This window comes from Saccharothrix luteola, from assembly GCF_020859565.1.
Classification (GTDB): Bacteria; Actinomycetota; Actinomycetes; order Mycobacteriales; family Pseudonocardiaceae; genus Actinosynnema; species Actinosynnema luteola.
The window spans coordinates 114,807-168,364 of the sequence record NZ_JAJHUO010000025.1 but is presented as its reverse complement, the minus strand read 5'-3'; the positions used below and the strand labels follow the sequence as shown (position 1 = coordinate 168,364).

General features: G+C 73.2%; 63 protein-coding genes (2 of these 63 cut by a window edge). 30 read left to right on the top strand and 33 right to left on the bottom strand.

Annotation, left to right across the window (positions count from 1 at the left end; genetic code table 11):
- On the top strand, positions 1–952 hold the 3' portion of the coding sequence (locus LNK82_RS32220; RefSeq protein WP_230570664.1) for a C40 family peptidase. Its footprint begins 53 nt before the window's first position; only the last 952 of its 1,005 coding nucleotides appear in the window; its start codon lies beyond the left edge, outside the window; it ends in the stop codon at positions 950–952.
- A 153-nt stretch (positions 953–1,105) separates the two neighbouring features.
- Positions 1,106–1,453 carry an STAS domain-containing protein gene (locus tag LNK82_RS32215; protein WP_230570663.1) on the top strand — a complete coding sequence of 116 codons (348 nt, stop codon included), beginning with the start codon at positions 1,106–1,108 and terminating at the stop codon, positions 1,451–1,453.
- Positions 1,454–1,465: 12 nt separating this feature from the next.
- Here the strand turns inward: LNK82_RS32215 and LNK82_RS32210 are convergent, their stop codons facing one another.
- The 3 genes from LNK82_RS32210 to LNK82_RS32200 form a co-directional block, all read right to left on the bottom strand.
- Complete coding sequence (locus tag LNK82_RS32210; protein WP_230570662.1) at positions 1,466–2,230, bottom strand: ATP-binding protein; 765 nt, start codon at positions 2,228–2,230, stop codon at positions 1,466–1,468.
- 83 nt (positions 2,231–2,313) lie between these two features.
- Entirely contained in the window at positions 2,314–3,249 is a 936-nt protein-coding gene (locus LNK82_RS32205) for a sunset domain-containing protein (RefSeq protein WP_230570661.1), read from the bottom strand.
- 200 nt (positions 3,250–3,449) lie between these two features.
- Complete coding sequence (locus LNK82_RS32200) at positions 3,450–4,097, bottom strand: hypothetical protein (RefSeq protein WP_230570660.1); 648 nt, start codon at positions 4,095–4,097, stop codon at positions 3,450–3,452.
- A gap of 116 nt (positions 4,098–4,213) precedes the next feature.
- Between LNK82_RS32200 and LNK82_RS32195 the strand changes: the two genes are divergently transcribed.
- The gene (locus LNK82_RS32195; protein ID WP_230570683.1) at positions 4,214–4,558 is read left to right on the top strand and encodes an ArsR/SmtB family transcription factor; all 345 of its coding nucleotides are present in this window, start codon (positions 4,214–4,216) and stop codon (positions 4,556–4,558) included.
- The gene (locus LNK82_RS32190; RefSeq protein ID WP_230570659.1) at positions 4,555–5,172 is read left to right on the top strand and encodes an SRPBCC domain-containing protein; all 618 of its coding nucleotides are present in this window, start codon (positions 4,555–4,557) and stop codon (positions 5,170–5,172) included. The genes LNK82_RS32195 and LNK82_RS32190 overlap by 4 nt, the downstream gene beginning before the upstream one ends.
- Positions 5,173–5,176: 4 nt before the next feature.
- Here the strand turns inward: LNK82_RS32190 and LNK82_RS32185 are convergent, their stop codons facing one another.
- A complete protein-coding gene (locus tag LNK82_RS32185; RefSeq protein ID WP_230570658.1) occupies positions 5,177–5,317 on the bottom strand; it encodes a hypothetical protein in 141 nt (46 codons plus the stop codon).
- On the bottom strand, positions 5,314–5,694 hold the full coding sequence (locus tag LNK82_RS32180; protein WP_230570657.1) for a hypothetical protein: 381 nt from the start codon (positions 5,692–5,694) through the stop codon (positions 5,314–5,316). Before LNK82_RS32180 ends, LNK82_RS32185 begins: the two co-directional genes overlap by 4 nt.
- 117 nt (positions 5,695–5,811) lie before the next feature.
- Here LNK82_RS32180 and LNK82_RS32175 point away from each other — a divergent pair, with 117 nt between their 5' ends.
- Positions 5,812–6,132 carry a DUF3140 domain-containing protein gene (locus LNK82_RS32175; protein WP_230570656.1) on the top strand — a complete coding sequence of 107 codons (321 nt, stop codon included), beginning with the start codon at positions 5,812–5,814 and terminating at the stop codon, positions 6,130–6,132.
- 3 nt (positions 6,133–6,135) lie between these two features.
- Here LNK82_RS32175 and LNK82_RS32170 read toward each other — a convergent pair whose 3' ends face one another.
- On the bottom strand, positions 6,136–7,443 hold the full coding sequence (locus tag LNK82_RS32170) for an NAD(P)/FAD-dependent oxidoreductase (RefSeq protein ID WP_230570655.1): 1,308 nt from the start codon (positions 7,441–7,443) through the stop codon (positions 6,136–6,138).
- A gap of 71 nt (positions 7,444–7,514) precedes the next feature.
- On the opposite strand from LNK82_RS32170, the gene LNK82_RS32165 reads away from it, so the two are divergent.
- The 4 genes from LNK82_RS32165 (at position 7,515) to LNK82_RS32150 (ending at position 12,446) form a co-directional block, all read left to right on the top strand.
- The gene (locus tag LNK82_RS32165; protein WP_230570654.1) at positions 7,515–8,231 is read left to right on the top strand and encodes an HAD family hydrolase; all 717 of its coding nucleotides are present in this window, start codon (positions 7,515–7,517) and stop codon (positions 8,229–8,231) included.
- A gap of 23 nt (positions 8,232–8,254) precedes the next feature.
- Positions 8,255–10,639 (top strand): glycoside hydrolase family 65 protein, encoded by a 2,385-nt coding sequence (locus LNK82_RS32160; protein ID WP_230570682.1) that lies wholly within the window; start codon positions 8,255–8,257, stop codon positions 10,637–10,639.
- Positions 10,640–10,973: 334 nt separating this feature from the next.
- Positions 10,974–11,138 carry a hypothetical protein gene (locus LNK82_RS32155; RefSeq protein ID WP_230570653.1) on the top strand — a complete coding sequence of 55 codons (165 nt, stop codon included), beginning with the start codon at positions 10,974–10,976 and terminating at the stop codon, positions 11,136–11,138.
- Positions 11,139–11,225: 87 nt separating this feature from the next.
- On the top strand, positions 11,226–12,446 hold the full coding sequence (locus tag LNK82_RS32150; RefSeq protein WP_230570652.1) for an ABC transporter substrate-binding protein: 1,221 nt from the start codon (positions 11,226–11,228) through the stop codon (positions 12,444–12,446).
- Between the two features lie 415 nt (positions 12,447–12,861).
- Here the strand turns inward: LNK82_RS32150 and LNK82_RS32145 are convergent, their stop codons facing one another.
- A complete protein-coding gene (locus tag LNK82_RS32145; protein WP_230570651.1) occupies positions 12,862–13,659 on the bottom strand; it encodes a hypothetical protein in 798 nt (265 codons plus the stop codon).
- A gap of 62 nt (positions 13,660–13,721) precedes the next feature.
- Between LNK82_RS32145 and LNK82_RS47950 the strand changes: the two genes are divergently transcribed.
- Complete coding sequence (locus LNK82_RS47950; RefSeq protein ID WP_230570650.1) at positions 13,722–14,231, top strand: DUF2087 domain-containing protein; 510 nt, start codon at positions 13,722–13,724, stop codon at positions 14,229–14,231.
- A gap of 83 nt (positions 14,232–14,314) precedes the next feature.
- Here the strand turns inward: LNK82_RS47950 and LNK82_RS32135 are convergent, their stop codons facing one another.
- On the bottom strand, positions 14,315–15,139 hold the full coding sequence (locus LNK82_RS32135) for an aldo/keto reductase (RefSeq protein WP_308257355.1): 825 nt from the start codon (positions 15,137–15,139) through the stop codon (positions 14,315–14,317).
- A gap of 75 nt (positions 15,140–15,214) precedes the next feature.
- Here LNK82_RS32135 and LNK82_RS32130 point away from each other — a divergent pair, with 75 nt between their 5' ends.
- The 7 genes from LNK82_RS32130 (at position 15,215) to LNK82_RS32100 (ending at position 22,299) form a co-directional block, all read left to right on the top strand.
- A complete protein-coding gene (locus LNK82_RS32130) occupies positions 15,215–15,700 on the top strand; it encodes a winged helix-turn-helix domain-containing protein (RefSeq protein WP_230570648.1) in 486 nt (161 codons plus the stop codon).
- A gap of 125 nt (positions 15,701–15,825) precedes the next feature.
- A complete protein-coding gene (locus tag LNK82_RS32125) occupies positions 15,826–16,752 on the top strand; it encodes an NAD-dependent epimerase/dehydratase family protein (RefSeq protein WP_230570647.1) in 927 nt (308 codons plus the stop codon).
- A 71-nt stretch (positions 16,753–16,823) separates the two neighbouring features.
- Positions 16,824–18,443 carry a carbamoyltransferase family protein gene (locus LNK82_RS32120; RefSeq protein WP_230570646.1) on the top strand — a complete coding sequence of 540 codons (1,620 nt, stop codon included), beginning with the start codon at positions 16,824–16,826 and terminating at the stop codon, positions 18,441–18,443.
- Positions 18,440–19,630, top strand: coding sequence for a glycosyltransferase family 2 protein (locus tag LNK82_RS32115; RefSeq protein WP_230570645.1), 1,191 nt, complete (start codon positions 18,440–18,442; stop codon positions 19,628–19,630). The genes LNK82_RS32120 and LNK82_RS32115 overlap by 4 nt, the downstream gene beginning before the upstream one ends.
- A gap of 2 nt (positions 19,631–19,632) precedes the next feature.
- Positions 19,633–20,517 carry a glycosyltransferase family 9 protein gene (locus LNK82_RS32110; protein ID WP_230570681.1) on the top strand — a complete coding sequence of 295 codons (885 nt, stop codon included), beginning with the start codon at positions 19,633–19,635 and terminating at the stop codon, positions 20,515–20,517.
- Positions 20,475–21,755, top strand: coding sequence for a UDP-glucose dehydrogenase family protein (locus LNK82_RS32105; RefSeq protein WP_230570644.1), 1,281 nt, complete (start codon positions 20,475–20,477; stop codon positions 21,753–21,755). The genes LNK82_RS32110 and LNK82_RS32105 overlap by 43 nt, the downstream gene beginning before the upstream one ends.
- Positions 21,756–21,825: 70 nt before the next feature.
- On the top strand, positions 21,826–22,299 hold the full coding sequence (locus tag LNK82_RS32100; protein WP_230570643.1) for a VOC family protein: 474 nt from the start codon (positions 21,826–21,828) through the stop codon (positions 22,297–22,299).
- Between the two features lie 4 nt (positions 22,300–22,303).
- Here LNK82_RS32100 and LNK82_RS32095 read toward each other — a convergent pair whose 3' ends face one another.
- Both LNK82_RS32095 and LNK82_RS32090 read right to left on the bottom strand, forming a co-directional pair.
- Positions 22,304–23,008, bottom strand: a complete 705-nt coding sequence (locus LNK82_RS32095; RefSeq protein WP_230570642.1) for an ABC transporter permease — start codon at positions 23,006–23,008, stop codon at positions 22,304–22,306.
- On the bottom strand, positions 23,005–23,919 hold the full coding sequence (locus LNK82_RS32090) for an ABC transporter ATP-binding protein (RefSeq protein ID WP_230570641.1): 915 nt from the start codon (positions 23,917–23,919) through the stop codon (positions 23,005–23,007). Before LNK82_RS32090 ends, LNK82_RS32095 begins: the two co-directional genes overlap by 4 nt.
- 109 nt (positions 23,920–24,028) lie before the next feature.
- Here LNK82_RS32090 and LNK82_RS32085 point away from each other — a divergent pair, with 109 nt between their 5' ends.
- Together LNK82_RS32085 and LNK82_RS32080 are read left to right on the top strand one after the other, a co-directional pair.
- Positions 24,029–25,168, top strand: a complete 1,140-nt coding sequence (locus tag LNK82_RS32085; RefSeq protein ID WP_230570640.1) for a sensor histidine kinase — start codon at positions 24,029–24,031, stop codon at positions 25,166–25,168.
- Positions 25,165–25,767, top strand: a complete 603-nt coding sequence (locus LNK82_RS32080; RefSeq protein ID WP_230570639.1) for a response regulator transcription factor — start codon at positions 25,165–25,167, stop codon at positions 25,765–25,767. The genes LNK82_RS32085 and LNK82_RS32080 overlap by 4 nt, the downstream gene beginning before the upstream one ends.
- Here the strand turns inward: LNK82_RS32080 and LNK82_RS32075 are convergent.
- Positions 25,725–27,116: an aldehyde dehydrogenase family protein gene (locus LNK82_RS32075; protein ID WP_443706267.1), complete on the bottom strand. Its 1,392-nt coding sequence runs from the start codon at positions 27,114–27,116 to the stop codon at positions 25,725–25,727. The two genes, LNK82_RS32080 and LNK82_RS32075, sit on opposite strands and share 43 nt — an antisense overlap.
- Positions 27,117–27,186: 70 nt before the next feature.
- On the opposite strand from LNK82_RS32075, the gene LNK82_RS32070 reads away from it, so the two are divergent.
- Positions 27,187–27,585 (top strand): ChaB family protein, encoded by a 399-nt coding sequence (locus LNK82_RS32070; RefSeq protein ID WP_230570637.1) that lies wholly within the window; start codon positions 27,187–27,189, stop codon positions 27,583–27,585.
- A gap of 28 nt (positions 27,586–27,613) precedes the next feature.
- On the opposite strand, the gene LNK82_RS32065 is transcribed toward LNK82_RS32070, so the two are convergent.
- The 3 genes from LNK82_RS32065 to LNK82_RS32055 form a co-directional block, all read right to left on the bottom strand.
- On the bottom strand, positions 27,614–28,954 hold the full coding sequence (locus tag LNK82_RS32065; protein WP_230570636.1) for a sensor histidine kinase: 1,341 nt from the start codon (positions 28,952–28,954) through the stop codon (positions 27,614–27,616).
- Entirely contained in the window at positions 28,951–29,622 is a 672-nt protein-coding gene (locus LNK82_RS32060) for a response regulator transcription factor (protein ID WP_230570635.1), read from the bottom strand. Before LNK82_RS32060 ends, LNK82_RS32065 begins: the two co-directional genes overlap by 4 nt.
- Before the next feature lie 89 nt (positions 29,623–29,711).
- A complete protein-coding gene (locus tag LNK82_RS32055; RefSeq protein ID WP_230570634.1) occupies positions 29,712–30,194 on the bottom strand; it encodes a hypothetical protein in 483 nt (160 codons plus the stop codon).
- 127 nt (positions 30,195–30,321) lie between these two features.
- On the opposite strand from LNK82_RS32055, the gene LNK82_RS32050 reads away from it, so the two are divergent.
- Positions 30,322–30,777, top strand: coding sequence for a DUF1772 domain-containing protein (locus tag LNK82_RS32050; protein ID WP_230570633.1), 456 nt, complete (start codon positions 30,322–30,324; stop codon positions 30,775–30,777).
- 12 nt (positions 30,778–30,789) lie between these two features.
- On the opposite strand, the gene LNK82_RS32045 is transcribed toward LNK82_RS32050, so the two are convergent.
- Entirely contained in the window at positions 30,790–31,572 is a 783-nt protein-coding gene (locus LNK82_RS32045; protein WP_230570632.1) for an SDR family oxidoreductase, read from the bottom strand.
- A gap of 123 nt (positions 31,573–31,695) precedes the next feature.
- On the opposite strand from LNK82_RS32045, the gene LNK82_RS32040 reads away from it, so the two are divergent.
- From LNK82_RS32040 to LNK82_RS32030, 3 genes are all read left to right on the top strand, one after another.
- The gene (locus LNK82_RS32040) at positions 31,696–32,868 is read left to right on the top strand and encodes a zinc-dependent alcohol dehydrogenase (RefSeq protein ID WP_230570631.1); all 1,173 of its coding nucleotides are present in this window, start codon (positions 31,696–31,698) and stop codon (positions 32,866–32,868) included.
- A gap of 17 nt (positions 32,869–32,885) precedes the next feature.
- The gene (locus LNK82_RS32035; protein WP_230570630.1) at positions 32,886–33,254 is read left to right on the top strand and encodes a hypothetical protein; all 369 of its coding nucleotides are present in this window, start codon (positions 32,886–32,888) and stop codon (positions 33,252–33,254) included.
- 82 nt (positions 33,255–33,336) lie between these two features.
- On the top strand, positions 33,337–34,011 hold the full coding sequence (locus tag LNK82_RS32030; RefSeq protein ID WP_230570629.1) for a DUF6766 family protein: 675 nt from the start codon (positions 33,337–33,339) through the stop codon (positions 34,009–34,011).
- Positions 34,012–34,020: 9 nt separating this feature from the next.
- Here LNK82_RS32030 and LNK82_RS32025 read toward each other — a convergent pair whose 3' ends face one another.
- From LNK82_RS32025 to LNK82_RS31985, 9 genes are read right to left on the bottom strand one after another with little or no spacing between them, the layout of a single operon-like run.
- Positions 34,021–34,539, bottom strand: coding sequence for a DUF6328 family protein (locus tag LNK82_RS32025; protein ID WP_230570628.1), 519 nt, complete (start codon positions 34,537–34,539; stop codon positions 34,021–34,023).
- A gap of 30 nt (positions 34,540–34,569) precedes the next feature.
- Positions 34,570–35,742, bottom strand: a complete 1,173-nt coding sequence (locus tag LNK82_RS32020) for a cytochrome P450 (protein WP_230570627.1) — start codon at positions 35,740–35,742, stop codon at positions 34,570–34,572.
- Positions 35,733–36,413 (bottom strand): SDR family oxidoreductase, encoded by a 681-nt coding sequence (locus tag LNK82_RS32015; RefSeq protein WP_230570626.1) that lies wholly within the window; start codon positions 36,411–36,413, stop codon positions 35,733–35,735. Before LNK82_RS32015 ends, LNK82_RS32020 begins: the two co-directional genes overlap by 10 nt.
- Positions 36,413–37,699: a D-glycero-beta-D-manno-heptose 1-phosphate adenylyltransferase gene (rfaE2, locus tag LNK82_RS32010; protein WP_230570625.1), complete on the bottom strand. Its 1,287-nt coding sequence runs from the start codon at positions 37,697–37,699 to the stop codon at positions 36,413–36,415. The genes LNK82_RS32015 and rfaE2 overlap by 1 nt, the downstream gene beginning before the upstream one ends.
- Positions 37,696–38,271: a D-sedoheptulose-7-phosphate isomerase gene (locus tag LNK82_RS32005; protein WP_230570624.1), complete on the bottom strand. Its 576-nt coding sequence runs from the start codon at positions 38,269–38,271 to the stop codon at positions 37,696–37,698. Before LNK82_RS32005 ends, rfaE2 begins: the two co-directional genes overlap by 4 nt.
- Positions 38,268–39,473, bottom strand: a complete 1,206-nt coding sequence (locus tag LNK82_RS32000) for a glycosyltransferase (RefSeq protein WP_230570623.1) — start codon at positions 39,471–39,473, stop codon at positions 38,268–38,270. Before LNK82_RS32000 ends, LNK82_RS32005 begins: the two co-directional genes overlap by 4 nt.
- Entirely contained in the window at positions 39,470–40,348 is an 879-nt protein-coding gene (locus LNK82_RS31995; protein ID WP_230570622.1) for a glycosyltransferase, read from the bottom strand. Before LNK82_RS31995 ends, LNK82_RS32000 begins: the two co-directional genes overlap by 4 nt.
- Positions 40,345–41,337 (bottom strand): glycosyltransferase family 9 protein, encoded by a 993-nt coding sequence (locus tag LNK82_RS31990; RefSeq protein WP_230570621.1) that lies wholly within the window; start codon positions 41,335–41,337, stop codon positions 40,345–40,347. Before LNK82_RS31990 ends, LNK82_RS31995 begins: the two co-directional genes overlap by 4 nt.
- On the bottom strand, positions 41,334–41,849 hold the full coding sequence (locus tag LNK82_RS31985; protein ID WP_230570620.1) for a D-glycero-alpha-D-manno-heptose-1,7-bisphosphate 7-phosphatase: 516 nt from the start codon (positions 41,847–41,849) through the stop codon (positions 41,334–41,336). Before LNK82_RS31985 ends, LNK82_RS31990 begins: the two co-directional genes overlap by 4 nt.
- Before the next feature lie 147 nt (positions 41,850–41,996).
- Between LNK82_RS31985 and LNK82_RS31980 the strand changes: the two genes are divergently transcribed.
- Complete coding sequence (locus tag LNK82_RS31980; protein ID WP_230570619.1) at positions 41,997–42,515, top strand: SRPBCC family protein; 519 nt, start codon at positions 41,997–41,999, stop codon at positions 42,513–42,515.
- A gap of 428 nt (positions 42,516–42,943) precedes the next feature.
- On the opposite strand, the gene LNK82_RS31975 is transcribed toward LNK82_RS31980, so the two are convergent.
- Genes LNK82_RS31975 through LNK82_RS31960 form a run of 4 tightly spaced genes read right to left on the bottom strand, consistent with a single transcriptional unit; the run spans position 42,944 to position 45,021 of the window.
- Complete coding sequence (locus LNK82_RS31975; RefSeq protein ID WP_230570618.1) at positions 42,944–43,474, bottom strand: hypothetical protein; 531 nt, start codon at positions 43,472–43,474, stop codon at positions 42,944–42,946.
- A 4-nt stretch (positions 43,475–43,478) separates the two neighbouring features.
- Positions 43,479–44,207, bottom strand: a complete 729-nt coding sequence (locus LNK82_RS31970; RefSeq protein ID WP_230570617.1) for a metallophosphoesterase family protein — start codon at positions 44,205–44,207, stop codon at positions 43,479–43,481.
- Entirely contained in the window at positions 44,204–44,452 is a 249-nt protein-coding gene (locus tag LNK82_RS31965; protein ID WP_230570616.1) for a BON domain-containing protein, read from the bottom strand. The genes LNK82_RS31970 and LNK82_RS31965 overlap by 4 nt, the downstream gene beginning before the upstream one ends.
- On the bottom strand, positions 44,452–45,021 hold the full coding sequence (locus tag LNK82_RS31960) for a nucleotidyltransferase family protein (RefSeq protein WP_230570615.1): 570 nt from the start codon (positions 45,019–45,021) through the stop codon (positions 44,452–44,454). Before LNK82_RS31960 ends, LNK82_RS31965 begins: the two co-directional genes overlap by 1 nt.
- A 76-nt stretch (positions 45,022–45,097) precedes the next feature.
- Here LNK82_RS31960 and LNK82_RS31955 point away from each other — a divergent pair, with 76 nt between their 5' ends.
- A complete protein-coding gene (locus tag LNK82_RS31955) occupies positions 45,098–45,343 on the top strand; it encodes a DUF6480 family protein (protein ID WP_230570614.1) in 246 nt (81 codons plus the stop codon).
- A 19-nt stretch (positions 45,344–45,362) separates the two neighbouring features.
- Here the strand turns inward: LNK82_RS31955 and LNK82_RS31950 are convergent, their stop codons facing one another.
- Positions 45,363–46,382, bottom strand: coding sequence for an NAD-dependent epimerase/dehydratase family protein (locus tag LNK82_RS31950; protein ID WP_230570613.1), 1,020 nt, complete (start codon positions 46,380–46,382; stop codon positions 45,363–45,365).
- Between LNK82_RS31950 and LNK82_RS31945 the strand changes: the two genes are divergently transcribed.
- Positions 46,381–47,169 (top strand): ZIP family metal transporter, encoded by a 789-nt coding sequence (locus LNK82_RS31945; RefSeq protein ID WP_230570680.1) that lies wholly within the window; start codon positions 46,381–46,383, stop codon positions 47,167–47,169. The genes LNK82_RS31950 and LNK82_RS31945 overlap by 2 nt on opposite strands.
- A 1-nt stretch (position 47,170) precedes the next feature.
- Here LNK82_RS31945 and LNK82_RS31940 read toward each other — a convergent pair whose 3' ends face one another.
- A complete protein-coding gene (locus tag LNK82_RS31940) occupies positions 47,171–47,329 on the bottom strand; it encodes a hypothetical protein (protein ID WP_230570612.1) in 159 nt (52 codons plus the stop codon).
- A gap of 93 nt (positions 47,330–47,422) precedes the next feature.
- On the opposite strand from LNK82_RS31940, the gene LNK82_RS31935 reads away from it, so the two are divergent.
- On the top strand, positions 47,423–48,166 hold the full coding sequence (locus tag LNK82_RS31935) for a hypothetical protein (protein WP_230570611.1): 744 nt from the start codon (positions 47,423–47,425) through the stop codon (positions 48,164–48,166).
- A 3-nt stretch (positions 48,167–48,169) separates the two neighbouring features.
- On the opposite strand, the gene LNK82_RS31930 is transcribed toward LNK82_RS31935, so the two are convergent.
- Positions 48,170–48,781, bottom strand: coding sequence for a flavodoxin family protein (locus LNK82_RS31930; RefSeq protein WP_230570610.1), 612 nt, complete (start codon positions 48,779–48,781; stop codon positions 48,170–48,172).
- Between the two features lie 99 nt (positions 48,782–48,880).
- Between LNK82_RS31930 and LNK82_RS31925 the strand changes: the two genes are divergently transcribed.
- Positions 48,881–49,765, top strand: a complete 885-nt coding sequence (locus tag LNK82_RS31925) for an aminoglycoside phosphotransferase family protein (protein ID WP_230570609.1) — start codon at positions 48,881–48,883, stop codon at positions 49,763–49,765.
- Between the two features lie 75 nt (positions 49,766–49,840).
- Here LNK82_RS31925 and xylB read toward each other — a convergent pair whose 3' ends face one another.
- Positions 49,841–51,220 carry a xylulokinase gene (gene xylB, locus LNK82_RS31920; RefSeq protein ID WP_230570608.1) on the bottom strand — a complete coding sequence of 460 codons (1,380 nt, stop codon included), beginning with the start codon at positions 51,218–51,220 and terminating at the stop codon, positions 49,841–49,843.
- The gene (xylA, locus tag LNK82_RS31915) at positions 51,220–52,356 is read right to left on the bottom strand and encodes a xylose isomerase (RefSeq protein ID WP_230570607.1); all 1,137 of its coding nucleotides are present in this window, start codon (positions 52,354–52,356) and stop codon (positions 51,220–51,222) included. The genes xylB and xylA overlap by 1 nt, the downstream gene beginning before the upstream one ends.
- A gap of 61 nt (positions 52,357–52,417) precedes the next feature.
- Here xylA and LNK82_RS31910 point away from each other — a divergent pair, with 61 nt between their 5' ends.
- Positions 52,418–53,558 carry the 5' portion of an ROK family transcriptional regulator gene (locus LNK82_RS31910; protein WP_230570606.1) on the top strand. The gene runs 32 nt beyond the window's last position, so 1,141 of the gene's 1,173 nt are visible here — the first part of the coding sequence; it begins with the start codon at positions 52,418–52,420; the stop codon falls past the right edge of the window.

Genomic DNA, 53,558 nt, shown 5'->3' with positions numbered 1-53,558 from the left:
CGTCTCCGCGCTGCTCGGCGCCGCCCTGCCCCTCCCCCAGGCCGCCGCCGACCCCGAGACGCCGTCCAACGCCTCCGCGGCGTTGAAGAAGTACACCGACCTCTCCCACCAGGCCGAGGCGCTGAACGAAGAGCACCTGCGCGCGCAGGAGACGCTGGCCAACGCCCAGGGCGCGCTCGACCAGGCCAACCGCGACATCACCACGGCCCAGCAGGCGCAGGAAGCGCTGCGCGGCCAGGTCGACCTGCTCACCGAGGCCTCCTTCGAGGGCGCGCGGTTCGGCCAGCTGTCCGCGTTGCTGGTCAGCGACTCGCAGCAGGACTTCCTCAACCGCATGTCGGCGCTCGGCGTGCTGGCGGGTGACAACGCGGAAGCCCTACAAGGGCTCAGCGACGCCGTCGACCTGGCCAACGACGCCGCCCGCCGCGCGAACGAGGCCGCCGACGCCGCGAACAAGGCCATCGCGGACATCGACCAGCGCAAGGCCGCACTGGACGGGCAGATCACCCAGGCCCGCGAGGCCTACCGCTCGTTGAGCTCGGCGGAGCGCGCGGCGTTGAACAACGCGGGCGACATGAGCGCGATCCCCGTCCCGGCGGGCAAGGCCGGTCAGGCGCTGGCGTTCGCGCTCTCCCAGCGCGGCAAGGACTACGTCTACGGCTCGAACGGCCCGAACACCTGGGACTGCTCCAGCCTCATGCAGGCCGCGTACCGGTCGGTCGGCATCGCGATCCCGCGCACCACGTACGGCCAGGCCACCATCGGCCGGTCGGTGTCGCGCAACGACGTCAGGGCCGGCGACCTGATCATCTACTACTCCGGGCAGACGCACGTGGCGATGGCGATCGACGGCCTCCGCGCCGTGCACGCGTCCACCGAGGGCGTGCCGGTGAAGGTGCAGGACATCGAGTCCATCGGACCCGTGGACGTCATCCGGCGCGTGGTCGGCTGAGCCCACCGCGGGGACGCTTTCGGGTGGAGAGGTCGAAGCCTGGTCGGAGGGCGAGTTGCACCGGTCCTGACGGGCGCTCACAGTTCTCCTGGGCCTAGGCTGAACGCGGTTGAGCAGGCAGCCGCACTCTGCCGACCACACCCAGGGGTGGACATGGACGATTTCACCGATGCCGTCACGCTCACGGCGCGCGAGGTGTCCGCGGGCGTGGTGGTCGTCGTCGTGACCGGTGAGCTCGACATGGCGACGGCTCCGGTGGTGCAGGAGTACGTCCACCGCAGGCTCGGCGACGCGAGCCGGGCGCTCGTGCTCGACCTCTCCGGGGTGACGTTCCTCGGGTCGACGGGCATCAACCTGCTGATCGCGCTGCGGTCGGCGTGCGAGTCGGTCGGCGCGGCGCTGCGGTTGGTCGCGACGACGAAGGTCGTGCTGCACCCGTTGGAGCTGACGGACCTCATCGACCACTTCACGATCGTGACGGCGGTGAGCGAGGCGAGCTGACGGGCGCGGGGTTCAGTCGCCGAGGACGGCCCAGACGACCTTGCCGCCGTGCGGCCACGGGTAGCAGCCCCACGTGCGGCTCAGCGACGACACGATCGTGAGGCCCCAGCCGCCTGCGCGCAGCGGCTCGCCCTTCGGCTCCTGGGGCGGGTCGGGGCTCTCGTCGCGGACCGCGACGGTGAGCCGGTGGCCCCGGAGTTCCAGGCGCAGCACCGGCGCGGAGCGGGCGTGGTGGACGGCGTTCTCGACGAGTTCGGTGGCGATGGTGACGGCGTCGTGGACGAAGTGGGTGACGTGCCGGCGTTGGCACGTCTCGCGCACGAAGTGCCTCGCCAGCAGGCCGCTGAGCAGCGAGTCGGGAAGCTGCGTCTCGTCGCGCGTGCGTTCGGTCGGGCGTTCGACGGCGGCCAGGGCGGCGTTCAGCGCGGTGAACCCGGGCACCGCGCCCGTGGTGCCCGTGGCGAGCGCGCGCCGGTGGCCGGGCGACTCGCCGACCAGCATGAGCGGCACGCCCGGCCACTCCGACACGCGCAGGCCCACCGTGGTGAAGACCGACATGAACGCGGGCGTGGCGCACTCGAAGTCGTCGTCGAGGCACACGATCACGGCGGTCGGCTCGTCCACGGCGCACTTGAGCAGCCCGTCGCGCAGTTCGCGATAGGTGGTCAGGTCGAGCCGACCGGTCGGACGGACCACCGCCGCGCCGTCGACGTCCGTGCGGTGGAGCGCGAGCGCGGCCACGTCGCCGGCGTCCCGCCCACCATCTCGCGTTGGCATCAGGTCACCCCGCTCGGTGAATACCCGAGCGGTGTAACGCTATTCGCCTGATCGCGACGCACGGTTGGTCTGGTTGACCTACCTCATCGCGCGGGTGAGGCGACCTTGGGCTTCGGGGTCCACTGGGTGTAGCCGGCGCGCTCGGCCTCGGCGACCGAGCTGAAGGTGACGTCGCCCTTCATGCGCTTGTAGTACGGCGAGTCGGGGGTGTGGAAGATCATCGACTTGGAGTTCGCCTTGACCTCCAGGGACCCCTCGGCGGTGTCTGCGACGACGGGTGCGGAGAGGGTGGCCGGGGCCGCAACAGGGGCGGGGGCTGGGGCGGCAACCGGGGCGGGCGCGGCAATGGGAGCAGCGGTCGCGGCGGCAGGCGCGGGGGCCGGGGCGGCAGACGCGGGCGCGGCAGTGGTGGGCGCGGGGTTGAGGTCTGCGGCGGCGGCTTCCTCGGCAGGCTCCTCGGCTGCGACCGGTTCCTCGGCGGCAGCGGCGGCGGGCTTCTCGGCGGCGGCGGGCGCCTCGACAGGCTGGGCGACCTCCGACTCCGCGGCGGCTTCCTCGATCGCGGCGGGCGCGGCTTCCTCAGCAGGCTGCTCGACCGCGACCGGCTCCTCGGCGGCGGACTCCTCGACAGGCTCGGCGACCTCGGGCTCGGCGGTGGCTTCGTCGATAGTCTGGGGTGCTCCGGCTTCCGCAGCGATCTCGGGCTCCTGGGCGGCCGTCGGTGCCGGAACGGTCTCGGGTTCTTCGGCGGTCTCGGGCTCGGCCGTTTCGGAAGCCTTGGCGGCCACGGGCTTCTCGGCCGCCTCGGTGGCCTTGGCGGGCTCCGGAGTGGTTTCGGCGGCAGGGGTCGCGGCAGCGGGAGTGTCGGTGTCAGCGGTGGTGGCGGCGGGCTCCGGGGTGGATGGCTGGTCCAAGCGGGAGCGCAGGTCGCGGATGGTGGGGTCGAGGCGCAGCCAGACGACGGCCGCGCCGGCCAGGAATGCCGCCACGCACAGGATGATGGTGAACAACCAGGACACTGCCAACTCCTACGGCCACAGCTTGCGGAACAGGGACGTCGACCGGACGCGTCACGACAGGCCGCGCGCAGCTCGGTCCGCAGGCCGGGCGCCACGGGCGTTGCCACCCGAAGTCACGACGCCACACCACCAGCTCGACCCGAACGCACACGACCCGTCGGCCGAATTCACCGTGTCGGGTACCACAGACTAAGGACGCGTCAAGCGGCGTTCGGCAGCACCCCCTGCCGGCAGCCGCACCGACTGCACACGGGGTGCGCGGGCAGCCGCACGTCGGCCAGCAGTTTGCGGGCGTCGTCGAACGTCGGCACCCGTTGCCCCGGCACCAGCAGCCCGTCCAGCACCTCCTGCCGCCGCCGCGCCAACTCGCGCGACCGCTCCACCGGGTCCTTCAGCCGCGCCCGCACCCGCTCCCGCGACTGCTCACGGGCCAGGCTGCCCGCCGTGCTCAACGGCCGCCGTGCACGCGGCTCGGTCAAGCGGGCGTTGCGCCGGTTGATCCGCCACCAGGCGCCCAGCGTCATGCCCGCCACCGGGGGGCGCGCACGCCGCGCGCCCCCCTGCCACCACGACCTCAGCCGCGCACGGAGGAAGTCGTGCGCTACCTGGTCGCGGCTTCTCGGGCTGCCCTGCCTGGTGCCGTCCGGCCTGCGGTCGACCGCCGCCAGCAGGGCATCGACGCTCCACCCCTCGGCGAACCAGGGCTCGACGACCCGGCGCACGGCGGCGCGGTGGGCATCGGGCCAGGTCGCCCGCAGGCAGAGCGCCTCGACCGCCGTGTCGATCTCGGCGTCGGTCTCGGGGATGACACGGCCGGGCCACTGACGGGGATCTAGTCGAACTCGCATCGCATGGCTCCCTTCGAACGCGTACCGAACATCCGTTCGAGATAGTGCCACCGACCACCGACAATTCCGGAGCCTTAGATTTGACTTATATAAGCCCGGACTGAAAGATGCTGGTCGTGCACGCGTTCGACGTCCTCGGCGACCCGGTCCGTCGCCGCATCTTGGAGCTGCTCGCCGACGGCGAGCTGACCTCCGGCGCGGTCACGGAGGTGGTCCGCCGGGAGTTCGGCATCTCGCAACCCGCGGTCTCCCAGCACCTGCGGGTGCTGCGCGAGAACGGCTTCGCCCGCGTCCGCGCCGAAGGCACCCGACGCCTCTACGCGGTGGACGACCAGGGCCTGCGCGAGGTGGACGAGTGGCTCGACCGGTTCCGCCGGTTCTGGAGCGGGCACCTCGACGCGCTGGCCACCGAACTCGCGCGCGGCAAGCGCGAGAGGCGACTCAAGGAGGAACAACAGTGATCGACATCGCCGACCAGCTCAAGGCCATCCACCGGGAGGTGAGCGCGGGCTCGGACGAGACGATCGGCGTGCTGCTGCGACGCACGTACGACGCGGGGGCGGCGGACGTGTGGGACGCGCTCACCGACCCGGACCGCCTCAAGCGCTGGTTCCTGCCGGTCAGCGGCGACCTGCGGGAGGGCGGGAGCTTCCAGGTGGAGCACAACGCCAGCGGCACCGTCCTCACCTGCGCGCCGCCGAAGCTGCTGCGGCTGACGTGGGGCGCCGACACCAGCATCGTGGAACTGCGCCTGACCGAGGACGGCGACGAGCGCACGACGGTCGAGCTGGAGCACACGGTGCCCACGGCTATGGCGGGCAGCGGCGCGGGCGCGCTGTACGTCGGCCCCGGCTGGGACGGCGGGTTCCTCGGCCTCGGCCTGTACCTCGCGGGCGAGGTGCACGACGACTTCGACCCGCTCGCCGCCGCCGACGCGCCGGAGACCCGGCGGTTCAACGCCGGGTCCATCGACGCGTGGACGGCGGTCGTCAGCGAGTCGGGCACCGCCTCGGAGGACGAGCTGGCCGGGGCGGTCGCGGTGGCGAAGGCGCAGTACACGCCGGACGTCGGCTGACGCCCTACGGCTCGGAGACCTCGGATTCGACGGCGTCCAGCGTCGTCTCGATCCCGTCGAAGCCGGGGTCCGCGGGCGGCGCGCCCTCGGCACGGCACCCGGCCACCGCGAGCAGCAGCACGACGGCCGCGACCAGCGCCCTCACTTCACACCGCAGTGCGACGCCTGGAACTCGTCCACGCGCCGCTGCGCGTCACCGAGCCTGGTCAACTGCCCCTCGCGCCGCTCCAGCCGCCGTTCCAACCGCTCGGCACGGGCGGTCTTGCCCGCGTCGCGCGCCTGCTGCGCCTGCGCCCGCAACCACGCCGTCGACCCGGCCACGTCCGGGCCGCCGTTGATGCGCGTGGTGAGCCGGGTGACGCGCTCCTCGATGCGCGGCGCCCGCTTCTCGCACAGCTGCTTCACCTGTTCAGGGCTGATCGTGAGGGGCGCGTAGCTGCTCTCCTGCGCGCCCGCCACCCCGGTCGAGCAGAGCCCGAACGCGGCGGTGACGACGACGGCGAGGCGAATCGGTGTGTTCATGACGACCACGATCGCCGGTCGCGGTGTGGAGCGCGTGCGGCGAATGTTCGGATCGCGCAAAGACCGTGCCGGGCGACCCGCGTTTCACCCCACGCCGCAGCGGCAACCCTCTCCCCCATGACCGACAGCTTGTGGGACGACTTCCACCGCGTGGTGAACATGACCTCGCACGAACTGGAGGACTGGCTGCGCACCCGCTCGGCCGACGAGGACAGCGAGACCGTGCCCGACCAGGCGGGCACGCCCACCGGCCAGGACGTGCTGCGCGTCCTGCGCAAGCGGCGCACGGACCTGACCACCGAGGACGTCAAGGTGATGCAGAAGGTCGTGGACCGGGTGCGGGCGCAGCGGCGCGACGACCTGGAGCCGACGGCGGGCGAGGCGCACTGGAGGCACCGGCTGATGTCCATCGGCCACGACCCGCTCAAGCCGGCTTGAGCCTCACCCCCGGTTGGCGGCGCCGGCTTTCTCGGCGTCCCCCAGCCGCACGCCCGCCTCGGGGACCAGCCCGAACTGCACGACCTGGCGGCGGGCGAGGAGGTCGGTGAGCCAGTCGACGGCGACCCGCAACCGGTTGCCCGGCATCGCCAGCAGGTGGTAGCCGCGCGCCACGACCTTCGCGGGCAGGCCGGTCAACGGGACGTGCAGCGGGTTGGCCACCGCCTGCGCGCCGGCCAGGTCGACCACGAACCCCAGGTCGCGGTGCCGGTACGTGCCCACCGGGCCGTGGCCCAGGGAGGCCGCGACGTTGCGCCCGGCGAGCTTGCCCTGGCGCTGCGCGTGCTGCGCGGTCATCGGGGTCGGCTTGCCGCCGTTGAACACGTCCGGCACCGCCGCCACGTCACCGGCCGCGAACACGTGCGGGTGCGTCGGCACGGCCAGCGTGGGGTCGACGACCACCCGCCCCTTCACCGTGGCCAGCGAGACCGACTCCACCAACGGGTCGGGCCGCACGCCGACGCACCACACGAGCGTGCGCGTCGGGATCTCGCTGCCGTCGGTCAGCTTGGCGCAGTTCGCGGTGACCGCCTCGACGCTGGTCTCCAATCGCACGTCCACGCCGCGCGACCGCAGCACCCGCGCGGCGGGCCCGGACAGCCGCTCGTCCAGCCCGGGCAGCACGCGCGGCGCCAGGTCCACCAGCACCCACTTGACGTCGGACTCCGCCAACCCGCTGCGCCCGCGCAACGCCGACCGGGTCAGCTGCAGGCCCTGCGCCACCAGTTCCGTGCCCGTGTAACCGGCGCCGACCACGACGAACGTCGCCCGCGCCGCCCGTTCCGCCGGGTCGTCCGCCTGCTCGGCCAGCTCCACCTGCCGCAGCACGTGGTCGCGCAGGAACACGGCCTCGGCGACCGACTTGAACCCGAACGCGTGCTCGGCCACGCCGGGGATCGACATCAACCGGGTGACCGAACCCGCCGTCAGCACGAGCCGGTCCCACCCCAGGACGTGCTCACGCCCCTCGACGTCGACCGCCGTGCACGTGCGCGCGGCCAGGTCGAGCCCGGTGGCGTGCGCCTGCACCAGCCGCGTGCGCGGCAGCTTGGGCCGCAGCGGCACGGCCACCCGGCGCGGGTCGAGCGAGCCGCCCGCGACCTCCGGCAGCAGCGGCACGTAGAGCATGTAGTCGGTGGGGTTGACCGCCACCAGGTCGGCGGCGTCGGCGGGGAGCACGCGCTCCAGCGTGCGCAGGCAGTGGTAGCCCGCGAAGCCCGTTCCGACGACCAGCACGCGCGGCTTGCCCATGGCCCGATCCCTCCGCCGGTGTCCGTACCGCCAGCGGGTACCCCGGACGGAGAAGGGGTAGACAACTGGGCATGGCCCTGGGACTGCCCGACGCGATCACCGCCTGCCTCTTCGACCTCGACGGCGTGCTGACGAGCACGGCCGTGGTGCACCGCCGCGCGTGGCGGCGCACGTTCGACGACTTCCTGCGCCCGCACGGCGAGGCGCCGTTCGCCGAATCGGATTACCTCAAGTACGTGGACGGCCGGCCCCGCTACGACGGCGTGCGCGAGTTCCTGGCCTCGCGCGGCATCACGCTGCCCGAGGGCGAGCCGGACGACCCGCCGGACGCCGACACCGTGCACGGTGTCGGCAACCGCAAGAACGCGCTGCTGGAGGCGATCATCCGGCACGAGGGCGTGACGCCCTACGCGGGCACGGCGCCGTACCTGCGCGCGGTCGAGGCCGCGGGGTTGGGCATCGGCGTGGTGACGTCGTCGGCGAACGCGCGCAAGGTCCTCGACGCGGCCGGCCTCAGCCCGTTCGTGCAGGCCTTGGTGGACGGCGTGGTGATCAGCCGCGACGGGCTCAAGGGCAAGCCCGCGCCGGACTCGTTCCTGGCGGGCGCGCGCCTGCTCGGCGTGAGCCCGGAGCACGCCGCCGTGTTCGAGGACGCGCTGGCGGGCGTGGAAGCCGGGCGCGCGGGCGGGTTCGGGCACGTGGTGGGCGTGGACCGGACCGGGCAGCGGGAGGCGCTGCGCGCGCACGGGGCGGACGTCGTGGTCGAGGACCTGGCGGAGCTGCTGTGACCGGTTGGGAGATCCACCCCTGGATGGTGCGCTGGGACGGCCTCGCGGTCGACCAGCTGCGCCGGACCGAGTCGGTGTTCGCGCTGTCCAACGGGCACCTCGGCATGCGCGGCACGCTGGACGAGGGCGAGCCGCGCGGGCTGCCCGGCACCTACCTCAACGGCTTCTACGAGGAGCACGCGCTGCCGTACGGCGAGTCCGGCTACGGCTACCCCGAGGCCGGGGAGACCGTCGTCAACGTCACCGACGGCAAGGTGATCCGGCTGCTGGTCGAGGACGAGCCGCTGGACATGCGCTACGGCCGGGCGCACGCGCACCAGCGGGAGCTGGACTTCCGCACCGGCACGCTGCGCCGCTGCACGGAGTGGGAGTCGCCGACCGGCCGCCGGGTGACCGTGCGCAGCGAACGGCTCGTGTCGCTCACGCAGCGGGCCGTCGCGGCGATCCACTACGAGGTCGTGCCGACCGAGGACCTGCAACTGGTGGTGCAGTCGGACCTGCTGGCCAACGAGCCGGTGGAGAACGAGGGCGACGACCCCCGCGTGGCCGCGGCGCTGAACGAGCCGCTGGTCGCGGACTTCGCGCACGCCGAGGACCACCGGGCCGTGCTGGCGCACCACGCGCGCAACTCCGGGCTGCGGATGGCCGCCGCCATGGACCACGAGCTCGACGTCGAGGACGGCGTGCGCACGGAGATCCGCGCCGAGGGCGACCTGGCCCGCTTCACCGCGGCCGTGGACGTGCCGGCGGGCGGGCGGCTGCGGCTGGTGAAGTACCTGGGCTACGGCTGGTCCGCGCAACGGTCGGTGCCCGCGCTGCGCGCGCAGGTGGAGGCGGCGCTGGCGGGCGCGCGGCAGACCGGCTGGGAGGGGCTGCTGGCCGAGCAGCGGCGGTTCCTGGACGACTTCTGGGAGGTCGCGGACATCGAGCTGCACGGCGACGACGAGTTGCAGCAGGCGCTGCGGTTCGCGCTGTTCCACATCATGCAGGCGGCGGTGCGCGGCGAGACCAGGGCGATCCCCGGCAAGGGGCTGACCGGGCCGGGGTACGACGGGCACGCGTTCTGGGACACCGAGATGTTCGTGCTGCCCGTGCTGGCCTACACCGTGCCGGAGGCGGCGCGGGACGCGTTGCGGTGGCGGCACTCGACCTTGGGCAAGGCGCGCGAGCGGGCCGGGGTGCTCGGCCAGCGCGGCGCGGCGTTCCCGTGGCGGTCGATCAGCGGCGCGGAGTGCTCGGCGTACTGGCCCGCGAGCACGGCCGCGTTCCACGTCAACGGCGACGTCGCGCACGCCGTGGCGCAGTACGTGAACGCGACCGGCGACCAGGCGTTCGAACGCGAGTGCGGCGCGGAGATCCTGGCCGAGACGGCGCGGCTGTGGACGTCCCTGGGGCACCACGACCAGCACGGCGGGTTCCGCATCGACGGCGTGACCGGGCCGGACGAGTACTCGGCCGTGGTGGACAACAACGTCTACACCAACCTCATCGCGCAGAAGAACCTGCGCGGCGCGGCGGACGCGTGCGAGCGGTGCCCGGACGTGGCCGAGCGGCTCGAGGTCACCGCCGACGAGGTCCGGGGCTGGCGGGAGGCCGCCGACAAGATGCTGGTCCCGTTCGACGAGCTGCTCGACGTGCACCAGCAGCACGAGGGGTTCACCTCGCACGCCGAGTGGGACTTCGAGGGCACCGACCCCGACGAGTACCCGTTGCTGCTCAACCGGCCGTACTTCGACCTGTACCGCAAGCAGGTGGTCAAGCAGGCCGACCTGGTGCTGGCCATGCACGTGCGCGGTGACGCGTTCACGCCCGCGCAGAAGGCCCGCAACTTCGCCTACTACGAGCCGCGGACGGTGCGCGACTCGTCGTTGTCGGCCGGCACGCAGGCGGTGCTGGCCGCCGAGGTCGGCGCGGTGCGGCTGGCCTACGACTACCTGGCCGAGGCGGCGTTCACCGACCTGCACGACCTGCACCGCAACGTCCACAACGGACTGCACATGGCGTCGCTCGCGGGCGCGTGGATCGCGCTGGTGGCCGGGTTCGGCGGCATGCGCGACCACGACGGCGAGCTGTCGTTCGCGCCGCGCCTGCCGCCGGGGCTGACCAGGATGGCGTTCCGCATGTCGTTCCGCGGCACCCGGCTCGCGGTGGAGGTCGAGGAGGGCTCGGTCACCTACCGGATCGTCGCGGGCGACGCGCTGCGCGCGAGCCACCACGGCGAGCCGATCGAGGTGGAGCCGGGCGCACCGGTCACGATGTCCACACCGGACCCGCCCGAGCCGCCCGAGCTGCGCCAGCCGCCGAACCGCGCGCCCGTCCGGAGGTCGCCCTCGGTCCGCGGGACGTTCACAGTCGTTCCGGGGGAACCCGGAACGGAAACCGCGACGGCGCAACAAGATCGACGATGAGGTGCCCGGCCGGACTCTTGGGGGGAGGGGAGCCCGGCCGGGACTTGTCAGGCGGCCTGCTGGGGGGCGGCAGCCGCCTACGGCCTCATCGTAGGGGCGGGTACCCCCGTTACCGGGGTTCAATCAGGGAATCCGATGGCGACCACGTGATCCGCGTCATCACGGCGCCCGCACGACCGTGCACGCTCGCCCGGCAGGCCCGGTGACCAGCGCGGACGATCTCCGCGCCATCGGGTCGGCGCCGCGTGGCCCACCGGGTCCGCCCGAGCGATAGGTAACCCACAGGAGTGAGAGGGGCAGCGCCGCGGGCCGCAGCCGGACAGGATGCCCAAACGTGAGCTCAACACCGATCTACGACGAGTTGGCGGCCACGTACCTCGCCGACCTCATCCCCGCGCCCGGCGAGCCCGCCGGGCCGGGGCAACCCGACGGGCAGGCGCCCGCGCCGACCACCGGGGCACCCGACCGGCCGCAGCCACGCCCCCGACCGAAGGTCTGAACCACCTCCGATCTTGACACCGCCTCACGCAGCGGAGTAGGACGAGCGCAGCCCGTAAAGGTCGCCTACCCCGAAGGGTGGAGCGGAATGCGTGGACGAGCGCTGCTCCTGACAGCGATCCTGTTCGCCGCCGGTGCGTGCAACGCAGAGCAGACCGAGACCCCCGACCAGGTGACACTGACCTGGTGGGACTACCTCAACCACTCCCCCATGGCGGACCAGGCCGTGGACAGCCTCCTGACCCGTTATCGGCAGGAACACCCCGACGTGCGGATCGAGCGCACCTCCCTGCCCTACCCCGAGTTCCAGGCCAAGATCGCCGAGGCGACCGCGTCCGGCGTGTTCCCCGACATCGCCGCGGTCGCCTCCACCGACCTGCCGCGGCTGGCCGAGGGCAACGCCCTGGCCGACCTGACCGACCGCTTCGACCGGTGGGACTTGGCGGACGAGTTCCTCGCGCCGGTGCGTGAGAGCGTCACCCGCGGCGGACGCGTCCACGGCGTACCGCTGCGCACCACCACCACCGCGCTGGTCTACGACCGGGACCACTTCGCCGCCGCCGGCCTCACGAACCCCCCGACGACGTGGGAGGAGCTGCGGGCGGCCGCGAAGACCCTGACCACCCCCGACCGGGCCGGCCTCTGCTTCGGCGCGAAGGACGACGACCTGACCGTCACGTTCCTGCCCCTGCTGTGGCAGGCCGGCGGTGACGTCGACGGGATCGGCGACCAGGCCTCGCTCGACGCCCTCGCCCACCTTGACGGCCTGGTGAACACCGACCGCAGCACCCCGGCGGAGGCGCTCGGCTGGACGGACGCCGACGTGCGGCAGCGGTTCGCCGAGGGTCGGTGCGCGATGGCGATCACGGGACCCGCCGCGATCCCCGACCTCAACCAGGCGGGGCTGGACTGGGCGGCGGCGCCGCTGCCCGACGGGGCGGCGGGCGGCGCGGGCCAGCTCGGCGGCGAGGCGTGGGTGATCGGCCGCAACGGTCGGGTGGACCGGGCGTGGGACGTGCTGACGTGGCTGGCCGAGCACCCGGACAACGCCACCGAGTTCGGCGGCGGCCTCGGCGCGCTGCCCAACCGCGCGGACACCGTGGACGACCTGGCCTGGCAGTGGGACCCGAACGTCAGCGGCTTCACCGGACAGCTGCGGTCGGCTCGGACCCGAACCGCGTACGGCGCGAAGTACCCGGAGATCTCCCGAGCCCTCGCCACCATGGCCACGCGGGTGCTCACCGGGGAGCGCCGACCCGATCAGGCGACCGCGGAGGCCAGGGCGGAGATCGACCGGCTACTGCGCTAGTGCCGCGCCGGTGCAGGTGACACGCGGAGCCGCGACCCGTGACCCGCGGATTAGCCGTAATGCCGGAGCGTGTTGGGCGATATGCCCCGTAGGGGGAAGTGGTTGGCGGCGAGGATGAGCCGAACGGGCGCGGGTAACCCCAGGTCATGCGGAACGAGGCGGCCGTGCGTGAACGGCGGACGGGGAAGAAGGCCGGACAACGGCCCGAGGCAGGCGAACGCGGCTTCAGCCGGGCGCAGCTGCTCGCGCTCGTGGTCGGCCTGCTCCAGGTCGTCACGGCCTCCATGCCGTTCCTCCCGATGGGCGACGGCGCCATCCACACCCTGTACGTGTGCACGGGCCTCGCCGGCGTCGCGCTCGCGTGGCATCACCTGCACGCGCGGTGCTACGGGGTCCTCCTGCTGCTGCTCTACGGTCAGCTGTTCATCACCGACGCGGAGGACACCGGGGCCATGGGCCTGCCCACGTGGGAGACGCTCGCGTACGGCCGGGCCGCCCTGGCGGGCGTGGTGATCGCGCTGATCCCGGCGTTCAAGCGGCGGTAGTCGCCCGCGGTCATCGTGCCGTCCGGGTGGAAGCGCAGCTTGGCGTCGCCGCTGAGGGCGATCGACTCGAACATCGCGAGGTCGGACTTGGTGGTCGGCCGCCAGTACATGTGCGCGCCGTGGGTGACGCCCATGTCCATCGACATCATGGTCGCCACCGCCCGGTCGTACCGGCGGCGGCTCAGGTCCGCGCCACCGGAGGCGCGGATGTCGAACACGTCGTGGTCGCCGGTCAGGGGCCGCAGCCAGCCGCGCCGGTCGACACCGTGCACCACGCCGTCGCGCACGACGTACTCACCCCGTCGTTCGAACCGGTCCATCTTGTCGCGCAACGCCTCGAACTCGACGCGCCGCTGGTCGTACCGGCGCAGCAGCCGGTCGTGGAGGTCGTGGCGGGGTAACTCGGGCCGGAAGTAGCCGACGAGACCCCGGTGGCGGCGGGCCGCGCCCAGGCGGACGTCGAGGTCGTCGATGGTCTTGGCCTTCACCGCCTCGGGTTTGGGCAGCGCGCCCTCGCGCAACCACGCCACCGCGTGCGGGTTGGTGGCCCGCACGTCGATGACGAGGTCCTGCTCGGCGGCCACCTGCTGGAACTTGCGGGCGTTCTCGGTCGGCATGCCGAAAACCGACTCCACCGACGCCAGGGGGAAGAGGTGATCAGTGCGCACGGCTATTAAGGTCCGCCCGAAATGGGCGTGCACCAGACCGCGGGGTTCGGTTAGCTCGAAGCGTGACCCCTGATTCACTGATCGGACTGCTGGCCGAACCCGAGCGGTTGCGCGTGGCCGCCGCTCTGGTGCTCGGCGCCCGCACAACGGCGGACATCGCCGCGGCGACCGGGTTGGACGCTCGGCGGGTCGAGAACTCGTTGCGCCGGCTGCGGTCGGCCGGTCTCGTCGTGACCGACGGTTCGGGCTTGCGGTTGCGCGAGGAGCTGTTCAAGGAGGCCACCCGGGTCGAACAGGCGAACCGGGTCCAGGAGGACCCGTTCGTGCGAGATGGGCGGCTGGTGAAGCTCCCCGCGCAGCGCGGGCGCAGGCGGGCGGTGCTCGAACAGGTGAGCACCGCGTTCGAGCCGGGTAGACGGTACCCCGAGCGGGACGTCGTGGACGTGCTGAAGCGGTGGTGCGAGGGCGGTGAGGTCGACCACGTGACCGTGCGCCGGTACCTCGTGGACGAAGGACTGCTCAGCCGGGACGACGGCGTGTACTGGCGTACCGGCGGCCCGGTGAGCGTCTAGCGGTCGTCAACGCCCGTGGCGTGGTTCTTGCGGACGTGTGGTCGTGTGTCGTTCGGTGGTGGGATCGTCGGGTGTCCGGCCGGTCAGCCGAAGGTGTCGGGATCGGGACCGGTGCGCTCGCCCCGGTCCAGTTCCCCGATCCGGCCCATGTCCTCGTCGTCGAGCTCGAAGTCGAACAGGGCGAAGTTCTCCGCGATCCGGCTCGGCGTCACGGACTTGGGGATGACCACGTTGTCCAGCTGCACGTGCCAGCGCAGCACGACCTGCGCGGGCGTGCGGCCGTGCTTGGCCGCGATCCCGGTGATGACCGGGTCGGACAGCAGCGCGCCCTGCGCCAGCGGGCTCCACGCCTCGGTCGCGATGCCCAGCCGGGCGTGCACGGCGCGCAGCTCCGCCTGCTGGAGCCTCGGGTGCAGCTCGACCTGGTTCACCGCGGGCACCGCTCCGGTCGCCTCCACGATCCGCTCCAGGTGCGCGGGCTGGAAGTTGGACACGCCGATCGCCCGCACCCGGCCGTCGGCGTGCAGCTTGCCCAGCGCGCGCCAGGTGTCGACGTACCGGTCCTGCTTGGGCGCGGGCCAGTGCACCAGGTACAGGTCGACCCGGTCGAGGCCGAGCCGCTCGGCGCTCGCGTCGAACGCGCGCAGCGCCTCGTCGTAGCCCTGGTCGGAGTTCCACAGCTTGGTGGTCACGAAGATCTCGTCGCGCGGCACGGGCGACTGGGCGATGGCCCGGCCGACCTGCTCCTCGTTGCGGTAGGCGGCGGCCGTGTCGATGCTGCGGTAGCCGACCCGCAACGCCTCGGTCACCGCGCCGACGGCGTCCTCAATGGACACCTGGAAGACGCCGAAACCGAGCTGCGGCATGGTGACGCCGTTGTTCAGGGTGATGGTCCTCATGGGCCTCATCATGCCCGCTGTCAACACCTCCCACGTGCTGGAACGCGTTGACCGGCGGCACGCCCCACTGGTCCGATCACCACCGTGACGGCATTGTCCGAGGTGGCGGAGGTCGAGGTGAGGGTCGTCATCCGCGTCTCCGCGACCGGCACGCCGGTGGTGGACGCGGCGGGACGGCTGGCGGAGGCGCTGCGCGCGGCGCTCGACCTGCCGGACGCGGACGTGGTGGTCGACCTGCCGGTCGCGCGGGTCGAGCCGGAGCTGCGGATCGTGGCCGACTCGCGCCGCGTGCTGCGCCGCGGCGTGCCCGTGGAGCTGACCAGGCTGGAGTTCGACCTGTTGCACCACCTGTGCGCGAACCCGCACCGGGTGCACCGGCGGACCGCGCTGATGGCGAGCGTGTGGGGCACGACGAGCACCGTGGACACCCGCACGGTGGACGTGCACGTGCGACGCATCCGGCACAAGCTGGGCGAGGCGGCGTCGATCATCACGACCGTGCGCGGTGTCGGCTACCGGGTGGACCACGTCGGCGAGGTCGTCGTGGAGCGGGAGACACCGGTCGGCTGATCGTCTCCACGACCGCGCGAGCCGCGATCGACCCCGGCCGGGGGGTGTCGCGCGATTCGGGACACCACCGAGTACTACCCCGGGAAGTGGTGGTTACTCGTCGGCTCCACGGGTAGGCCCAGCTCATGGGATTCGAACGAGCGGTGGTGACGGGTGGGGCCGGGTTCCTCGGCTCGCACGTGTGCGAAGCGCTGCTCAAGCGCGGCACACGGGTGGTGTGCGTCGACGACTTCCGCACCGGGTCACCGGACAACCTGCCGGACGACCCCAGGCTGGGCGTGGTGGTCGAGGACGTGGCCAAACCGCTCGACCTGCTCGGCCACGTCGACCTGGTGATGCACCTGGCCTGCCCGGCCTCGCCGGTCGACTACCTGCGCACGCCCGTCGACACGCTCAAGGCCGGCGGTTTCGGCACGCTGCACGCGCTGGAGCTGGCGCGGCGCAAGAACGCGCGGATCGTCATCGCCTCCACCAGCGAGGTGTACGGCGACCCGTTGGAGCACCCGCAGCGCGAGACGTACTGGGGCAACGTCAACCCGATCGGCCCGCGCAGCGTCTACGACGAGGCCAAGCGCTTCGGCGAGGCGATGACCTGCGCGTTCCGCGGCGAGTACGGCGTGGACACGGGGATCGTCCGCATCTTCAACACCTACGGCGCCCGGATGCGGCCCGACGACGGCCGGATGATCCCGACGTTCGTGCGGCAGGCGCGCGCGGGCGAGCCGCTGACCGTGCACGGCGACGGCACGCAGACGCGGTCGCTGTGCCACGTGGACGACCTGGTGCGCGGCCTGCTGTCGATGGCGGAGTGCGACCACCCCGGTCCGGTGAACCTCGGCAACCCCGAGGAGATCACCGTGCTGGAAGTGGCGCGCAAGGTCATCGAGCTGACCGGCAGCACGTCCACGATCGAGCACGTCGACGCGATGACCGACGACCCGCGCCGACGCCGCCCGGACATCTCGCTGGCCCGGCAGGTGCTGTGCTGGCAGCCGGAGATCGGGTTGGACGAGGGACTGCGGCGGTCGTTTGACCGCCAACTCGTCGGGTAGTCGGACGACACCGGTCCGCGACGGTCGCACCGGGTCCGGTCCACACAGGAGTCGAGCGAAAGGGGAGAACCGTGCGGGTGCTCGGTGTCAACGCGGTCTTCCACGACCCCGCCGCCGCCCTGGTGGTGGACGGCGAGGTGGTGGCCGCCGCGGAGGAGGAACGGTTCTCGCGGCGCAAGCACGGCAAGCGGCCGGTGCCGTTCTCCGCGTGGGAACAGCCCGAGCAGGCGGCGCGCTGGTGCCTGGAGCACGCCGGGCTGACGCCGGCCGACCTGGACGCCGTCGCCTACTCCTACGACCCGGACCTGGTCGAGCCCAGCGACGTGCCGTGGGAGGACCTGCGCACCCAGTACGCCCGCCGCGCGCCGTACTTCCTCGCCACCGCGCTGCCGGGGCTGGACCCGGAGATCGTGCGGTTCGTGCCGCACCACGTGGCGCACGCCGCGTCGACGGGCTTGGCCGCGCCGTTCGACGGCGACTGCGCCGTGCTGGTCAACGACGGTCGCGGCGAGTGCCGCTCGCACCTGGCGGGCAGCTACCGCGACCACAAGCTGGAGACGTTGGCCGCGCAGCACCTGCCGCACTCGCTCGGCCTGCTCTACGAGGACCTGACCGAGCACCTCGGCTTCCTGCGCTCCAGCGACGAGTACAAGGTGATGGCGCTGGCCTCCTACGCCGAGCCCAAGCACCTGGACCTGCTGCGCGAGCACGTGCGCGCGACCGGGGACGGCGGGTTCGCGGTGACGCCGCTGGACTGGGCGACGCTGGCCAAGCGCCGCGACCCGGACGGCGAGGTGACGCGCGAGCACGCCGAACTGGCGGCGAGCGTGCAGGTGCGCGTCGAGGAAGTGCTGTTGGACCTGGTCCGGTGGCTGCACGAGCGGACCGGGCAGAAGCGGCTGACCATGGCGGGCGGCGTGGCGCTCAACTGCGTGGCGAACACGCGGATCTTCGCCGAGGGGCCGTTCGACGAGGTGTGGGTGCAGCCGGCGGCCGGTGACGCGGGCACCGCGCTGGGTGCGGCGTTGCAGGTGGTCGCGGACGCGGGCGAGCCCGCCGGCCCGATGCCCGGCGCCGACCTGGGCCGGTCGTGGACGGATGCGCAGGTCGAGGACTACCTGCGCACGGCGAAGATCGCTTACGAGGAGCCGGACGACGTGGCCGTCGCGGTGGCCGAGGCGTTGGCCGACGACCAGGTGGTCGCCTGGTTCCAGGGTCGCAGCGAGTACGGGCCGCGGGCGTTGGGCCGTCGGTCGCTGCTCGCGCACCCCGGGAGGGCGGAGAACCTGGCCCGGCTCAACGAGGTGAAGGGGCGCGAGCAGTTCCGGCCGATCGCGCCGATGGTGCCGGCCGACCGCGCGGCCGAGCTGTTCGAACGGGGGCCGTTGCCGAGCCCGTACATGCTCTTCGTGCACGACGTGCGCCCGGAGTGGCGTGACCGGATCCCGGCGGTCGTGCACGTGGACGGCACCGCGCGCGTGCAGACCGTCGACCCGGGGACGGAGCCGCTGATGGCGCGGGTGCTCCGCGAGTTCGACCGGCGCACGGGCGTGCCCGTCGTGGTGAACACGAGCCTGAACACGGCCGGGCGGCCGATGGTGGACGACCCGCGCGACGCGCTGGAGTGCTTCGGCTCGGCGCCGGTCGACCTGCTGGCGATCGGCCGGTTCGTGGTGCGGCGGCGGCCGTGAGCGTCGACTACGCGGTGGTCATCCCCACCGTCGGCCGGGACAGCCTGCGCGTCGTGCTGAACGCGGTGGAGCACGGTGTCGGCCCGCCGCCGCGCGAGATCATCGTGGTGGACGACCGGCCCGAGGCCGGACCCTTGCCGCCGACGCACTCGGCGCGCGTGCTGCGTTCCGGCGGTCGTGGCCCGGCCGCCGCGCGCAACGCCGGGTGGCGTGCCGCGTGCTGCGAGTGGGTCGCGTTCCTGGACGACGACGTGGTGCCGCCGCGTGACTGGAAGCTGCGGCTGACCGCGGACTTGGCGGGGCTGGGGCTGGACGTCGGGGCGTCGCAGGCGCGGATCGTCGTGCCGCTGCCGGAGGACCGCAGGCCGACCGACTGGGAGCGCGGCACGGCGGGGTTGGCCGATGCCCGGTGGATCACGGCGGACATGGCGTACCGGCGGGCGGCTCTGGTGCACGCGGGAGGGTTCGACGAGCGGTTCCCGCGCGCGTACCGGGAGGACGCCGAGCTGGCGTTGCGCGTGCAGGCGCACGGGTACCGGATCGTGAACGGTGATCGGGTGACCACGCACCCGGTGCGGGAGGCGGAGTTCTTCGCCAGCCTGAAGCAGCAGCGGGGCAACGCGGACGACGCGTTGGTGCGGCGGTTGTTGGGGCCGCGGTGGCGTGAGCGGATCGGTGGCGCGCCCGGCCGGCTGCCCTGGCACGTGGCGACCACGGGGGCCGGTGGGGTGGCGGTCCTTTGCGGACTTCTCGGGTGGTGGAAGGCGGCGGTGGCGTTCGGCGGGGCGTGGGCCGGGTTGACCGGGTGGTTCGCCGCGCGGCGCATCGCGCCCGGGCCGCAGACCCGGGACGAGGTGGCGAGGATGGTCGTGACCAGCCTCGCGATCCCGCCCGCGGCGTGCTGGCACCGGCTGCGGGGCGAGGTGCGCCACCGGGCCGTGCCGGTTGTCGGAGGGCCGGGTCGGGGGGTCGTGCTGGTGGCCGACGCGTTGGGTCGACTGCGTTCGCGGGTCGAGTTGCGGGCGGCGGCACGCGGGGCCGGGACGGCGGACAGGCGCGGGGCGGCAGGCAGGTCTGCGGAGTCGGCGCGCGGATCTGCGAAGGCGGACGAACGCGGGGCGGCAGGCAAGTCCGGGGCGGGGCGCGAGGCCGGGATTGATCCCGGGACCGGGACGGTGCGGTCGTGAGGATGCTCGTGTTGCGCGCGCTCGGGCTCGGCGACCTCCTGACGGCCGTGCCCGCGCTGCGCGGGTTGCGCCGGGCGCACCCCGAGGCCGAGATCACCCTGGCCGCACCGGGTTGGCTGGCCGACGCGGTGGCCCGGATCGACGCGGTCGACCGGCTGCTGCCCACCGAAGGGCTCGTGCCCCTCGACTACGACTCGCCGGACCTGGCGGTCAACCTGCACGGACGCGGGCCGCAGAGCACCGAACTGCTCCGCGCCACCCACCCCGCCCGCCTGATCACGCACGGCGTGCACGTGCCGTGGCCCCGGCACCAGCACGAGGTGCTGCGGTGGTGCCGGCTGCTGGCGCAGTTCGGCATCGCCTGCGACCCGGCCGACCTGCGCCTGCCGCCGTTGCCACACCACGACGCGATCGTCGTGCACCCCGGCGCGAGCCACGCCGCCCGCCGTTGGCCGGCCGACCGGTTCGCGGCGGTGGCGCGGGCGTTGGGCCCGGACGTGGTGGTGACCGGGAGCCCCGCCGAGGAGCCCCTGGTCCGCGCGGTCGCGCCGGGGCGGACGCGGATCGGGGACCTGGCCGGGCTGCTCGACCTGGTGGCCGGCGCGCGACTCGTCGTCTGCGGCGACACCGGCGTGGCCCACGTCGCCACCGCCTACGGCACGCCGTCCGTGGTGCTGTTCGGGCCGGTGCCCCCGGCCGAGTGGGGACCGAGGTCGGGGCCTCACCACGTGCTGTGGCACGGCACGACCGGCGACACGTTCGCCGACCGACCCGACCCGGGGCTGCTCGGGATCACCGCGGACGAGGTGCTCGACGCCGCACGATCGCTGCTGGGAGGTGGACCGTGGCCAGGATCGGCGTCATCGGCGCGGGCTATGTCGGGTTGACCACCGCGGCCTGCTTCGCACGGCTCGGGCACACCGTCGTGTGCGCGGACGTGGACGGGGCGAAGGTGGCGGCGCTCGGCCGGGCCGAGATCGGCGCGCACGAGCCGGGGCTGGCGGACCTGGTCGCGGAGGGGTTGCGGGCCGCGCGGCTGCGGTTCGTGCTCGGCAACGCCGACGCGCTGTCCGATGTGGACTTCGTGTTCCTCTGCGTGCCGACGCCGACCGGCGCGGACGGCGCGGCCGACCTCACCGCGGTGAACGCGGTGCTGCGCGAGGCACGGGACGCGGTCCGGCCCGGCTGCGTCCTGGTGATCAAGTCGACGGTGCCCGCCGGCACGACCGAGCGGGTGGCGGAGCTGGTGGACCGGCCGGACGTGCAGGTGGTGTCCAACCCGGAGTTCCTGCGAGAGGGGCACGCGGTGGACGACTTCCTGCGACCCCAACGGGTCGTGGTCGGGTCGGAGGCGGAGGACGCGGCACGGCGGGTGGTCGCGCTGTACGCGGGCACCGGCGCGCCCGCGCTGGTCACCGGCAGCGCGAGCGCCGAGCTGGTGAAGTACGCCAGCAACTGCTTCCTGGCGATGAAGCTGTCCTACGTCAACAGCCTGGCCGAGCTGTGCGAGCGGGTCGGGGCGGACATCGGCGACGTGACCGAGGGCATGCGGCTGGACGACCGGATCGGGTCGTCGTTCCTGGAGCCGGGTCCGGGCTGGGGTGGTTCGTGCTTCCCCAAGGACACCAGGGCGCTGCTGTCCACGGCGGAGGACGCGCGGGTCGACTTCCCGCTCCTGCGCGCGACCATCGGCACGAACGGCCACCAGGCGCACCGCGTGGTCGCGATGGTGCGCGAGGCGGTGGGCGGCACGTTGGCGGGCATGCGGCTCGGGCTGCTCGGGCTGACGTTCAAGGCCGGCACCGACGACCTGCGCGACTCGCCCGCCCTGGCGGTCGCCTCGCTGCTGGCGGCGGAGGGCGCGCGGCTCACCGGCTACGACCCGTGCGTCGCGGAGGACTGCGGCCCGGTGCGGGTGCTCGACTCGGCCGAGGCGGTGGCCGAGGGCGCGGACGGGCTGGTGGTGCTGACCGAGTGGCCGGAGTTCGCGGAGCTGGACTGGCCGAACCTGGCCGCCGCGATGGCCCGGCCGGTCATCGTGGACACCCGCAACCTGCTGCCGGCCGAGAAGGTGGCCGAGGCGGGGTTCCACCTGGTCTCGTTGGGCAGGCGACACCCGAAGTAGGACCGGAGCCGACCTACATCGTCACTACCGTCGTCCTCGTCGGAGAACCCCGGAACGAGGAGACGATCAAGTGAACGTTGTGCCCGACGGCTACCACACCGTGACGCCCTGGATCATCACCGCAGGTCGCACGGCCGAACTGATCGACTTCACGGTCGCCGTCCTCGACGCCGTCGAACTGGGCCGCGTGGAGGTCGACGGGGTGATCGGCCACGCCGAGGTCCGCGTCGGCGACTCGGTGGTGATGATGTTCGACACGCCGGGGTGGCCGGCCACCCCGGCGTTCCTGCGGCTCTACGTCGCCGACGACGCCGAGGTGCTGCGGCGCGCCGTCGCCCGCGGCTCGGTCGTGGTGACCGAGCCGACCGAGCTGTTCTGGGGCGACCGGGTGAGCCGCGTGCGCGACCCGTTCGGCAACCTGTGGTGGGTCCACCAGCGCGTCGCGGAGCCGACCCCGGACGAGCTGGCGGCCCGGATGGTCGACCCCGCGTTCGTCGCGGCGATGGAGTACGTCCAGAGCGCGGACTTCTCCCCCGCCGGCTGACGGCCTACCCGCGCGGGTCCCAGCGGAAGAAGCGGACGGCCAGGGCGGTGGCGGCGACGGTCCACAGCGCCACGGACAACACCGCCGGGCCGATCTGGTCGGCCGGTCCGCCCCAAGCCGCGCCGACCAGCGTGCCGAGGCCGGTGCCCGGCACGAGGAACACCGGCAGCTCCAGGTTGCCGTTCGACCCGAACAGCCCGCCGAGGATCAGGGCGAAGAAGAACGGCGCCGTGGTGATCTGGGCGAGTTCCGCCGTGCCGGTGACACCGCTGGTGCACACGCCCGCCGCGCAGCTGAGCGCCACGCCGCCGACCATGGCGAGCACCAGCAGCTCGGGCCGGGCGGGCACCGGCGCGCCCGCCGCCACGCTGATGCCCAGCAGCACGCACGCCTGCGCGAGGCCGAGCACCACCACCGGCAGCAGGACGCCGGTCAGCACGACGACGTCCGACGCCGCGCCCGTCCGCAGCCGCTTCAGGTAGAGGTCCTGCCTGCGGGCGGTCAACGAGGTCGTCACCGTCACGTACACGGTGAACCCGAACGAGAACAGCAGTTGGAGCGTGACGACCATCGTCCAGCCGGTGTCCTCGCCGTCCATCGTCAGCGCGAAGTAGACACCCGTCGCCAGCGGCATCAGCACGGCCAACGCGGCGGCGGTCCGGTTGCGCAGCAGGAGCTTCAGCTCGGCCACGCCCAGTGCGGCGATCATGCGGCCACTACCTCCTTGCCCGTCCGGGCACTGTGGAACACGTCCTCCAACGACGCGTGGTGCGCGCGGATCCGGCCCAACCTCAGGCCCTCCCGCCGCGCCCACGCCAGCAACTCCGCCATGTCGTCCTGCAGCTCGCCGGTGCGCACCTCGACCCGACCGGTCGGCCGGTGCACCACGTCGCCGGACAACATCGGCAACGCCCCCACGTCGAGCCGGTCCGGCAGGTCGAACTCGATCCGCGCCGGCTGGGCGGCGAGCACGTCCACCAGCGCGCCGGACACCGCGACCAGGCCCTCGTGCAGGATCGCGAGCCGGTGCGCGAGCGACTCGGCCTCCTCCAGGTAGTGCGTGGTCAGCACCACGGTCGTGCCCTCGACCAGCAACCCGCGCACCACCTCCCACGTCCGCTGCCGCGACTCGGGGTCCAACCCGGTCGTCGGCTCGTCCAGGAACAGCAGCTCCGGCCGGCCGAGCACGGCCAGCGCGAGGTCGAGCCGCCGCCGCTCGCCGCCGGACAGCTGCTTGATCCGCACGTCGCGCCGGTGCGCCAGGTCCAGCCGCTCCAGCACGTCCTCGGTGGCGCGCCGACCGCTCGTGACGCCCCACAGCGCCACCATCTCGCGCGCGGTCAGGTCGGCCGGGAACCCGCTGTCCTGCAACATGATCCCGGTGCGCGAGCGCAACGCCGCCCGTTCCCGGAACGGGTCGAGCCCCAGCACCCGCACGGTGCCGGCGAACGGGGCGCGCAGCCCTTCCAAGGTCTCCATCGTCGTGGTCTTGCCCGCGCCGTTGGTGCCCAGGAGCGCGAACAGCTCCCCCCGCTGAACCTCGAAGTCCACCCCTCGCACGGCTTCGAAGTCCCCGTAGCGGCACCTCAGGCCGGCCACGTCGATCACTGTCTCTCCCATGGCCACCATCGTGGTCGCGCGCCCGTGCCGCACCCAGTGCCGTGGCTCACCGGTCCCTGTGACAGATGTCAGCAGACAGGTGCGCGATCCGACTCGTAGATTCGTCGGTGTGACTCCCTTGAACGGGCTCCGCCGCTACACGTGGTGGACCGTCGTGGCCGGCGGCGTGGTGGTCGCCCTGGGCACGGTGGCCGACTTGTTCGCGCACGACTACGGCGTGCTGACGTCGGTGCTGCTGGCGGCGGCCGTGACCCTGGTGATCGTCCAGCACGTGCGGTACATGCGGCAGGCGATGGTCGGGCTGGGCCGCGGTGACGGCCCGCCCTGGGAGCACGCGGCGACGTTCGCGGTGGCGCTGGTGGCGTGGGCGGTGACGAGCGGCGCCCACGGCTTCATGCCCGTCTGGGCCGTGCTGCCCGCCCTGGTGGTCGCCCACGTGGGCGCGATCCTGCCGGCCCGCCGCCGGTGGCCGGTGGTGGCGCTGATGGCGGTGCTCTCCGTCGCGACGGGCGGGCTGTTCGGCGGTGAGGACGCCGGTCCGGCGATGCTCATGGCCGGGGTGATGGTCGTCGCGCTGGTGTTCGCCGACCTGGCCCAGCTGTGGATGTGGGACCTGGCGGTGAGGCAGGAGCAGAGCCGCAAGACCGCCGAGGCGCTGGCCGTGGCCGAGGAGCGGTTGCGGTTCGCCGCCGACCTGCACGACATCCAGGGCCACCACCTGCAGGCCATCGCGCTGAAGGGCGAGCTGGCGCAGCGGCTGATCGGCCGGGACGACGAGCTGGCCAGGCAGCACGCGGGCGAGGTGGCGGAGCTGGCGCGGACGGCGCTGAAGGAGACCCGCGAGGTGGTGCAGGGCTACCGGCGGGCGAGCCTGGGCACGGAGATCACGAACGCGGTGGGCGTGCTGCGGGCGGCGGGCATCGAGACGACGGTCTCCGGTGACGCGGCGGGCGTGCCGCCGCCGTTGCAGCCGCTGTTCGGGGCGCTGGTGCGGGAGGGCACGACGAACGTGCTGCGGCACAGCCGGGCGCGGCGCTGCTCGGTGCTGATCGAGTCGGTCGACGGCCAGGTGTGCGTGCGGCTGCGCAACGACGGCGTGCCGGCCGACTTCCCGGGCGCGGACGGCGAGGGCGGTGCGGGGCTGGCCGGGTTGCGCGAGCGGTTCGCCACCGTCGGCGGGCGCGTCGACGGTGGTCCGGCGGGTCCGGACGGGTTCGAGCTGGTCGGCAAGGCGGGGGTGGGCCGGTGATCCGCGTGGTGCTGGCCGACGACGAGGACCTGATCCGGGGCGCGCTGGCGGCGTTGCTGGAGCTGGAGGACGACATCTCGGTGGTCGCGCAGGCCAGCGACGGCGACGCGGCGGTCGCGGCGGTGCGCGCGCACCGGCCCGACATCGCGGTGTTCGACCTGGAGATGCCGCGGCGGGACGGCGTGCTCGCGGCGGAGGCGGTGCGCGGGCTGGACGGTGTCGCGGTGGTGATCGTGACCCGGCACGCGCGGCCGGGCGTGCTGCGGCGGGCGTTGAGCGCGGGTGTGCGCGGGTTCGTGCCCAAGACGACGCCGGCCGCGCAGCTCGCCTCGATCCTGCGGGACGTGCACGCGGGCCGGCGTTACGTGGACTCCGAGATCGCCGCCGCCGCGTTGACCGAGGGCGTGTGCCCGTTGACCGCGCGGGAGCTGGACGTGCTGCGGTACGCGCTCCAGGGCGGCACGGTGGCCACGATCGCCGGTGAGGCCCACCTGGCGGCGGGCACGGTGCGCAACTACCTGTCGTCGGCGATGACGAAGCTCGGCGTGGCCACCCGCTACGAGGCCGCCCGGCTGGCCTGGGACGAGGGCTGGATCTGAGCCTGCCCGAGGTGCACGACCTTCACCGTCGTCATCTCGTCCAGCAGCTCGGGACCGTAGCCGAACCCGGTGCCGGACAGCCGGCGCGGCTGGGCCGCGCCGCCCGGAGCACCGCCGAACACCGCGTTGACCTTCACCGTGCCGACGGGCAGCGCCCGCCACGCGTGCTGCGCGTGCGCCATGGACCCGGTGAGCACGGTCGCGGCCAGGCCGTGCTCGTCCACGCACGCCTCGGCCAGGCCCTCCTCGAACGACGCGACCACGCGCACGGGCGCGACCGGGCCGAACGTCTCCTCCCTCATCACGCGCATGTCCGGCGTGCAGCGGTCGAGCACGGTGGCCGGGTAGTACGCGCCCTCGCGGTCCGGGATCTCGCCGCCGACCAGCGGTTGCGCGCCGTCCGCCACCGCCTCGGCGACGTGCGCGTGCACGTGCTCCCGCATCCGGAGGTCCACCAGGGGCTGCGGGTCGGCGTTCCACCGCCGGGCTTCCTCGCACAGCGCGTCCAGGAAGCCGTCGGCGGCGGCCCGGTGCACGAAGATCCGTTCGACGGACGTGCACAGCTGGCCCGCGTTGGTGAACGCGCCGATCGCGGCCTGCTCGGCGGCCCAGACCGGGTCCACGTCGGCGTCGACCAGCAGCGGGTCGTTGCCGCCGTTCTCCAGCAGGGCCTTCGCGCCGGTCCGGGCGCACGCGGCGGCGATCGACCGGCCGGTCGCCGTGCCGCCGACGTGCGCGACGACGTCCACGTGCGGTGACGCGGCCAGCGCCGCGCCCACCGAGGCGTCACCGGTGAGGCTCTGGAGCACGCCCGGTGGGAAGTGGTCGACCATGAGTTGCGCGAGCAGCACGCCCGTGTGCGGGCAGCGCTCGCTCGGCTTGTGCACGACGGTGTTGCCGGTCACCAGGGCCGCGCCGAGCAGGCCGCAGGACACGGCGACCGGGTCGTTCCACGGTGTCAGCGCGACGACCACGCCGCGCGGTTGCGGGATCATGAAGTCGGCCGCGTCGTGCGAGCCCTGGAGCGACCGGCCGCGGTGGACCGGACCCAGCTCGGCGTACTGCTCCAACGTGGACACGCCGGCCAGCACACCGTCCCGTGCGGACGTGAACGGGCGGCCGGTCTCGGAGCGCAGGACGTTCGCCAGGTCCGTCGCGTGCTCCCGGATCGCCTGTGCGGCGGCTTTCAGGGCGGTTCCCCGTTCGGCGGCGGGCGTGGCCGCCCAGCCGGGGTGCGCCTCACGCGCGGTGAGCACTGAGCCAGCCACGTCCTCGTCCGTGGCGGTGGGCAGCCAGCCGATCAGCTGACCGTCGACCGGGCTGTGGACGTCGAGTGCGTCGACACGCATGTCCGTCATGGCCTCCGGGTACCCAGGTGGCCGAGGTGAAACCCGAGGCGAAGCCCCGAGGAGGACAGCCATGCCCGGACGTGAGGAGTTGCCGAGCACGATCGCCCGCTCGCCCAAGAAGGCGCAGCGGACGTGGATCAAGGCGCACGACTCCGCCGTGCAGACGTACGGCGAGGGCCAGCGCTCGCACCGGACCGCGTTCGCCGCGTTGAAGCACTCGTTCGAGAAGGTCGGCGACCACTGGGAGCCGAAGGACCACAAGGGCCCGTCCGACAAGCAGGCCGCTCGCAGCACGCCGAAGCAGGGTCGGACGGCGGGCGGCGTGGACGCCAACGCGAGCAAGCAGCACCTCTACGACCTGGCCAAGAAGTTGGACGTGCCGGGCCGGTCGAGCATGACCAAGCAGCAACTGGTGGAGGCGATCGGCAAGGCGAACAACCGCAAGACCGCCAAGGCCCGGTCCAAGTAGCACCGTCGCGGGACGGTCCGGGCGGCGGTCAGTCCCGCACCACCGGCAGGCGCAGCCGCATCCGCACGCCGCGGTCGAGGGGTTCGGCGGCCACCTCCCCGCCGTGGGTCTCGACCACCCGGCGCACGATGGCCAGGCCGAGCCCGGAGCCGGGCATCGACCGCGCCTGTGCCGACCGGTAGAAGCGGTCGAACACGAAGGGCACGTCCGCCGGCGGGATTCCGGGCCCTTCGTCGGTGATGGCGAACTCCCCGTCGGCCACCGTGACGAGTACCCGGCCGCCGGGCGGGCTCCACTTCACCGCGTTGTCCACGAGGTTCCCGACGGCCCGCTCGATCGCGTCCGGGTCGACGTGGACCAGGCAGGGCGACAGCGCCGACTCGAACCGCGGGCCGCTCGCCCGCGCCGCCGCCTTGGCGATCACCCGGCCGGTCACCAGGTCCAGCCGGGTGTCCTCGGCCCGCGTGGTGCCCTCCCCGTAGCGGGCGAGGTCGATCAGGTCGTTGACCAGCGTGCGCAGCTCACCGACCTGCGCGATCGCCGACCGCACCTGCGCGGGCGCCTCGGGGTCGCGCAGCCCGTCCGCCTCGGCGAGCAGCTCGAGGTTCGTGGTCAGGCTGGTCAGCGGCGTGCGCAGCTCGTGCGACGCGTCGGCGACCAGTCGGCGCTGTGCGTGCACGGAGGCGTCCAGGGCGGTCATCATGGCGGCGAACGACCGGCCGAGGCGGCCGATCTCGTCCCGCCCGGTGAGGTCGACGCGCGCCTTCAGGTCCCGGGTCGCGGTCACGTGCTCGACCGCGTCGGTCAGCACCCGCACCGGCCGCAGCACCCGCCGTGCCGCCAGCCTGGCGGCCAGCGCGGCGACCAGCCCGCCGATCAGGGTCAAGCTGACCAGCAACGCCGCCAACGCGGTCAGGACGTCGGCGCCGTCGGCGAGCGGCCGGGCGACGCGGATCAGCACACCCCGCGACTGCGGCACCGCGGCGGTGTGGAGCCGGTAGTCGACGCCGTGGTGCGTGACGTCCTGGAAGTAGGCGGGCGCGTCGCCCGCGGCCACGGCCACGTCCCGCTCGGTCACGGCGACGAACGCCCGGTTCACACCGGGGAACACCGGCGCGGTGACGAACTGGACCAGCGTGCCGCCCACGACGACCGGGCTTTCGATGGGCATCGCGTGCCCGGAGTCCGCGACCTTCTGCTTGAGCTGCGCGGCGATCGTCGGGCTCTGCGCGGCGGTCTGCGCCAGCGACTCGTCCAGGTGGCGGCGCAGGTCCGCCCGCACCGTCGAGTAGACCACCACCGAGGCGATCGCCAGCGCCACCAGCACCACCGCGCCGCCGGCGAGCCCGACCCTGGTCCGCAGCGTCACGCTCGCTCCCTCAGCACGTACCCCAGGCCGCGCACGGTCTGGATCAGGCGGGGTTCGCCGCCGGACTCCAGCTTCGCGCGCAGGTAGCTGATGTAGACCCACAGCGCGTTGGACGCGGGCCCGAAGTCGTATCCCCAGACGGACTCGAAGATCAGCTCGCGGCCGAGCACCCGGTCCGGGTTGCGCAGGAACAGCTCCAGCAACGCGTGCTCGGTGCGGGTCAGCTCGATCGGCCGCTCGCCCCGGCGCACGCGGTAGGTGGTCGTGTCCATCTCCACGTCGGCGAAGCGCAGCACCTCCTGGCCGACCCCGGTGCGCCGCAGCAGGGCGCGCAGCCTGGCCCGCAGCTCGTCCAGGGCGAACGGCTTGACCAGGTAGTCGTCGGCGCCCGCGTCGAGCCCGGCGACCCGGTCCTCCACCAGGTCGCGCGCGGTCAGCATGAGGATCGGCGTGCGGTCGCCCCGGCGGCGCAGCCTGCGGCAGATCTCCAGGCCGTTGGGCTCGGGCAGCAGCACGTCGAGCACGATCACCTCGGGCCGGACCCGGCCCAGCTCGTCCAGCGCCTGCGCGCCGTCCGCCGCGACCGTCACCTGGTAGCCGTCCCGGCGCAGCGCGTGGGCCAGGGAGTGGCGGACAGCCTCGTCGTCATCCACCACCAAGACCCGCACGCGACCAGTATGAGGCACCGCCGCGGGCCCACTCGCGGGTCGCGGTCCGCACCGGCCGCGCACCGGTCCGGACCACCCTGGTCGACCGGTCACTTCGAGGGTGAACCGACCGGTTCGCCCGGCTTCGGCTTCGGCGGCACGGCGATCTCCTGCTTCACCTCGCGCAGGACGGCCAGCAGCCGTTCGGGCGTGACGCCGAGCCCTTCGGCGATGGCGATGAACCTCCGGTCACCGACGATCTCCGCGCCCCGCGCCTTCACCTTCTCCAGGTCGCGGTACACCTCACGGGACCGGTCGACCGTGATGCCGAGCTTGACGGCCAGCAGCTCGACGGCCTCCGCGGGCACCCCCTCCCGTCCCCCGCCCGGCGCGCCCGGCTTGACGTGCTTCGCCTTCTCCTTCCCCACCTCGTCCTGCGCCGGTTTCTGCTTCGCCGGCTCGTGCCCGGCGGTCACGCCCTTGGCCGTGGTGGGTTCCGCCAGCGCGGGTGACGTGCTCGCGGCGACCACCGCGGTCAGCGTCCCCGCCGTCAGGACGGCCGCGACGAGCCTGGTCCGGATCCGCATTCGCATCCCTGCCTCCAGTCCGGGCGCCGGGCGGTCCGGCGCCTGGGACCAGCAGACCAAGCCCGGCTCAGCGGGACGTTGGGCGAACCTTGGAATCACCTCAGGACTCGACCGGACTCCGTAGGATCACCGCATGGGACTCCGGTTGCCGTGGGCCGCGCTGGCCCGACTCGGCCAAGCGCACTGGTTCGCCGGCAACCTCTACGAGGCCGCGGTCGACGTGCCCGGGTTGCTCGCGGACGCCCGGCCGAACCGGGAACCCCGGCTCCTCGGCCCCGGCAGCCCGTTGCGCTACTACGCGCCGGCGGCGCCGGTGACCCTCGTGGCCACCGGTGTGACGCTGGCGGCGGGCTGGCGCACGGGCGGTGACCGACGGGCCGTCGCCATGTCGGCGGCAGGCACAGTGGCAGCCGCCGCCCTCACGGCTTACCTGGTCAAGGCGGTCAACTTGCCGCTGTTGCGCGGCGAGGGCGCGTTGGGCGACGACGAGCGCCGCCGACTGGTCCGCACCTGGCACCGCGCCAACCTGGTCCGGCTCGCCGCGCTCGCCGCGGCGACCGCCGCGACGCGCCGGGTGACCACGGGGTAGTCGGCGCGCCCATCAGGGTTCCAGCCACGTGCGGTCGGTTAGGAGTTGGCTCGCCTGCGGGCCCATCAAGGTCATGCCGCCGTCCACCACGAACGACGCGCCCGTCACGTAACCGGCCGCCGGTGTCGCGAGGAACGCCACCACGGCGGCCACTTCACTGGCATGCCCGGGACGGCCCAGCGGGACGCCCGGCCGGGGCTCGGTGCGTGGGTCGACGTCCTCCTGGCCCGTCATCGGCGTGGAGATCTCGCCGGGTGCGACCGAGTTCACCGTGATGGCGTGCTCGGCCAGTTCCAGCGCCAGCACCTTGGTCAACGCCCCCAGCCCCGCCTTCGCCGCGCAGTACGGCGCCGCGCCGACCCGCGGCTGGTGCTCGTGGACGCTGGTGATGTTGATGATCCGACCGCCCCGGCCCGCCTTGATCATGTGCTTGGCCGCGCGCTGCGCGCACAGGAAGGCCCCGTCGAGGTCGACCGACAGCACACTGCGCCAAGTGTCGAAGTCCATGTCCACGGCCTTCTGCGCGGTCCCGGTGCCGGCGCAGTTCACCAGCACGTCGATGCCGCCCAGCTCGGCGGCCAGGTCGTCGACCGCGGACGCGGCGGTGGGCAGGTCGGTCAGGTCGAGTCGGCGCACGGCCGCCTGGACGCCCTGCTCCCGGACCTCCCGGGCGGTGGCCGAGGCGCCGTCGGCGTCGGAGTGGAACGTGATGCCGACGTCGACGCCGCCGCCCGCCAAGGCGACCGCGACGGCCTTGCCGATGCCGGAGTCAGAGCCGGTCACGACCGCGCGCATCGGCGCTCCCGCCCGGTCCTGAGGTAGTGGTGCGCTCATGCGCTGCGGGTACCCGGGGCGGTGTTTGCCACACGCCGTGCCGGGAACGCTCCGGGCAGTTCCACAACTGCGGGAGGAGCACCGATGAAGGCCGTCACCTGGCACGGCAAGCGGGACGTGCGCGTGGACACCGTGCCGGATCCGATCCTCAAGGAGCCGACCGACGTCATCGTCCGCATCACGTCCACCGGCTTGTGCGGCTCCGACCTGCACCTGTACGAGGTGATGGGCCCGTTCATCGACGAGGGCGACATCCTCGGGCACGAGCCGATGGGCGTGGTCGAGGAGGTCGGCGCGGAGGTCACCGAGGTCGCGCCGGGCGACCGGGTCGTGGTGCCGTTCAACATCTCGTGCGGCACGTGCTTCATGTGCGACCGCGGCCTGCAGTCGCAGTGCGAAACGACCCAGGTGCGCGAGCAGGGGTCGGGCGCGGCGCTGTTCGGCTACACCAAGCTGTACGGGCAGGTGCCCGGCGGGCAGGCCGAGTACCTGCGGGTGCCGTTCGGCAACACGCTGCCGATCAAGGTCCCGGACGGCCCGCCGGACGACCGGTTCGTCTACCTCTCCGACGTGCTGCCCACGGCGTGGCAGGCGGTGGAGTACGCGGGCACGCGGGACAGCCTGGTCGTGCTCGGGCTCGGCCCGATCGGCGACATGGCGACCCGGATCGCGCAGCACCGGGGCGTCGAGACGGTCATCGGGGTGGACCTCGTGCCCGAACGCATGGCGCGGACCCGCGGGCACGGCGTGACCGTGCTGAACGTGCGGGACAGCCACCTGGTGGACCACATCCGCGAGCTCACCGGCGGGCGCGGGCCGGAGGCCGTCATCGACGCCGTCGGCATGGAGGCGCACGGCGCGCCGGTCGCGAAGCTCGCCCACCAGGCCGTCGGCCTGCTCCCGGACGCCATCGCGGCGCCGTTCATGCGGACCGCGGGCGTGGACCGGCTGCACGCGCTGCGGCTGGCGATCGAGATCGTGCGGCGCGGCGGCACCATCTCGATCTCCGGCGTGTACGGCGGGATGGCCGACCCGATGCCGATGCTGACCCTGTTCGACAAGCAGGTGCAGCTGCGGATGGGCCAGGCCAACGTCTGGCGCTGGGTCCCGGAGATCCTGCCGCTGCTCACCGACGACGACCCGCTCGGCGTGGACGCCTTCGCCACCCACCACCTGCCGCTCGACGAGGCACCTCACGCGTACGAGATCTTCCAGCGCAAGCAGGACAACGCCGTCAAAGTGCTGCTGCGCCCGTGAGGCGTTATCGTCCAGCCATGATCCACTTTCGGTGGTTGCCCGCCGTGGCGTTGCCGGTGGTGTTGGTGGCGGGCGGGTGCGGCACGGCCTCGGACGACCTGGTCCGGCGCGCGGCGGAGGAGTTCACGGCGGCGGTCGCCTCGGGCGACACCGACCGGGCCTGCGGGTTGTTGACCGAACGCGCGCGCGAGGACGCGGAGTGCTCGTCGCTCGACGTGCCCGGTGGGACGGTGGAGGCGGTCGAGGTCTGGGGTGACGCGGCACAGGTCCGCACCTCCGACGACGTGCTGTTCCTGCGGGAGCTGACGGACGGGTGGCGGGTGGCGGGCGCGGGCTGCGAGTCGCAGGGGGAACGGCCGTACGACTGCGAGGTCGGTGGACCGTGACGCAGCGCGGGATGTTCTACGCCTACCTGCTGGGCGTGCTGGGCCTGCTGGTGTACTTCAGCGTCATCGGGCTGGTGGGCCTGTGAAGAGGTTCCTGCGGGACAACGGCTTGGGGCTAATGTTCGGCCTGCTGTGCCTGGCGACGCTGGTCGGGCAGGCGTTCTCCGGCAACGCCGACCTCAACAACCACCGGCTCACCGACGGCGGTGACCCGATCGGCTTCTGGCAGTACGTGACCTCGTCGGACTTCGCCGTCGACGTGGCCGAGAACTGGCAGTCCGAGTACCTCCAGTTCTTCCTGTTCATCTTCGCCACGGTGTGGTTGATGCAGCGCGGCTCGCCGGAGTCGAAACCGGCCGACCGCATGGGTGCGGAGTCCGACGAGGACCAACTGCTGGGCAAGCACGTGAAGGAGCAGTCGCCGCCGTGGGCGAAGGCGGGCGGTTGGCGCACGACGCTGTACTCGAACTCGCTCGGCCTGGTGATGCTCGGCCTGTTCGTCGGCTCGTGGCTGACCCAGTCGATCGCCGGCCGCAGCGCGTACAACAACGACCAGCTGAACACGTTCCAGGACCCGGTGACGTGGTGGGACTACGTGCTGTCGGCCGACTTCTGGAACCGGTCGCTGCAGAACTGGCAGTCCGAGTTCCTGGCCATCGGCTCGATGGTGGTGCTGAGCGTCTACCTGCGCCAGCGGGGATCGCCGGAGTCCAAGCCCGTCGGCACCCCGCACAACACCACGGACGAGACCGGCTGACCGGCTCGCTCACTCGACGCGGTCCTCGTCTTCGTCCGCCTCGTCCTCTTCGTCCTCGTCGGCGGAGCCGCGGTGGCGCTCGCGCAACGGCCACAAGAACCAGAGCGTGCCGAACAGCACGGTCGCGAAACCGCCGAGCGCGAACGCCATCCAGCCCCCGATGATGACCTCGCCGAGGAGCAGGACGGTGCCGATCATCGCCACCGCGAGGAACGCCAGGCCGGCGATCGCGAAGCGGTTCGCCACCTCGATCACGTCCTCGCGCCTGCCGCGGCGGAAGAGCAACCGGTGCCAGGCGGCGGGCGCGGTCAGCAGCGCCACGGCGCACGCGGCCATCAGGATGGTGATCAGGTGCGTGCCGCGGACGTACATGTCCGCCGACGCGTAGCGCTCGGTGAACGTGATCGACAGCAGGAAGCCGAACAGGATCTGGACGCCCGCCTGCGCCACCCGCAGTTCCTGCAACAACTCGTTGAGGTTGCGGGCCAATCTCCGGTGGTGTGACTCCTCAGCCTGGCTCACGGCCATTCCTTACCCACCGATGGCCTGGTTCAACCATCACTTCCGGGTGAAGTACGACAGTCCGAAGTGATTCAGCGTCACGGGCAGCGGCGCGCGCAGCGTCGGCACGTCCAGGTGGTCGCGCAAGGCGTCGAGCATCGTGCTGCCGGCGACCAGCACGAGGTCGCGCCCGGGGCAGATGCCCGGACCGCCGCTGAACGGCACCAGACCGGGATCGTTCGGCGCGGGCCAGTTGTCCGGCGCGTAGGAGTCGGCGTAGGGCAACCGGTCCGGGTCGCGGTGGAAGTACGGCACGAACACGACGAACGTGGTGCCGGCCGGCAGCCACGTGCCGTGCCAGCGGGTGAGTTCGGTGCTCTCGCGCAGGATCACCGGAGTCGTCGGCCACAACCGCGCCGACTCCCAGATCCCGGCCTCGCCCTCGCCGCCCATCGCCAGCGCACGCATGGTCACGATGCCCGCCGCGTCGAACGCGAACAGCCAGTGCGGCGCCTGGCCCAGCAACTCGTCCGGTGGTCGGAGGCTCGCGAGGCTGCCCGGCTCGCGGCGGACCAGGTGCGCCTGCAACCGCTGCTCGAACCGCTCCCGCAGCGCGTTCCGGCGCGGGTGCAGGTAGGCCCAGTTCGCGTTACCGCGCAACGCTTTCAGCATGTCGGTGAGCTCGACGTCCTCCCGCGCGGACGACCCGAGCACGATCCGCCGGGCCGCCCGCCACCACGCCTGCGCGAACGCGTCCCAGGCCAGCCCGCCGGTGCTGCGGACGTGCCGCAGCAACAGGTCCGCCTCGTCGGCCACGATCCCGCGCACGTCGATCCGGTCCGGCCGCAGCACGTCGTCGTTCACCGCGCGCCGCCGCGCCCGCTCCTCCCCCGTCGAGATCAGCACGCCGTGCGGCTGGAAGTGCGCCGGCGCGGCGGTCTTCTCGCGGGTGGCCAGGGCGAACGGCGACGGCGAGTCGGCCAGCAGCCGCGCCACGTCCACGGGGTCCAGCAGCAGCGCGGTGCTGCGGCCGGTCACGCGCAGCCGCAGGGGTTCCGGGCCGTACCGCGCGCGGAACCGCCTCATGGTGGCCACCGCGGCGGCGTCCGCCCGCACCTTCTCGCCCAGGGCCGTCACCGCCGGCCGGCGCACGATCACGCCCTTGGCCAGGGTCGGCAGGAGCACCCTGGCGAACGCCCGGCCCGTGTCGAGCCGGGACGCTACGGCCAAGACCCCTCCTCGGCGTGGGCGACCACGAGTTCGCGCACCTCGCAGCCGTCGGGCTGGCGCAACGCGAACACGATCGCGTCGGCGACCCGCTCCGGCGGGTTCAGCTTGCTGTCGTCCGGCGGCCGGTACTGCTCGGCCCGGTCGTCGAAGAAGTGCGTGCGCATGCCGCCGGGGATCACCAGCGTGACGCCGACCCGCCCGGCGGTCTCGGCGGCCAGCGCCCTGGTGAAGCCGACCACGCCGAATTTCGAGGCGCAGTACGCGGTGGCGTCGCCGACCGCCTTGATGCCGAGCGTGGACGCGATGGTCACGACCCGGCCGCCGGCCAGCATCGGCAACGCCGCCCGCACCACCGCCGCGGTGCCGAGCAGGTTCACCATCACCACGCGGTCCCAGTCCGCGCCGGACACGTCCTCCAGCCGGCCGCACGCGTCCGTGCCCGCCGCCGTGACAACGGCCCGCAGGCCGCCGTTGCGCTCGGCTATGGCCCGCACCGCGCGTTCCGCCGCCCTGGTGTCCGACAGGTCGACCGACTCGAAGTCGGCCACCTCCGGGGACGACGGCGCGGCCTTGTCCAGCACGAGCGGGCGCCCGCCCAGCTCGTGCACCGCGTGCACCACGGCCGCGCCCAAGCCGGACGCGCCTCCGGTCACCAACACCTGGCCGAGCATCAGCCCCTCCTCGACAGCATCTCGGTGGTCGAACGGCCCCGGTGGTAGGGCACGACGACGGTCCGCCCGCCCCAGCCCTTCACCAGGTCCGCCTCCGGCAACGAATCAACGGTGTAGTCGCCGCCCTTGACCCACACGTCCGGACGCAGGGCGGCCAGCACGCGCTCTGGCGTGTCGTCCTCGAACACCACCACGTCGTCGACGCAGCCCAGCGCGCGCAGCACCTCGACCCGGTCCTGCTCCTTGGTGACGGGCCGGTCCGGGCCCTTGAGCCGGCGCACGGACGCGTCGGAGTTCAGGCACACCACCAGGCAGTCGCCGAGCGACCGGGCGGCGCGCAGGGTGCGGACGTGGCCGGCGTGCAGCAGGTCGAAGCAGCCTCCGGTGGCGACGACCGTGCCGCCGCGCGCCCGTACCGCGTCCACTGTGGACATCTGGTCCGCGGGCCGGAAGCCGGACGCACCGCCGCAGCGCAGGAACTCGGCGGCGGAGGTCACGGCGTCGGCGACCGCGTCGTCCATCGCCGCGCCCCGCATGAGCCGTGCCGCGGCCGTCACCGCGAACCGGTCGCCCGCGCCGCACGGGTCGACCACGGGCACGCGTGGCGCGGGGACCGCGACCGGCGTGCCGCCGCCGTGCAGCAGCGCGCCGCCGGCGCCGAGCGTGACGACGACGGCCCGTGCCCGCCACCGGTCCCGCAGCGCTTTCAGGGCGTCCATAGGGTCGGCGTGGCCGCTGAACGCCTTCGCCTCGGCGGCGTTGGGCGTGACCAGGCGGGCGCCGGGCACCGGGTCCGGGCCGCGCGGGTGCGGGTCCCAGACCACCGGGCGGCGGGCGAGCACGCCGCGCAGCCGTTCGTCGCGCACCAGCCCGCGGCCGTAGTCGGAGACCAGCACGCAGTCGGCTTCCAGGACGGCGTCGAGCATGTCGTCGGTGGCGTGGGGCGTGCCGGGGCCGCCGCCCCGGTCGAGCCGGGCGATCGACTGGTCGCCGCAGCGCAGCCGGGTCTTGACCGGGGTCGGCGTCGGCGAGGGCCCCAGCACGGACCGCACCCGGGCCAGCTCGTCGCGCAGCCGGTGACCGTCCTCGTCGTCGGCGACGGCGGTGACGAGCGTGACGTCCACACCGTCGGCGGCGGCCAGCGCGGCGGCCAACCCTGCCCCACCGGGCCGGGCCCGTTCTTCCTCCACGTCCAGCACGGGCGCGGGCGCGTCCGGGCACAGCCGCTCGGCGGTGCCCACCACGTCCACGTCGAGCAACGAGTCGCCGACGACCACCAGCTTCACGAGACCCTCCGTTCGGCTGCCGGCAGGGCCGCTTCGAAGGCGGCGCACAGGGCGTGGACCGCGACCAGTTGGGCCTCCTGCACGTTCGCGGGCTCGCCGGGCAGTGCCAGCACCTCGTCCACCGCCTCCGCCAGCGGGTTCGGGGTGGGGCCCGTCATCGCCCACACGTGCGCGCCCGCACGCCGGGCCGCGTTCGCCGCCTGGATCAGGTTCGGGCTGCGTCCGCTGGTCGACAGCAGCACGACCACGTCCTGCGGCCGGGCGTGCGCGGTGACCTGGCGGGCGAACACCTCCTCGTAGCCGTAGTCGTTGCCGATCGCGGTGACGCTGGAGGACTCCGCGCACAGCGCGATCGCCGAGAACGGCCGCCGGTCGTCGCGGAACCGGCCGACGAGCTCGGCGGTCAGGTGCTGCGCCTCGGCGGCCGACCCGCCGTTGCCCGCGGCCAGCAGCCGGCCGCCGTCGGTGAGCCTGCGGGCCAGCACGCCGCCCCAGCGGGTCAGCCGCGGGGCCTGGGCGCGCAGCCCGGCCAGGGACTGGGCCAGTCCGTTCAGGTGGGTCTCGATGCTCATCGCGCACCTCCCACGGCCACGGCCTGACCCGCGGTGACCCGCTCGTAGACGCGTTCGGTGTCTTCGGCGATCCGGCTCCACGTGTAGCGCACGCCGACCCGGTCCAGGCCCGCCAGCCCGCACGCCTCCCGCCGGGCCTGGTCGGCCAGCAACGAGTGCAGCGCGCGGGCCAGCGCGGACGGGTCGCGCGGCGGCACGAGCACGCCGGTCACGCCGTCCACCACGGTGTCGATCAGGCCGCCGACGGCACTGGCCACCACCGGCACGCCGCACGCCATGGCCTCCAGCGGCACGATGCCGAACGGCTCGTACCAGGGCACGCACGCCACCACGTCGGCCGAGCGCAGCAACGCGGGCATGGCGTCCCGCGAGACCTGCCCGGCCAGCCACAGCCGCCCGCGCACGCCGACGCGGTCCGCGTGCTCGGCCAGCCGCCGCGCCTCCGGGTCGGTCTCGACGTCCACCGGGCCGCCCGCGATGACCAGCTCGGTGTCCGGCAACGACCGCAAGGCGGTGATCAGGTCCTGGAAGCCCTTGCGCGGCACCAGCCTGCCGACGGAGACGATCCGGTGGGGGTAACGGCGGCGGGCGGTCGGGCCGTCGGGCCGAAAGCGCACCGGGTCGACCCCGCACGGCACGACGGAGATCCGCGAGCGCTGCACGCCCATGCGCATCAGCTCGGTCACCTCGTCGTCGCACGTCGCGGCGATCCGGTCGGCCTCGCGCCCGATCATCCGCTCGATGCCGATCCGCTCGGCCGGGCTGGTGTCGTCCGCGCCCTGGTGGCGGCGCTTCACCGTGCCCAGGGCGTGGTAGGTCTGCACGACGGGCACGCCGACCTTGCGCGCCGCGAGCACCGAGGCCAAGCCGGACATCCAGAAGTGCGCGTGCACGACGTCGGGTCGCTCCTCGTACCACCGCTGCTCCAGGAAGCGGGCGAACTCGCCCATGTGCGGCAGCAGCTCGTCCTTCGGCACCGTGCGGGCGGGACCGGCGGGCACGTGCACGACCTCGTAGCCCTGCTCGGCGCGCACCCGCTCGGGCAGGTCCGGGTCGTCGCGACGGGTGTAGACCACCACGTCGTGCCCCAGTGCCGACAACCCCGCCGACAACGCGGCGACGTGCACGTTCTGCCCGCCTGCGTCGACACCGCCCAGGGTGGCCAACGGCCCGGCGTGCTCGGACACCATCGCGATCCTCATCCGCTCACTCCTGTCAGCAACCGGTCCCAACTCCGCAGGAAGGCGTCGAGGCCGTACCGGGCCAGGGCGAACTCCCTGGCGTGCTTTCCCTTCTGCCTGGCCAGCGCGGGGTCCGCGACCAACTCGGACACGGCCCGCACCAGCTCGTCCACGTCGGTGGACACCACGCCCGCCTCCGGCGGCACCGCGCGCACCGCTTCGGTGCACGCCAACGCCACCACGGGCAGCCCCAGGTGCATCGCCTCGATCAGCGACAGCCCCAGCGACGTCCACCGCACCGGGTGCAGGTACAGCCGTCGCACGGCCAGTTCCCCGTGCAGCGACTCCAGGTCGTGGTCGCCGCGCCCCATCGCGCCCAGCTTGCGGGTCTTCATGCCGTAGACGTCCAGCGGCGCCGCCTCGGCGAACCGCGGCAGCAGGTCCGTGCCGACCGCCCGGCCGCGGCGCACCGGGTCGTTGACCACGACGGCCGCACGGGGCAGCTCACCGGTGTACCGGAGGCCGGGGTCGACCACGCCGTGCTCGATGACCACCGTGCGGGCGGTGCCGCAGTCCCACATCAGGTCGTTGAAGTGGGTGACGTGGACGATCGTGCCGGACCAGTCCTTGAGCGGGTGAGCCTGGTTCGGGAACTTGGGCGTGTTGTGCTCCAGGTACACGACCGGTATCCCGGTGGGCACCAGGCCGACCTCCACCGGCCGTTGCAGCACCGCGATGTCGGCGTCCACTTCGGACACGTCGACCTCGCGGGCCGCGGGCCAGTCGCGCCCGGACAGGCCGATGCCGTTGGGCGGCCCCGGGATCAGGTACTCGTGACCGCCGCGGACGAAGGCGTTCGTCCACGAGCCGTGCACGTGCCACAGCAGGATCTTCACGTCCGCACCCCCACGAGTTCGGCGACGGCGGTCACGACCCGGTCGGCCGTCACCCGGTCCAGGCACGGGTGGCCGGGCACCGGGCACTCGCGTGCGCGCGAGTCGCGGCACGCGGCACCCTGGTCGCCCAGCAACACGTGCGTCCCGTGCGGCGCCCAACGACTGGCGGGCACGACGGGTGAGAACAAGGACACGACCGGCGTGCCGACCGCGGCGGCGAGGTGCGCCGGTCCGGTGTTGCCGACCACGACGGCGTCCGCGCGGGCCAGCAGCCCGGCCAGTTCGGCGAACGTCGTCCGGCCGCCGAGGTCGACGCCGTGCGCGCCGGCCACGTGCCTGGTCAACTCGGTCTCGTTCGGCCCGCCGGTGACCAGGACCCGGTGCCCGGCTGCCGTGAGCGCCGTGACGGCCTCGGCGCACCGGTGGGGCGACCAGGCGCGGGCGGGCACGGAGGCGCCCGGGTGCAGGACGACGTACGGCCCGATCTCGGTCGGTTCCGGCGGTGTGGTGATCGCCAACCGGCCGTCGTCGCCCGGTGGGAGGTCGAAACCGGCGGCGCGGGCGACTTCGAGCGCACGTTCGGCTTCCGGGAGGTCGGGGTCGTCGCGCAGCCGGACGTCGAGGAGCGAGCCGGGGTAGTCCGTGGAGCGGGCCACGACCTTCGGCACGCCGGCGAGCTTGAGCAGCAGGGCGAGCGGCAGCGGGCTCTGGTGGAAGGAGGTGAGGATCAGGGCCACGTCGGCGCGGATCCCCTTGAGCAGGGCGACGATCCCCTCGATGTCCGGGGTGCGGACGTCGGGCGCCGGGTAGGCGATCCACGGGCAGTCCCACCGCACGACCCGCTGCACGCCGGGCAGAAGTTCGGCCGCCTGCGCGCCGGAATGACCGCACAGCAGCACGACTTCGCCCGCGTGGGCGGCGGCGCGCACGGCCGGGCCGGCGAGCAGCACGTCGCCGTCGCTGTCGAGCCGGGCCACCAGTGTCCTCATAGGACCATCGCCAGCGCTGACCGGAGGTCGGGCGCGGTGTGAGGAGCGCGGTCGACCTCGTCGGGCAAGGTGGCGGGGGTGGGCACGAGGATCGGCGTGGCGCCGGCGGCGAGCGCGGCTTCCACGTCGGCCTCGATGTCGCCGATGAAGTAGGTGCGCTCGGGGCGTGCGCCGAGGGCCGCGCAGGCGCGGAGGATCATGGTGGGCGCGGGTTTGCGGCACTCGCAGCCGTCGTCCGGGTGGTGCGGGCACACCTGCCACGCGCCGAACGGGCCGAGCAGGGCCTCGACTTCGGCGTTCACCGCGTCCACTTGGGCGTGGGTGAGCAGACCGCGACCGATGCCCGACTGGTTGCTGACGACTCCCGTGCGCACCCCGTGGGCGCGGAGGGCCCGTAGGACGTCTCGCGCGCCGGGCATCGGGCGCACCCGGTCCGGGTCGCCGTTGTAGGGCACGTCGCTGATGAGCGTGCCGTCGCGGTCGAAGAGAACCGCGTCGGGGTACTGGTCCACAGAGGAGAGTTAGCCGGTGAGAGGAGAAGCAAACGCTTCTCGGTGAGGCGCTACTCGCCGTCACCCCGAGGTGGGGCGGATGTGTGTGGAGCCGCCCTCAGGGGTACCCGGTTGTCGAACTCGATTCCCCGAGGAGAGGTTGTTGCAGTGACGACGATCGAGAAGTCCGTGGACGTCGAGGTCCCGGTCACGACCGCGTACAACCAGTGGACCCAGTTCGAGTCGTTCCCGCAGTTCATGGAGGGTGTCGAGCGCATCACCCAGGTCACTCCCACCCGGACCCACTGGGTCACCAAGATCGGTGGTGTGACCAGGGAGTTCGATGCCGAGATCACCGAGCAGCACCCCGACGAGCGGGTCGCGTGGCACACCGTCGACGGTCCGCCGCAGGGTGGTGTGGTGACGTTCCACCGGCTCGACGACCGGCGGACGCGCGTGCACGTGCAGATGGAGTACGACCCGCAGACGCTCACCGAGAAGGCCGGTGCGGCGGTGGGCATGGTCGGCCACCGCGTTTCCGGCGACCTGGAGCGGTTCAAGGAGTTCATCGAGGGTCGCGGCCTGGAGACGGGCGCGTGGCGCGGTGACGTGAGCCGACCGCCGCAGGCCGGCGAGACGCGCCACGACCTGCCGGACGCCGGACGCCCGGGTGATCCGCTGCGATGAGCCGGCAGGCGGTTCGGGAGCCGCGGGATCGGAGTCGTTCACACCCTCCGATCCCCGGGCCCCGACCGCCGGTCGACGGCGGCTGACCGTTCCCGGCCGACCGCCGTTCGCGAGCGAGACGCTGGAAAGCCCCGCCGACTTCGGTCGGCGGGGCTTCCACGTGTCCGGGGGTGTCCGCGGGACGGCGGTATGCCGGGAGGGCGATGGGGCGGAGCGATGAGACGGCGGTCGGCAGTCGGGCGGTCGGCGGCGGCTCGGGGCGGCGGCTCGGGGCGGCGGCTCGGCGGCGCGGCGGTTTCGGGGGTCACTCCTGGGCTTGGATGCGAAAGGCCCGCGGGTGTTCCGCACCCGCGGGCCTCTTCGAGGGCTTCTTCCAGGCGGCGTTCCCTGCCGTGGTCTCCTAGCCGTCCTTCTCCAGCCGCGCTCCCCTAGCCGTCCTTCAGCCTTTCGAACAGCCGGCCCACCGAGCGCCGCAGCGCCGAGGCCGCGTCACCGAGCAGCGAGCCCGACTCGGGAGGGCTGCCGTTCACGGGCCGTTCGGCCGCGTCGGGCGTCTCCGAGTCCACGTCCTGCGCCAGCAGCTCCCGCAACACCTCCAGCACCACCTCCGGGTGCCCGAGCGGCACGGGGGCGGCGAAGGTCTGGGCCGAGCTGATCAGGTCCTGGTGCCTCCGGATCAGCTCCCCGACCCCGGCGCCGGCCGCCGCGCCCGCCACCAGGTGCACCGGCACCTCGCGGTCGGCGAACTCGGACAGGACCTCGTCCACTTCGTGCCACGGCTCGTCCGCCGCGGGCAGCCGGCACCACATGACCTGCAAGTACTCCGTCAACGGCCGCCACGTGCCCGGCAGGTCGCCGTGCCTGCCGACACCGGCCGGGTCGAGGACGATCACCGCCGGCGCGTCGGGCGGCCCCGCCCACACCACGGACGGACCGCCGCTCCTGGGTTCCTCCTGCATGCGGCTACACCTCCACCACGGCTGGTTCCACGCAATAGACCGTGTACGCCGACCGGATGACCGGCTGCGCGACGTTGCGCACCCGCACGCCGCCGGGCGTCATGCCGTGCTCGTTGCCGAAGTGCGCGTGCCCGTGCACGGCCAACTGCGTGTCGTTGGCGTCGATCGCCTCGCCGAGCAGGTAGGACCCGAGGAACGGGTAGATCTCCGGCGGCTCGCCCCGCAACGTGTCCGGCACCGGCGCGTAGTGCGTCAACGCCACCTTCACGTCGGTGTCGAGGCTGCCGAGGGCCGCGGCGAGCGAGTCGGCGATCTCGCTGGTGTGCCGGATGAACGCCTTCATCTCCGGCTCGCCGAACGCGCTGCCGCACTTGCCCGCGAACCCGCCGCCGAAGCCCTTCACGCCGGCGACGCCCAACGTGTGGCCGTTCACGCCGATCGTGGTCGCCTCGCCCTCCAGCACGGTGATGCCCGCGTCCCGGAGCACGGCGGTGACCTCGTCCGGCTGGTCGTCGTGGTGGTCGTGGTTGCCCAGCACCGCGACCACGGGCACGGCCAGGCCGCCGAACTCGTCGGCCACCACCCGCGCCTCGGACACCGTGCCGTGCCGGGTCAGGTCACCGGCCAGCAGCAGCACGTCGGCGCAGTCGCCGAGCTCCTCCAACGCGGGCCGCAACCGACCGCGCGCGTCTTCGCCCAGGTGCACGTCACCCACCGCGGCGATGCGGATCATCGAAGCTCCTCTCGGCCGACCGGCGCTTCGGACGGCACCACCTTCACGTCGTCGAGCACGGTCAACTCCGGGGCCACGTCGTGGATCACGGCCTCGAGCTCGGCGCGGCGCTCCGGACTGGCCACGTCACCGGACAGCAGCACGTGGTCACCGCGCACGGTGACCCGCACGCCCAACTCGGTGGTGCGCGGGTCCTCGGCCAACGCCTGGCGGAGCCGGGCGGAGAGGTACTGTTCTGCGGTCATCAGGCGCTCCTGGTCATCGGTGAGGGCAGGAGGTCGAGGCGTTCGACGAGCACGAGGAACGCCTCGGCGTACGGGGAGTGCTTGGTCGCCGCGCGGACGTGCTCCCAGTCGATCTGCTCGCGCAGCGCGCGGGCGAACGGCAGCAGCTCGCTGAAGTCGCAGCGGTGGCCGTCGAGGACCAGCAGCTTGCCGATCAGCACCTCGGTGGCCGGCATGACCGGCAGCACGACGGAGCCGACCTGGAGGTCCTCGGCCCGCGACAGCGTCGCGTCGGTCACCGGCACCTCGTTGGGCCGGAACAGCAGGTCCACCAGCGAGTCGCCGTCGTAGACCTTGAGCAGCCAGTCCTCGGGCGGTGTCGCGGCACGCATGCCGACCGAGACGAGCGCGCTCACCGCCGCACTGGCGTCCTGCTCCCGGACCAGGATGTCCACATCGTGCTCCGTCGCCGGACCACCCCTGGCGTACACCGCGCACCCGCCCGCCAGGGCGAAGGGGATGTCTTGCGCGCGCAGGGCTTTGGCGACCTTCGTCAACGTCCGCAGCAACTCGTCTTGGACACCGCTCATGCCTGTTGATTACCCGTACGGCTGGGTCTTCACACGGCTGCGGGTAGCGCCGTCCACACGGGGTAGTCCACTCGGCATGACTGCCACACCGCCCGACCCGGACCCGGCACGCACCCCCGGTCTCGAGCCCGGTGGCGGCGTCGCGCCCGGCGAGACACCGCCCGATTCGGGTCAGACCTCCGGCCTGTCCCACCCGCAGCCGATGCCGTCACGGCGCGCCCCGATCATCACGCTGGTGGCCGTGCTGGTCGTGACGCTGCTGGCGCTGGCGTTCGTCGTGGCCCAGGTGATGGGGTGGACGAACCTGTTCGAGGGCTACTGACCGGTCGGGAACGGCCGGGTCAGGGCTTCAGCGGAGGGCTGGGGTGCAGGCCCTCCTTGCGGCCGAGGCCGTCGAGGAGCTGGGCCAGGGTGTCGCGGGCGTTGTGCCGCGGCGCCCAGCCGAGCCGGGCGAACGCCTTGGTGGCGTCCAGCAGCGGCGCGGTGAGCGCCAGGTCGACCCAGCCGTGCGAGGTGGGCTGGAGCCGCAGGCGCCAGCTGACCCGCGCGGCGTTGCGGAGGACGGCCGGAGGGATGGCCACGTGCCGCGTGCCCATGATTTCGGCGAGCACCTGGGGCGTCACGACCGGCTCGGAGACCAGGTTGAACGCGCCCTCGGCCCGCGTGGTGAGGATCTTCACGAGGGCGTCGGCCACGTCGTCGGCGTGCACGAACTGCAACACCATCGTGCGGGGCAGGGGCAGGACGGGCAGCTTGGCGAGGACGTCGGGCCGGAACAGGGCGTGCGGGACCAGGGGCCCGAGGAAGTACCGCTTGATCTCGGCCGCCGCCTCGGGTTGCAGGACCAGACCGGGGCGGACGCGGGTGACGACGAGTCGCGGGTGTTCGCGCTCGACCTGGTCGAGCAGGTGCTCGACGGCCGCCTTGTGCCGGCTGTAGTAGGAGTTCACGAGGCCGTCGGTCGGCCAGCTCTCGTCCACGGTGTGGTCTTTCGAGGCCGGTGAGTACGCGCCGACGGACGACATGTGGACGAGGTGCGGGACGCCGGCCTTCGCGACGGCGGCGAACACGCGCTCGCTACCGGCGACGTTGGTCCGGTAGAGGACGCGTTCGTCGTGGCCGGGTTGGATGCGCCAGGCGAGGTGCACGACGGCGTCGGCGTCCCGGAAGGCCTCGGCGAGGGGTTCCTCCGCGCCTTCGCGGCTGAGGTCGACCGGGGTCCACGTGATGGTGTCGTAGGGCGGTTCGGCTGCGGGCGGACGGCGGGAGATGCCGTGCACGGCGATGTCCGGTTCGTCGGCGAGACGGCGCAGCAGCGCGGTGCCCAGATTGCCGGTGGCGCCGGTGACGACGATCCTCATGGCGGTCGGGTACCCGCGCGGGCCGGGTGCGACACGGGGAGGTCGGGTGTTGCAGGCGGCTGGGTGGGGTTTGCTGGCCGGGTCGGCGCTGGTGCTCGGCGCGCTGGTGGGCTACCTGGTGCGGGTGCCCCGAGGTGTGGTCGCCGGCGTGATGGGGTTCGGCAGCGGCGTGCTGATGTCGGCGGTGTCGTTCGACCTGATCGACGAGGCGCACGAGCTGGGCGGACTGCTGCCCACGGCGTCCGGGGCCGCGCTCGGCGCCCTGGTCTACACCGCGGCGAACGTGGCGTTGGCCAAGCGCGGCGCGCGCCACCGCAAGCGGTCCGGCGGGTTGCAGCCGTCGGAGTCGGAGCACGGCGGGTCGGGTTCGGCGATCGCGGTCGGCGCGCTGCTGGACGGCATCCCGGAGTCGGTGGTGATCGGGGCGAGCCTCCTCGGCGGCGGCGGGGTGAGCGCGGTGACCGTGGCCGCGGTGTTCGTCAGCAACGTGCCGGAAGGGCTGTCATCGGCCGCGGGCATGCGGCGCGCCGGTCGGTCGCGGCGGTACGTGTTCGGCCTCTGGACCGCGATAGCGCTGGTGAGCGGCCTGGCGGCGATGGCGGGCCGCGGCCTGCTGGCCGACGCGCCGCCGCAGTGGCTCGCCTCGATCACGGCGTTCGCGGGCGGGGCGATCCTGGCGATGATCGCCGACACCATGATCCCCGAGGCGTTCGACGACGCCCACCTGCTGGTGGGCGTGGTCACGGTCGCGGGTTTCCTGAGCGCGTTCGCGCTGTCGCACGTCTGAGCTACCTGATCAGGGGGATCCCGAGGAACACCAGGCCGCCGAACAGCGTTGCCACGGCAACACCCACCAGGATCGGCTGCACCCAGTCCTCCCTCTTGCGGGCCAACCAGGCGAAACCGAGGAAGACCACCACTAACGCGATCAGCCGCCAGTCGACCACGACACCCTCCCCTCCGAATGTTCGCGAACATTCGCGAACGCTGCGAACAACGGTACGCTGGCGCCTGCCGAACCGGCAACACGGGAGAGTGCGATGACCGATCTACGGCCGACGAACGACCAGAAGGAGTCGGAGAAGCGGCTCCTGGACGAACTGCGGGCGCTCTACACCTCCCGCAACCGGCCGTCGATGCAGTTCCTGTCCGACTTGTCCAACCGCAGCAAGTCCACGATCCACAACGTCCTGATCTCCGGTCGGATCGCGAGCTGGTCGGTCGTCGAGGACATCGTCGTCGCGCTCGACGGGGACGTCGACCGGTTCCGCAAGCTGTACGAGATGATCGACAGCGAACGCCTCGGGCTCAACGACCGCGCCGAGGAACTGGGCTCGGAACTCGGTCTGCCCGCCAGCCGGCACACGCAGGTGTCCGAGACGCACATCGTCTCCCACGGCGGCGCCGTCTACATCCAGTCGGGTGGCGTGCCGCCGTTCAACCCGTTGACCACGTCCGCCCCGCCGGACCTGGTCTCGCTCTACGAATCGGCCTGCGCCGCCCACGCGACCGGGGCGCACGCGGCCACCCTGGGGCTGGTCAGGTCGCTGGTCGAGGCGGTCGGGGCGCGCGAGGCGGACGACCACGAGCCGTTGGAGGGCCTGCGCGCGCTGCGTCGCCGCGAGGTGATCCCGTCGCGCGTGGCGATCAAGGGCGAGCACGTGCACCGGATCGCGTCCGACGTGGTGCGCGGGATCAGGCCGCCGCGTCCGGACGACTCCGCCGCCGCGCTGTCGTTCGCGCTGGCCCTGATGTCGTGCGTGTACCTCGACCGCGGGCGGTAGTGGTCAGCTCGACGACGGAGGCGGCGGGATAGGGGACTTGGCGAGGGCCTGGGCGACGGCGTGGAGGTTGGCCGCCATGGCTTCGCCCGTGCTCTTCGACCAGTCGTGGCCGTGGACGGTGTCCGGGTAGCTCGGGCCCGGCCCGGGGCCCATGTTCCAGTAGGTCCACGCCTGGCCCGGAACGGTGTAGCCGATGTCGCCCAGGGCGCCGGCGACCTCGCTGATCACGTGGTGCGCGCCGTCCTCGTTGCCGGTCACCACGACCCCCGCGACGCGGTTGTACGCGACCGGCCGGCCCTCGTCGTCCTGCTCGGAGATCATCGCGTCCATCCGCTCGATCACGCGCTGCGCGACGGACGACGGGTGGCCGACCCACGTCGGGGTGGCGACGACCAGGATCTCCGCGTTCAGCAGCTCGTCGTGCAGCATCGGCCACTCGTCGCCCTCGCCGAGGTCGGTGACGACTCCCGGAGGCACGTCGTGGTCCACCACCCGGAACGTCCGCACCTCGACGTCCCGCTGTTCGAGGGCCATGACGACGACGTCCGCCAGCAGTTGGGTGTTGGACGCATCGGGCGACTTCTTCAACGTGCAGTTGAGCACCACGGCCCTCATCACGGGCACCTCCGCATCCGGTCGGCCAACTCGCCGGTTACCCGCGGCGGACGGGAAAATGCGTTGCCCGGCACGCGGGGTGATCGGGAGGCTGGCGGGATGGTCGACATCTCCCCGCCCGACGGTCGTGCCGGCATCGACGCCGCGCTGGTGCGGCGGCTGCTCGCGAGCCAGTTCCCGCGGTGGGCCGGGCTGCCCGTGGCGCCGGTCGAGGTCGACGGGTGGGACAACCGCACGTACCGGCTGGGCGACGACATGACGGTGCGGCTGCCCACCGGCGAGGGTTACGCGCCGGCGGTGGAGAAGGAGCACCGGTGGTTGCCGGTCCTCGCGCCGTCGCTGCCCGTCCCGGTGCCCGTGTCGCTGGCCGTGGGCGTGCCGGGTGAGGGCTACCCGTTCCCCTGGTCTGTCCGGCGTTGGCTGGACGGGCAGACGGCGTCGCCGGACCGCGTCGACGACCTGGCGGGGTTCGCGGTCTCGATCGCCGACTTCCTCCGCGCCCTGCGGCGCATCGACGCGACGGATGGGCCGCGAGCGGGCGCGCACAGCTTCTACCGGGGCACCTCGCCGGGCTACTACGACGACGGGACGCGGCGGGCGTTGGCGGCGTTGGAGGGCCGGATCGACGTCGGCAGGGCCGCCGCCGTGTGGGAGGACGTGCTGCGCACGCCGGAGTGGTCCGGGCCCCCGGTGTGGTTCCACGGCGACATCGCGAGCGGGAACCTGCTGGTCGACGGCGGGAAGCTGACCGCCGTGATCGACTTCGGCGGGTGCGGTGTCGGCGATCCCGCGTGCGATCTCGTCATCGCGTGGACCATGTTCTCGGGTGAGAGCAGGAGGGTCTTCCGCGAAGCGGTCGGGTTGGACGACGCGACGTGGGAGCGGGCACGCGGGTGGGCGCTGTGGAAGGCCCTCATCACGCTCGCCGACGGCGACGAGCGGTCACGGCACGTGCTCGAGGAAGTGCTCGGGGACGCGCCGTAACCGGACGTCGCGAGGTCACGAGGTTCGAGCCGAAGGGAGCGCCTCCGCGGCCGGAAGCGCCCCCTTCGGCTCGCGTCAGCGGTTGACGGTCAGGTCGCGCGCCGCGGCGTAGCGGTCCCGGACCCACGGGGTCGGGTCGGCTTCGACGGAGGTCGAGGCCAGTTCCGACCAGTGGGGCGGGGTGTCCGCGCCGCCCGCCGCCCACGCCGCCTGCCTGGCGGCGCCGTCGGCCACGTACTCGCTCGGCGCCGGCACCACGACCGGGCAGCCGAAGATCGCCGGTGCGAGTTGCCGCACGGCGGGCATGCGGGCGCCGCCGCCGATGAGCAGCACGCGGGTGACCGGCATGCCGAGCGCCCGCAGTGCGTCGATCGCGTCCGCCAGGCTGCACAGCAGGCCCTCGACCGCGGCGCGCGCCAAGTGCGCCGGGGTCATGGTGTCGAGCCTCATGCCGTGCAGGGCGCCGGTGGAGTCGGGCTTGTTCGGCGTCCGCTCCCCCTCCAGGTACGGCACGAGGACGAGGCCGTCCGCTCCCGCGGGCGCGGACAGGGCCAGGTCCGACAGGTCCGCCAGGTCGACGCCGAGCACGGACGAGGTCGACGTGAGCACCCGTGAGGCGTTCAGGGTGCACACCAGCGGCAGGTGGCCGCCCTCGGCGTCGGCGAAGCCGTTGACGATGCCGGTGCCGTCGGCGACGGGGTTCGGCCAGCGCGCGAACGCCGTGCCGGACGTGCCGATGGACACCACGACGTCACCGGGCTGCGCCTGCACCCCGAGGGCCGCCGCCGCGTTGTCGCCCGCGCCCGCGCCGAACCGGCCGCCGACCAGGTCCGCCGGGCCGACGACGCGTGGCACCGCGACGACCTTGCCCAGGGCCAGTTCGAGCAGGTCCGGCCGGTAGTCCTCTGTGGACGGAGACCAGTACCCCGTGCCGCTGGCGTCGCTGCGGTCGGTGGTCAGCGCGTCCAGCGACGTGCCGCCGGCCAGCTTCCACGTCAGCCAGTCGTGCGGGAGGCAGACCGCCGCGGTGCGGGCGGCGGACTCCGGCTCGTTGGCCGCCAGCCACCGCAGCTTGGTCACCGTGAGCGAGGCGACCGGCACGCTGCCGATCGCCTCGGCCCACTGGTCCGGACCGCCCAGCTCGGCGGTGAGGTCGGCCGCCGCCGGCGCGGAACGGGTGTCGTTCCACAGCAGCGCCGGCCGGACCACCTCCCCGGCCTCGTCGAGCGTCACCATGCCGTGCTGCTGCGCGGCCACCGACACGGCGGCCACGTCGTCCAGGCCGCCCGCGTCCGCGATGGCCGTCTGGAGCGCCTCCCACCAGGCGGAGGGATGCACCTCGGTGCCCGTCGGGTGCGCCGCACGCCCTTGCCGAACAAGGGCGCCGGTGTCCGCGTCGCGGACCACAACCTTGCAGGACTGGGTGGACGAGTCGACGCCCGCGACGAGCGCCATCAGCGCGCGCCCAGCAGGTGCTCGGTCGCCAGCTGCGCGAGGCGCACGAAGCCGAAGCCGCGCTCGGCCGCGGTGTCGGGCTCGAAGTCCTCGCCCTTCAGGAAGTCCTCGATCGACTCGCCCGCGTTCAGGGTCGGCTCGGCCAGCTCGTACACGCCGCTGTACTTCATCGCCTCCTGCACCTCGGGGTCGGCGCGGAACGCCGCCGCCCGCTCGCGCAGCAGCTTGTAGGTGCGCATGTTGGCCGCCGCGCTCTCCCACACGCCGTCGAAGTCCTCGGTGCGCAGCGGCTTGTAGTCGAAGTGCCGAGGCCCTTCGTAGCCGCCGTTCTCCAGCAGGTCGACCAGGAAGAACGCGGACAGCAGGTCGCCTTGGCCGAACACGAAGTCCTGGTCGTAGCGCGGGCCCTTCTGGCCGTTGAGGTCGATGTGGAAGAGCTTGCCCTGCCACAGCGCCTGGCCGATGCCGTGCACGAAGTTGAGGCCCGCCATCTGCTCGTGGCCGACCTCGGGGTTCACGCCGACCAGCTCGTGGTGCTCGAGCGTCGAGATGAACGCCAGCGCGTGGCCGATCGTCGGCAGCAGGATGTCGCCGCGCGGCTCGTTCGGCTTGGGCTCCAGCGCGAAGCGGAAGCCGTAGCCCTGGTCGACCGAGTACTGCGCGACCGTGTCGACGGCCTCGCGGTAGCGGTCGAGGGCGGCGGACACGGGCTTGCCCGCGTCGACCTCGGAGCCTTCCCGGCCACCCCACATCACGATGGTCTCGGCGCCGAGCTCGGCCGCCAGTTCCAGGTTGCGCAGCACCTTCCGCAGCGCGAACCGCCGGACCGAGCGGTCGTTGCTGGTGAAGCCGCCGTCCTTGAACACCGGGTGGGTGAACAGGTTGGTGGTCACCATGGGCACGACCATGCCGGTCTCGTCCAACGCCGCGCGGAACGCGGAGACCCGCTTGCCCACCTCGGCCGCGTCGGAGCCGAAGGGGAACAGGTCGTCGTCGTGGAACGTGATGCCCCACGCACCGAGCTCCGAGAGCTTGCGCACCGCCAACGGCGCGTCCAGCGGGGGGCGGGTCGCGTCACCGAACGGGTCGCGTCCCGGCCAGCCGACCGTCCACAGGCCGAAGCTGAACTTGTCCACGAGGGCACCTCCAATAAGTTTGATGCCTGAACTTATCGCACTCAGCCGCTAGGATCCAGTGGTGTCCAGACCGCAGCCCGCGAGCCAGCACACCGTGCGACGGCACAACTCCGCCCTCGTGCTCGACGCCATCGCCGAGGCGCCCGGGTCGTCGCGCGCGGCCGTGGCCGCCCGCACCGGCCTGACCAAGGCCACCGTGTCGAGCCTGGTCGACCGGATGATCGGCGCCGGGCTCGTGGCCGAGGGCGAGGCGCAGGCCAGATCCGGTCCCGGCCGGCGCGGCACGGCGTTGCACCTGTCGCCCACCGGGCCGCACGGGCTCGGGGTGGAGATCGGGGTCGACTACCTGGCCACGTGCCTGGTCGACCTCACCGGGCGGGTGCGGGCGCGCTGGGTGCGGCCCAGCGACAATCGTGCCTCCTCCCCCGCCCGGGTGCTGGCCAAGGTGGCGACGGCGGTGCGCACGGCGGCGAAGCAGGACGTGCCGATCGGCGGGGTCGGCGTGGCCGTGCCCGGCCTGGTGGAGGTGGCCGGCGGGTCGCTGCGCGTCGCGCCGAACCTGGGCTGGCGCGAGGTGGACGTCCGGGGCGAGCTGACCCGCCGGGTCGAGCTGGACGTGCCGGTGCTGGTGGGCAACGAGGCGAACCTCGCCGCGCTGGCCGAGCTGTGGCACGGGGACGTGGCGACGGACTTCCTGCACATCTCGGGCGAGATCGGCATCGGCGCGGGCATCGTGGTGGGCGGCGCGCTGTTCGAGGGCGTGTCCGGGTTCGGCGGCGAGATCGGGCACCTGTCCGTCGACCCGCGCGGGCCGCAGTGCGCGTGCGGGTCGCGCGGGTGCCTGGAGCGGTTGGCCGGGCAGGACGAGATCGTGCGCGCGGCGGGCGTGTCCGGGGTGGACGAGCTGCTGGTCAGGCTGGCGGCGGGTGACCGGACGGCCACGACGGCGGTGCGCTCGGCGGCGCGGTGGCTCGGCGTGGCGCTGTCCGGCGCGGTGAACCTGCTCGACCTGCCCTCGGTGGTGCTGGGCGGCACGTACGCCCGCCTGGAGCCGTGGTTGCAGGAGCCGTTGCACGCGGAGCTGGACCGGCGGGTCGTCAGCGCCGAGTGGTCACCCGTTCGGGTGGTTTCCTCGTCGCTGGGCGCGGAGGCCGCCATGCGCGGCGCCGCCACCACCGCCGTGCGCGCGATCCTCGCCGACC

What these genes read in the sequence shown, in the direction of transcription:
- LNK82_RS32025 (WP_230570628.1), bottom strand. Translation starts at nt 34,539, where the DNA reads ATGGCCGTGAGCCAGGCTGAGGAGTCACACCACCGGAGATTGGCCCGC.
- LNK82_RS32170 (WP_230570655.1), bottom strand. Translation starts at nt 7,443, where the DNA reads ATGGGCAAGCCGCGCGTGCTGGTCGTCGGAACGGGCTTCGCGGGCTAC.
- LNK82_RS31990 (WP_230570621.1), bottom strand. Translation starts at nt 41,337, where the DNA reads ATGAGGACACTGGTGGCCCGGCTCGACAGCGACGGCGACGTGCTGCTC.
- xylB (WP_230570608.1), bottom strand. Translation starts at nt 51,220, where the DNA reads ATGGCGCTCGTCGCGGGCGTCGACTCGTCCACCCAGTCCTGCAAGGTT.
- LNK82_RS31925 (WP_230570609.1), top strand. Translation starts at nt 48,881, where the DNA reads ATGGTCGACATCTCCCCGCCCGACGGTCGTGCCGGCATCGACGCCGCG.
- LNK82_RS32050 (WP_230570633.1), top strand. Translation starts at nt 30,322, where the DNA reads ATGGGACTCCGGTTGCCGTGGGCCGCGCTGGCCCGACTCGGCCAAGCG.
- LNK82_RS32165 (WP_230570654.1), top strand. Translation starts at nt 7,515, where the DNA reads ATGGCCCTGGGACTGCCCGACGCGATCACCGCCTGCCTCTTCGACCTC.
- LNK82_RS32110 (WP_230570681.1), top strand. Translation starts at nt 19,633, where the DNA reads ATGCTCGTGTTGCGCGCGCTCGGGCTCGGCGACCTCCTGACGGCCGTG.
- LNK82_RS31950 (WP_230570613.1), bottom strand. Translation starts at nt 46,382, where the DNA reads ATGAGGATCGTCGTCACCGGCGCCACCGGCAATCTGGGCACCGCGCTG.
- LNK82_RS32160 (WP_230570682.1), top strand. Translation starts at nt 8,255, where the DNA reads ATGGTGCGCTGGGACGGCCTCGCGGTCGACCAGCTGCGCCGGACCGAG.
- LNK82_RS32125 (WP_230570647.1), top strand. Translation starts at nt 15,826, where the DNA reads ATGGGATTCGAACGAGCGGTGGTGACGGGTGGGGCCGGGTTCCTCGGC.
- LNK82_RS32045 (WP_230570632.1), bottom strand. Translation starts at nt 31,572, where the DNA reads ATGCGCGCGGTCGTGACCGGCTCTGACTCCGGCATCGGCAAGGCCGTC.
- LNK82_RS32015 (WP_230570626.1), bottom strand. Translation starts at nt 36,413, where the DNA reads ATGCTCGGCCAGGTGTTGGTGACCGGAGGCGCGTCCGGCTTGGGCGCG.
- LNK82_RS31970 (WP_230570617.1), bottom strand. Translation starts at nt 44,207, where the DNA reads ATGATCCGCATCGCCGCGGTGGGTGACGTGCACCTGGGCGAAGACGCG.
- LNK82_RS32200 (WP_230570660.1), bottom strand. Translation starts at nt 4,097, where the DNA reads ATGCGAGTTCGACTAGATCCCCGTCAGTGGCCCGGCCGTGTCATCCCC.
- LNK82_RS32210 (WP_230570662.1), bottom strand. Translation starts at nt 2,230, where the DNA reads ATGCCAACGCGAGATGGTGGGCGGGACGCCGGCGACGTGGCCGCGCTC.
- LNK82_RS31935 (WP_230570611.1), top strand. Translation starts at nt 47,423, where the DNA reads ATGACCGATCTACGGCCGACGAACGACCAGAAGGAGTCGGAGAAGCGG.
- LNK82_RS32150 (WP_230570652.1), top strand. Translation starts at nt 11,226, where the DNA reads ATGCGTGGACGAGCGCTGCTCCTGACAGCGATCCTGTTCGCCGCCGGT.
- LNK82_RS32055 (WP_230570634.1), bottom strand. Translation starts at nt 30,194, where the DNA reads ATGCGAATGCGGATCCGGACCAGGCTCGTCGCGGCCGTCCTGACGGCG.
- LNK82_RS32095 (WP_230570642.1), bottom strand. Translation starts at nt 23,008, where the DNA reads ATGATCGCCGCACTGGGCGTGGCCGAGCTGAAGCTCCTGCTGCGCAAC.
- LNK82_RS32040 (WP_230570631.1), top strand. Translation starts at nt 31,696, where the DNA reads ATGAAGGCCGTCACCTGGCACGGCAAGCGGGACGTGCGCGTGGACACC.
- LNK82_RS32035 (WP_230570630.1), top strand. Translation starts at nt 32,886, where the DNA reads ATGATCCACTTTCGGTGGTTGCCCGCCGTGGCGTTGCCGGTGGTGTTG.
- LNK82_RS31945 (WP_230570680.1), top strand. Translation starts at nt 46,381, where the DNA reads ATGGCGGTCGGGTACCCGCGCGGGCCGGGTGCGACACGGGGAGGTCGG.
- LNK82_RS32070 (WP_230570637.1), top strand. Translation starts at nt 27,187, where the DNA reads ATGCCCGGACGTGAGGAGTTGCCGAGCACGATCGCCCGCTCGCCCAAG.
- LNK82_RS32090 (WP_230570641.1), bottom strand. Translation starts at nt 23,919, where the DNA reads ATGGGAGAGACAGTGATCGACGTGGCCGGCCTGAGGTGCCGCTACGGG.
- LNK82_RS32005 (WP_230570624.1), bottom strand. Translation starts at nt 38,271, where the DNA reads ATGAGCATCGAGACCCACCTGAACGGACTGGCCCAGTCCCTGGCCGGG.
- LNK82_RS32000 (WP_230570623.1), bottom strand. Translation starts at nt 39,473, where the DNA reads ATGAGGATCGCGATGGTGTCCGAGCACGCCGGGCCGTTGGCCACCCTG.
- LNK82_RS32175 (WP_230570656.1), top strand. Translation starts at nt 5,812, where the DNA reads ATGACCGACAGCTTGTGGGACGACTTCCACCGCGTGGTGAACATGACC.
- LNK82_RS31975 (WP_230570618.1), bottom strand. Translation starts at nt 43,474, where the DNA reads ATGCAGGAGGAACCCAGGAGCGGCGGTCCGTCCGTGGTGTGGGCGGGG.
- LNK82_RS31955 (WP_230570614.1), top strand. Translation starts at nt 45,098, where the DNA reads ATGACTGCCACACCGCCCGACCCGGACCCGGCACGCACCCCCGGTCTC.
- LNK82_RS31960 (WP_230570615.1), bottom strand. Translation starts at nt 45,021, where the DNA reads ATGAGCGGTGTCCAAGACGAGTTGCTGCGGACGTTGACGAAGGTCGCC.
- LNK82_RS31965 (WP_230570616.1), bottom strand. Translation starts at nt 44,452, where the DNA reads ATGACCGCAGAACAGTACCTCTCCGCCCGGCTCCGCCAGGCGTTGGCC.
- LNK82_RS31930 (WP_230570610.1), bottom strand. Translation starts at nt 48,781, where the DNA reads ATGAGGGCCGTGGTGCTCAACTGCACGTTGAAGAAGTCGCCCGATGCG.
- LNK82_RS32180 (WP_230570657.1), bottom strand. Translation starts at nt 5,694, where the DNA reads ATGAACACACCGATTCGCCTCGCCGTCGTCGTCACCGCCGCGTTCGGG.
- LNK82_RS32075 (WP_443706267.1), bottom strand. Translation starts at nt 27,116, where the DNA reads ATGCGTGTCGACGCACTCGACGTCCACAGCCCGGTCGACGGTCAGCTG.
- LNK82_RS32215 (WP_230570663.1), top strand. Translation starts at nt 1,106, where the DNA reads ATGGACGATTTCACCGATGCCGTCACGCTCACGGCGCGCGAGGTGTCC.
- LNK82_RS32135 (WP_308257355.1), bottom strand. Translation starts at nt 15,139, where the DNA reads ATGAGGCCCATGAGGACCATCACCCTGAACAACGGCGTCACCATGCCG.